The sequence below is a fragment of the Streptomyces sp. genome, assembly GCF_035645055.1.
Taxonomy (GTDB): Bacteria; Actinomycetota; Actinomycetes; order Streptomycetales; family Streptomycetaceae; genus Streptomyces.
This window is the reverse complement of sequence record NZ_DASQNH010000031.1, coordinates 56124-111796: the sequence shown is the minus strand read 5'-3', so window position 1 is coordinate 111796 and position 55673 is coordinate 56124. Positions and strand designations below refer to the sequence as shown.

Below are 55673 nucleotides of genomic sequence, written 5' to 3'. Positions count from 1 at the left end.
GCTCCGGCGAAGGCCGGGCAGGCGTGGGCGCTGGATGTGCTGGTGGAGGAGGTCCACTGATCTCCCCGGAGCGCCTGTTGCAACATGCGCAATAAGCTTTGCGGAGGGTGCTCGGGCACCGGCAGGATGAGGGCATGGTCATGCCCTCCCTTCCGCCTGTCCTCGATCTTGCACCCGTCGTCCCCGTGGTCGTCCTCGCCGACCCGGCCGACGCCGTACCGCTCGCCCGTGCCCTGGTCGCCGGCGGGCTGCCCGCGATCGAGGTGACACTGCGGACGCCGGGCGCCCTGGAGGGCATCCGGGCGATCGCCGGCGAGGTGCCGGAGGCGGTGGTGGGGGCGGGGACCGTCATCACGCCGGGGCAGGTGGCGGAGTCCGTGGCGGCGGGGGCCCGGTTCCTGGTCAGCCCCGGGTGGACCGACGCCCTGCTGGAGGCGATGCTCGGCTCCGGGGTGCGGTTCCTGCCGGGGGTGTCGACCACCTCGGAGGTGGTGGCACTGCTGGAGCGCGGGGTGCGGGAGATGAAGTTCTTCCCGGCCGAGGCGGCCGGCGGTACGGCCTATCTGCGCTCGCTGTCCGGACCGTTGCCGCAGGCCCGGTTCTGCCCCACGGGCGGGATCGGGCCCGACTCCGCGCCCCGCTACCTCGCGCTGCCCAACGTCGGATGCGTCGGCGGGAGCTGGATGCTTCCCGCGGACGCGGTCGCGGCGCGGGACTGGGCGCGGATCGAGCGGCTGGCCCGGGAGGCGGCAGGGCTCGGCGCGGACACGCCGGGCGGGGGTGCGTCCGGCGGAGGTGCGTCCGGTGTGGGTACGCCCGACGCCGGTACACCCGACGCGGGTACGCCCGGTGGGGGTACGCCCGGTGGGGGCGCGTTCAGCGCAGGTGCGCGGTGTCGTTGAGCAGGCGGACGCTGGCGTTGCCGTCGGCGTAGTACGCCACCACCGACAGGGACGCCGCCGACAGCTCCATGCGGAACAGGGACTCCGCGGGCGCGTTCAGCGCGAGCCGGACCAGCGTCTTGATAGGCGTGACATGGGTGACCAGCAGCACCGTGCGGCCCGCGTACGCCGCGACCAGCTTGTCACGGGTGGCGGCGATCCGGGTGGCGGTCGCGGCGAAGCTCTCGCCGCCGCCGGTCGGCTCCGCGTCCGGGGAGGCGAGCCATGCGGCCAGGTCCTCCGGGTGGCGCTCGTGCACCTCGGCGAAGGTGAGGCCCTCCCAGGCGCCGAAGTCCGTCTCGCGCAGCCCGTCGTCGATGCCGACCTCCAGGCCGAGGCGGGCGGCGACGATCCCGGCGGTCTCGCGGGTGCGGGCCAGCGGGGACGACACGATCGCCTGGATCGTGCCCCGTCGCGCCAGCGCCGCCGCGACCCGCTCGGCCTGCTCACGGCCGATGGCGGAGAGGGACGGGTCGCTGCCGCCGCTCCCGGAGAAGCGCTTCTGGGGGGTCAGCGGTGTCTCGCCGTGCCGCAGCAGCACGAAGGTGGCCGGCGCGCCGAGGTCGGGCGCGGAGCCCCAGCCCACGGGAGGGGTGGAGGTCGCGGCGGCGGTGGGGGTGGCGACGGTGCGGGCGGCGCGGAGGTCGGCCTCGGCCTTGGCCGGACCCTCGGCGGGAGGCGCGGCAGGAGTCGCGGCGGCGGGCGGTTCGACGGCGGGTGCGGCGGCCGGTCGGGGCGCTTCGGCGGCCGACCCAGCGGCCGGTTCGGCGGCTTCGGCGGGCAGTCCGACGGCTTCGGCGGCGGACGCGGCGGCCGGTTCAGCGGCGGACGCGGCGGGTACGGCGCCCGGTTCAACCGCGAACTCGGCAGCCGAAGGAGCGGCGGACGCGGTAACCGGTTCGGTGGCGACCCGGGCGGCGGGCGCAGTGCCGGCGACTCCCCGGTCCATCGCCTCGTTCGCCAAGCGGTCGGCGTGCTTGTTCCGCTCGCGCGGGATCCACTCGTACGTGACCTGGTGGGGCGGGAGGACCCGGGATGCCTCCATGGCGAGCGGCTTCATGTCCGGGTGCTTGATCTTCCAGCGGCCGGACATCTGCTCGACGACCAGCTTGGAGTCCATGCGGACGTGCACGCGCGCGGTGGGGTCGAGGTCGCGAGCGGCGCGGAGTCCGGCGAGCAGGCCCCGGTACTCGGCGACGTTGTTCGTCACCGTGCCCAGGAACTCCGCCGCCTCCGCCAGGGTCTCCCCCGTCGCCGCGTCGATGACGACGGCCCCGTAGCCCGCGGGCCCCGGGTTGCCTCGCGACCCGCCGTCGGCCTCGACGATGAACTCCCGCACCGCGAAGCCTCCTAGAGGCCCGACTCGGCCGTACGCACCAGGATGCGACGGCAGTTCTCGCAGCGCACCACGGTGTCCGGGGCGGCCTTGCGGATCTCGTTCAGCTCGGTGATGGCCAGCTCCTGGCGGCAGCCCTGGCAGGTGCGCGCGTACAGCTTGGCCGCGCCGACGCCGCCCTGCTGCTCGCGCAGCTTCTCGTACAGCTTGAGCAGGTCGGCGGGGACGGCCCCGGCGACGACCTCGCGCTCCTTGGTGACCGTGGCGGCCTCGCCGTCGATCTCCTCGAACGCGGCGTCGCGGCGCCCGGTGGCGTCGTCGATCTTCGCCTGCACGGAGGTGACCCGCTCGGTCAGCTCGGCGACCCGCGCCTGCGCGGACTCGCGGCGCTCCATGACCTCCAGCACGATGTCCTCCAGGTCGCCCTGGCGCTTGGCGAGCGAGACGATCTCGCGCTGGAGGTTCTCCAGGTCCTTCGGCGAGCTGATCGCGCCGGAGTCGAGACGCTGCTGGTCGCGGGCGGCGCGCTGGCGCACCTGGTCGACGTCCTGTTCGGCCTTGGTCTGCTCGCGGGCGCAGTCGCTCTCCTCGGTCTGCGCGGCCACCAGCAGGTCGCGCAGCTGCGTGAGGTCCTTGGTCAGCGACTCGATCTCGGCGTGCTCGGGCAGCGACCGGCGCTTGTGCGCGAGCTGCTGGAGGCGCACGTCGAGCGCCTGGACGTCGAGGAGTCGGATCTGGTCGGCGGGCGCGGCGTTCAGTTGGGGGCTCCCATTGCGTTAGAGGTCGGGGTGGAGGACGCCGCGTGGGCGGTCCAGGGGTCAGTGACCGTCTTCGAGACGTGGACCCGAAGGCCCCAGCCGTTGCGGTCGGAGATCTCGTCGAGCTGGCTCGCGGCCAGCTCGCACCAGGGCCACTCGGTGGCCCAGTGCGCCGCGTCGAGCAGCGCGAGAGGACTGTGGGCGACGGCTTCCGACGCCGGGTGGTGGCGCAGGTCCGCGGTGAGGAAGGCGTCCACGCCCGCCGCGCGGACGTGGTCGAAGAGGCTGTCGCCGGAGCCGCCGCTGACGGCGACCGTGCGGACGCGCGCCTCGGGGTCGCCGGCCACGCGGATGCCCTGCGCGGTGGCGGGCAGGCGCTCGGCGGCGAGCGCGGCGAGTTCGCGGACGGTCAGCGGGTGGTCGAGTTCGCAGATCCGGCCGAGGCCGCGGCGGCCCTCCGGGTCGGTCGGGTCGGGCACCAGGGGCCTTACGACGCGCAGGTCGAGCGCGCCCGCGAGGGCGTCGGAGACACCGGGGTCGGCGGTGTCGGCGTTGGTGTGGGCGACGTGCAGCGCGATGTCGTTCTTGATCAGGGTGTGCACGACCCGGCCCTTGAAGGTGGAGGCCGCGACCGTCGTGGTGCCGCGCAGGTAGAGCGGGTGGTGGGTGACCAGCAGGTCGGCGCCGAGCTTCACGGCCTCGTCGACGATCTCCTGGACGGGGTCGACGGCGAACAGGACCCGGGTGACCTCCTGGCCGGGGTCGCCCACGACCGTTCCGACCGCGTCCCAGGACTCGGCCCGTTCGGCGGGCCACAGGTTCTCCAGCGCGGTGATGACTTCAGACAGACGGGGCACGGGACACAGGCTACCTGCCTGTTCCGCGGGCCTGAACCGGTACGTCGCGGCACCGCCGCCCCGCCGCCCCGCCTCGGCCGGCCGGGACCGCCACACGACCGGCACACGACCGGCACACGACCGGCACACGCGGGCCCGTCGCCCCGTGGAGCACATACGCCTCCGTTCCCTCAGGTGAACCGCCGGGCGGCCACCCTTATGTGTGAAGCGACGGTCGGCCGGTCCTCCGTCTGTGCGTACGAAAACTAGCTTCGTCGCTGGAGGTGACCGAACGATGACGGCCTGTGCGATCGAGCCCGCCGCGGGAGACCGGGACGGTGACCAATACGGCTTCTCCCCGCGGCCGGGCTGCGTGATCACGGTGGACGGCGGCTACGCCGCGCGTCTCACCCGGAGCGGCGACTCCTGGTTCCCGGAGCGCTGGACGCTGGACGGCCCCGAGCCCTACGCCGTGCCGCTGCCGGGCAACCAGCCCGAGGAGCCCGGTACCGAGGTGCAGCCGATGGGCGACGGGCGGGTGCTCATCCGCCGCTACGCCGCCGGACGGCACACCTTCTCGCTGCTCTACCCGACGGGCCCGGGCACCGGCGAGCTGCCCCTGGGCGCGGTCGAGTGCGGGGACGCCGCGCTGCGGCTGCTGCCGCCCGCGCCGGGCGGCGACCGCGCGTACGCCCTTGCCGTCGGCCCGCGCTCCAGCGCGGTGTGGCTGGTCGCCGGAGGCGCGTTCGGACCGGAGCACGCGGCGGAGATCCCGGGGCGCTGCTCGGGCGGGGTGTGGCTGGACCGGTCCGGGCGGATACTGGCGCTCGACCGGGAGCTGGGCGGCCGTACGAAGTCCGTCGTGGTCGACCTGGAGCGCGGGGGCGAGATGTCGCCGCTGCTGCAGATCGCCGCCGACAGCGACGACCGGCTGCTGCTCGCCGATCCGGACAGCGGGCTGCTGCTGATCCGCTCCGACGCGCCCTCGCCCGGTCACGCCCGGCTGGGCTGGGGGGTGCTCGGCAGCACGCTGCCGGTGCGGTTCCCGGAGTGCCTGCGCAGGTCGGCGGATTGCGCGGTGACGCCGTTCGCGATCCAGCCGGGGCAGGTGCTGACGCCGGAGAGCTGCGGGGTGGCGCTGCGGATCGACGGTCCGGCGGGGAGCTGGATCGGGGTGTGGCGGCCGGCGGAACGGCAGGTACACCATCTCCCGGCGCCCCAGGGCTGGCTGGCGGGAGCGGGGCTGTGGACGGCGGACGGCGTGCTGCGGCTGCCGTACGCCACGGCGGGGACCCCGTGCGGCGTCGCGGAGCTGACGGCGCCCGAGCCGGTGGTGGGGGCGGACGACGTCGGGGGCGCGGGGAACACGCGGGGCGCCGGAGAGGCGGAGGCCGCCGCCGAGACCCGGCGAGGCATGGCGTTCGCGGAGGCGACGGGGAGCGTGACGGGGGCCACGGGGGCCCTGCCGGGGGCCACGGGGGACGCGTGTGCGGAGGGTCCGGGCCGGGACGGCACGGCTTCGCCCTCGGGGCTGGCGTCGGGGCCGCCGTCGGAAGCCGACCCTCCGGAGCCGGTCGCGCCGCGACCGGTGCCCTTGCAGCAAGCACCCCTGGCCAAAGGCACGTTGGGGCGTCTTGTAACGAAGTAGCGGCGGTCGGCGTGGCCGTCTGGATTCGGCCCGAGGTGTGCCGGTTAAACTCCCCCGGCTGTACGAAAGATCATGTTGACGGGGTGAACTTCCGATGAGCGACGCCAGCACGTCCCAGCCGCTGCCCACCGACCACGCCGCGGCGCCCGGCCACACGGCGCCCGGCCGCGGCAAGCACCGCGGTCCGGTCTCGGTGCACGACACCGAGTCGGCCCCCCGCGGCCGGCACCGCAAGCCGGTGGAGCGGCAGACCGAGACGGCGGCCTGACGGTACGTCGATCGGCACGGCGCGACGGCCCCGTTCACCTCGCGGTGAGCGGGGCATTGTCGTTCCCCGGCGGGGAGCGGGGACCGGCGAGCGGCCTACGCCCGGCTCACGAGTACTGGACGCTGGTGTCGGCGAGGACCGGCGCGTCGCCCCTCCCCCGCACGGCGTCGACGCTCACCCGGACCTCTCCGTCCCCCCGCCACATCCGCACCCGCAGGGTCTCCCCCGGGTAGACCACCCCGGCGAACCGCGCGGTGCAGCCGCGCACCCGGGTCACGTCCCCGCCGAGCAGCGTGTCGACGACGGCCTTCAGGGTGATGCCGTAGGTGCACAGGCCGTGCAGGATGGGCCGGTCGAAGCCCGCCCGCCGGGCGAACTCGGGGTCGGCGTGCAGGGGGTTCCAGTCGCCGCAGAGGCGGTAGAGCAGCGCCTGGTCCTCGCGGACGGGCCGCTCGACGGTCCGGTCGGGCGCCCCTGCGGGCGGTGCGCACCGCACGGCCGGGCCCCGGTCGCCGCCCCAGCCGCCTTCGCCGCGTACGTAGATCTGGGCGTCGCTGGTCCACAGCGGGCCCTCGGCGTCGGCGACGTCGGTGCGCATGACCAGGACGGCCGCCTTCCCCTTGTCGTACACGGCGGCGATCCTGCCGGTGGCGGTCGCGGTGCCCTCGGCCGGGAGGGGGCGGTGCAGGGTGAGCGACTGACCGCCGTGCAGCACGCGGGCGAGGTCGACGTCGACGCCGGGCATGGACAGGCCGCTGATCACTCCGGGTGAGCCGGCGCCCGCGACGGTGGCGAAGCTCGGCAGGACGTGCAGCCGGGACTCCAGGGTGTAGCGCAGCTCGCCGGGGTCGGTGGCGGGGCGGCCCGCGCCGATGCCGAGGTGGTAGAGCAGGACGTCCTTCGGGGTCCAGGAGATCTCGCCGGTCCGGGGTTCGGCGGCGAGGGCCTTGGCTGCGTCGATGGGCATGGGGCTCCTGAGCGCGGCGGAGTCGGTGAGGGGTGACCCCGGCGCGACCGTCCGCACCGTCGGCCGCACCGGGGACGCCCTGACGCCGCGGAACCCGCCCTCCTAGAACGCGTTCCAGCGCGGCGACCCTCTGTATAACCCACCTCTCCGTGGTTGTGAATACGCGCGGTCGCGCGGTGTTGACGACTCGTCAGCTCACCCCCGGCAGCGCCGGAACCGGGGGGCGGGTGATCCGGCGAAGATCATCACGCGCAGAATGACCCATATGCCGACGACGCACACACCGAAGACAACGACGTCCGACGACGTGCCCGCCATCAGTGGCTTCCTGGCCCGCGCCTTCGACGACGACCCGATGATGCGCTGGTTCTTCCCCGAGGCCGCCACGCGCGAGACCGGGCTGTCCCGCTACTTCGCCACCCTCCTCACCCGGCAGTACCTGCGCCACGGAGTCTGTGAGCACACCGGCTCCGCGGCCGCCTTCTGGGTCCCGCCGGAGGGGCAGGAGAAGGCCGTTCCCGACGCGACGACCGTCCAGCGGCTCCAGGAGATCCTCGGCGACCGCGCCCCGCTGTTCCGGGACGCCGTCGAGGCCGCCGCCCAGCACGGCCCGCGGGAGCCGCACTGGTACCTCGCCGTGATCGGCGCCGACCCCGCCGCCCGGGGCCAGGGGCACGGGGCCGCCCTGCTGCGCTCGGGACTGGCCCGGGCCGACGCGGCCGGACTGCCCGTCTACCTGGAGTCCTCCAAGCCGTCCAACCTCCCTCTCTACGAGCACTTCGGCTTCACCGTGCTCACGGAACTGCGGCTGCCGGGCGGCGGGCCGGCGCTGTGGGCGATGCGACGGGACCCGCGCCCGGGGTCAGCGCAGGACCAGTAGCACCGCCAGGGCGACCAGGAGCGAGTCGATCCGGTCCAGCAGTCCGCCCGAACCGGGGAGCCAGCGGCCGGTGTCCTTGGCCCGCGCACCTCTCTTGATCATCGACTCGAGGAGGTCGCCGGCCGGGCCGCCGACCGCCACGGCCACGGCCATCGGCCAGCTCAGCGCCGACAGCGGGGCGAGCACGGCGAGCCCGGCGGCGGCGCCGGTGAGCGTGCCGCTCCAGCGCTTGGCCGGTGACAGGGGCGACAGCCCCGGCCCGCCGAGCCGCGGCCCGGCGAAGTACGCCACGATGTCGGCGACGGAGACCGCCACGAACAGGGCGAGCGCGCTCGCCCCGAGAGGCACCAACGCGGCCAGCGGACTCAGCCAGGCCAGCCCCAGCAGTCCGGCGGCGAGCCGGCGCTCGCCCTGGTGGGCGTCGCCGGACAGCAGCGGTACCGCGGCCACCGCCAGGGCCCCGAGCGCGGCGGCCCGCAGCACCTGCCCGGGGGCCAGCCAGGCGGTCAGCACCACACCGGTTCGGGACGGCGATGGGGCGGCGTCAGGGGCGAGCGACGCAGCCCGTCTGAGTACGCGTACTCAGGCGCGGCGAGGGAAAGACGGGCCCACCGGACGGCCTCCGGCTAGTCGGCGAGCTTCGTCACCTCCGCCGACCGGTATTCGGTGCCCCGCGGGGCGAGGCAGACGAACCAGTCGACCGGGGAGCCGTCGGCGAGCCGGATGAACCTCTGGTTCGGCGGTGTGTCGACATCCGCCGGGGCCCGCTCGATCACGCTGCTGGTGCCGTCCTTCCAGGTGCAGGTGATCTGGCCGGCGGCCCTGGTGACCTGGCCGACGACCAGCCGCTCGGGGCCGTCGTCGCCGGACTCCAGGGAGACGGCGGCCGTGGTGAGGTCCCGGGACGCGTCCTCGCCCTCCGGGAAGGCGGACCACATGACCAGCGACTCGGTGCCGTCGACGAAGCTGCGGACGACGTAGTGGCTGCTGCCGACCAAAACGTAGGCGTGCCGGACCTCCTCCGGGAACTCCCCGTACTCGGCCATCCGCGCCAGTTGGGCCTGTGCCTCCGTCTCGTCACGGGGCGCCGCCCATACGTCGAGCACGACCGACCACTCCCTGCCCCCGTCCGTCCCCATGGCGAGCAGGGTCCGCTGCGGCGTGAACACGTCGGGGGTCGAGGACCATGACAGGCCGGCCGGCGGAGCGACGCGGTCCCCGCCACCGCCCGGCAGGCCCGCGACCGCCAGGGTCGCCGACGAGCCGCTGATCAGCAGCGCCGTGGCCGCCGCCACCGCCCAGCGGCGGGCTCTGCGGCGGCGTCCGCCCCGGATCACCGACTGGTAGGGGGCTATACCGATCTCCACCTCGTCCGCGGCCTCGGCCAGCAGGAAGGCGATGTCCGTGTGCGACATGTCGTGCTCGGTCTCCCGGTTCGCGCCCATCACTTCCGCCCTCCCTGTGTCACCGTCTCGGCCAGTCCCGGTATGGCGCGGAGTTTCGCGATCCCCTTGGCCGCGTTGCTCTTCACCGCGCCGACGGAGCAGCCCATGGCCTCGGCCGTCTGGGTCTCCGTCAGGTCCTCCCAGTACCGCAGCACCACGGCCTCCCGCTGGCGCGGGGGGAGTTCGGCGAGCGCCGTCAGCAGCGCGTTGCGGTCGTCCGCCTGCGCGATGCGGTCACCGGTGTCCGGCTGCTCGTGCGCGAGGCCGGAGTCGTCCTTCGGCGCCAGGAACTCCCGTAGTCGTCTGCGGTGTTTGCGCGCGTGCGCGTTGATCATCACGCGCCGCACATACGCCTCCGGTTCATCGGCCGAGCCGACCTTGCGCCAGGCCACGAAGACCTGTTCGAGTGTCGACTGGACCAGGTCCTCCGCGGCGTGCTGCTCCCCCGTGAGGAGAAATGCCGTGCGCATCAGCCGCGGCCAGCGGCCGATGACGAAGGCCTGGAACTCCTCGTCCCGGGCCTGCTTCCGATCCCCCATGGGCACCTCCTAGACGAACAAAGGAGTCCATGGGCACCCCGAACCGTTGCCTCCCCGGTCCGGCTTTCTCACCGGCCCCGCCGAGCGGCCCCGTTCACGCCCCGCGCCGCCCCAGTGCCGGCAGTCTCAGCGAGCAGCCCCCGCAGCCCCCGCTCCCGCTCCCGCTCCCGCTCCCGCTCCCGCTCCCGCAGCCCCCTTCCCCGGCAGCCACACCGCCATCACCACGGCCCCCGCCACGAGCACCACCGCCGACACCCGGAACGCCAGCGCGTATCCCTCGGTGAGCTGCTGCGCCCCCGTGCTCTCCCCGGTCCGCGCCGCCGCGATGGTCGACATCACCGCGAGGCCGAGGGAGCCGCCCATCACCCGGGAGGTGTTGATCATGCCGGAGACCAGTCCGGCGTCACGCGGGTCCGCGCCCGAGGTGGCGAGGGCTGCCAGCGGGGTCGCGGCGAGGCCCGCGCCGAGCATCATCAGGATGCCGGGCAGCATGATGCCGGTCAGATAGCCGCCGTCGGCGCGCATCGTCGACTGCCAGCCGAACCCGGCGGCACCGATCAGCGAGCCGAGCACGGCGACCCGCCGCGCGCCCAGTACGCGCATCCAGCGCGGGGCCAGCTTGGAGCCGACGATCACGGCGAGGGAGCTGGGCACCAGGGCGAGGCCGGCCTCCAGCGGCGAGTAGCCGAGCACGTTCTGCGCGTACAGCGTCATGAAGAACCACATGCAGAACATCGCGGAGCCGCTGAGGAACATCGCCGCGTTCGCCGACGACACCGGCCGCAGCCCGAGCAGCCTGAGCGGCATCAGCGGTGCCGCCGTCCACGCCTCGACCAGCAGGAACAGGCCGATGAGCAGCAGTCCGGCGAGAAGCGGGACGAGCGTGTCCGACGCGGTCCAGCCCGTCACCTCGGTCTGCGAGATGCCGTACGCGAGCGCGCCGAGCCCCGCCGTGACCAGCACCGCGCCCGGCAGGTCCAGGCGCCGCCGCTCCCCGGCGCGGCTCTCGGGCAGCCACCGCAGGGCGGCGGCGAGGACGACGGCGCCGATCGGGACGTTGATCAGCAGCACCCACCGCCACGACAGCCCGTCGACGAGCATGCCGCCGATCAGTCCGCCCGCGGCGCCGCCGCCGGCGCCGACCGCCGTCCAGGTGGCGATGGCCCGTGCCCGCGCGGCGCCCTCCGGGACGGCGGAGGTGAGGATGGTGAGCGTGGAGGGGGCGAGGACGGCCGCGCCGAGGCCCTGCGCGGCCCGCGCTGCCAGCAGCTCCCAGCCTTCCTGTGCGAGCCCGCCGCCCAGCGAGGCCACCGTGAACAGCGAGAGCCCGACCAGGAACATCCGCTTGCGGCCGAACAGGTCTCCGGCGCGCCCGCCGAGCAGCATGAACCCGGCGAAGGCGATCGCGTACGCGTTCACCACCCATTGCAGGCCAGGGCCGCTCAGCCCCAGGTCGGCCCGTATCGACGGCAGCGCCACATTGACGACGGACACGTCGAGCACGACCAGGAACTGTCCGGCGCAGGCGAGCGCCACCACCAGCCAGGTGGGGGGTGCGGTGCGGAGGGATGTGCGGGTGGTGGTGTCGGTCGCTGGGAGCATGGGTGCCATGGTCTCAACCGGTTCCCGGTCGGGCATCGGGATTTGGTCCCAATGGCCTCGGTCGTACGACCCTCGGGAGGTCGTACGACCCCGGGAGGCCGTACGACCGGGAATGCGACTGGGGAGGGGAGGCGCCCCGGTCAGGACGCCGTGCAGCCGCCGACCACGGGCGCCGCCGAGCTGCCGTTCTTCATGACGGTGAACCCGAAGCTGGTCGAGGCGCCGGCGGCGAGGACGGCGTTGCCGTTGGGCCGCATGGTCATGACGTTGCCGCTGCTGTCCCAGGTGGGTGAGCCGTTCCAGGTGGCGGCGATCTTCTGCGGGGAGGTGACGGTGACGGTCGTGGTCCAGCCGGTGATCGCCGTGCTGCCCGCGGTGATGGTCACCTTGCCGTTGAAGCGGTCGCTCCACTCCTCCTGCTTGCTGTAGGTGGCGGTACAGGTGGCGCCGCCGGGGTTGCCGGGGTTGCCGCCGCCCGGGGAGCCGCCGAGCGCGGTCAGCACGGCGGTGTACGCGGGCTTCTTGTTGTAGTTGGAGTCGAACAGGAGAGGGGTGCCGTCGGCCCGCCACGAGTACTTGTCGGTGATGCCCCAGACGGTGATGCCGGTGCAGCGGGTGACGGCGAGGCAGGCCTTGACGGCGTTGGCGTAGCTGGTGGCCTGGCTGGTGCCGGAGCCCTCGATGTCCAGCTCGGTGATCTGGACCTCGACGCCGAGGTCGGCGAAGCGCTGGAGGTTGGCCTGGTAGTCGGCGGGGACCGGGGAGGCACTGTTGAAGTGGGACTGGAAGCCCACGCAGTCGATGGGCACGCCGCGCGCCTTGAAGTCGCGGACCATGGCGTAGACGGCATTGCTCTTCGCGTTGACGCCGTCGGTGTTGTAGTCGTTGTAGCAGAGCTTGGCGGCGGGGTCGGCGGCGCGGGCGGTGCGGAAGGCCTCCTCGATGAAGCCGTTGCCGAGCTTGTCCTGGAAGGGCGAGCTGCGGCGGGCGCCGCTGGAGCCGTCCTGGAAGGCCTCATTCACGACGTCCCAGGAGTGGATCTTCCCCTTGTAGTGGCCCATGACCTGGTTGATGTGGTTGTTCATGGCGCTTCTGAGGTCGGCGGCGCCGAGGCCGGCGACCCAGCCCGGGAGCTGGGAGTGCCAGACCAGGGTGTGGCCGCGGACCTTCATGCCCCGGCTCTGGGCGTGGCTGACGATCCGGTCGGCGTTCGCGAAGCTGAACGAGCCGCGGCTGGGCTCCACGGCGTCCCACTTCATCTCGTTCTCGGGCGTGACCGAGTCGAACTCGGTGTTGAGCGTCGAGACGTACGGCGCTTCGCCCAGGTGGCTGGCCGCGACGGCGGTGCCGAAGTAGCGGCCCTTCTCGGCGGCGGCGGCGCCCAGCGTGCTCGCCGCTTCGGCGGTGCCCGAGGCGACGGTGAGGCCGGCGACGGCGAGCAGGCTCGCTAGGACCGGGACGAGTGCCCTTCGGACGGGGGAGGACGTGCTCGTATGCATGACTGTCTCCCGAAAGTTTCGTGCGGGTTTCCGATTGGATGCGCAGACGGTACGGACTCACGGGAAGGGCGTCAACGGGGTACGCACGACTGGCGGTTGAGACGCCAGTAGAAACACGATGGACACCCCGAGGGAGCGAAACTTTCGCCAGCCTCCCCGATGCAATTCGTCAAGAAATAGTTAGGTCGTCAAAGCATCGGAATAGTTGCCTGGGCGCACCGAGTTCAAGCTGCACATGACACGCACGACGACCGGCACGACGACCGGCCAGCCCGCCAGGCCCGACCAGCCCGACCGGACCGACCGGACCGCCCACGGGGCCGTCGTCCCGGTGCTCGCGTTCGCGGGCATCGTGGTCGCGGTGATGCAGACCCTGCTCGTCCCGGTGATCAAGGACCTGCCGCGGCTGCTGGACACGGACCCCGGCAACGCCACCTGGGTCCTCACCTCCACGCTCCTCTCCGGAGCCGTGGCCACCCCGATCATGGGCCGGCTCGGCGACCTCTTCGGCAAGCGGCGGATGCTGGTCGCCAGCCTCGCGGTGATGGTCGTCGGCGCGCTGATCAGCGCGTTCACCAGCGCCCTGCTGCCGATGATCGCCGGCCGTACCCTCCAGGGCTTCGCGATGGGCGCCATCCCGCTCGGCATCGGCCTGATGCGCGACATGCTGCCGCGCGAACGGCTCGGCTCCGCGATGGCCCTGATGAGCAGCTCGATCGGCGTCGGCGGCGGTCTCGCGCTGCCCGCGGCGGCCCTGGTCGCCCAGCACACCGACTGGCACGCCCTGTTCTACGGTGCCGCCGGCCTCGGCGTCCTCGCCATCGCCCTGGTCCTGCTGGTGGTGCCCGAGTCGCCCATGCGTGCCCCCGGCTCCTTCGACCTGCCCGGCGCGCTCGGTCTGTCCGCCGGACTGGTCCTGCTGCTCCTGCCGATCACGAAGGGCGGCGACTGGGGCTGGTCGTCCGGCACGACGCTGGGCCTGTTCGCCGCGGCGGCCGTGGTGCTGCTGCTGTGGGGCCTGATGGAGCTGCGTCTCGCCGCGCCGCTGGTCGACCTGCGCACCACCGCCCGCCGCGAGGTGCTGCTCACCAACCTCGCGTCGATCATGGTCGGCGTCTCCTTCTACGTCGTCTCCCTCGTCCTGCCCCAGCTCCTCCAGCTGCCCTCCGCGACCGGCTACGGCCTCGGGCAGTCGATGGTCGTCGCGGGGCTGTGCGTGGCCCCGCTGGGCCTGACGATGATGTTCACCGCGCCGGTCTACGCCCGCCTGTCGGCGACGTACGGCCCCAAGGTGACGCTGATCACCGGCCTGCTCGTCATCGCCCTCGGCTACGGCGGCGGGCTCGGCCTGATGGACGCCGCCTGGCAGACCGTCGTCACCTCGGTCGTCCTGGGCGCGGGCATCGGCCTCGCGTACTCCTCGCTCCCGGCACTGATCGTCGGCGCGGTCCCGGCCTCGGAGACGGGCGCGGCGAACGGCCTGAACACGCTGATGCGGTCCATCGGCACGTCCGTGTCGAGCGCCGTCATCGGCACGGTGCTGGCGAACACGGCGGACACCGTCGACGGCATCGCCGTCCCGACGATGCACGGCTTCCGCGTCTCCTTCCTCATCGCCGCCGCCGCGGTCGCCGTCGGTCTGCTGCTGGCGCTGTTCCTGCCGGGGCAGCGGCCCTCGGGCAAGCTTCAGCTACGGGCCGGCAGCGAGGAGGACGCCTCGCTGGAGCGGGCCGAGGAGGGGCTGCGGGGCTTCCAGGGGCGGGTGCTGTCCGCCGACGGTACGCCGGTGCCGCGGGCCCGGGTCACCCTGATCGACCGGCAGGGCCGCCGTGCGGGCGCGACGTACTCCGCGCAGGACGGGGGCTACGCGCTCGCCGTACCGGCCTCGGGTCCCTACGTCCTGGCCGTCCAGGCCGCCGGGCACGGTCCGCACGCCTCGGCGGCGACCCACGCGGGTGACGGCCGTGCGGTCGAGGTGGATCTCTCGCTGCCGGGCGAGACGGTCAGCGCGTAGCGCTCCACGGGGGCGCGGGGTTCTGGCGGTGCCGCGTTCTGCCCGTTCGCGGCCGCGGCGCCGTCGTGGCTGGGCGCGCGGTTCCCCGCGCCTCCTCGGGGCGCTTGCCGTACCCCGTGTCGGGCGGGGGCTTCGTGTTGCGGCAGCATGGCGGGTGGAACAGTCGTATGACCGAGGGGGACCCATGACCACGGCACCCAAGCCGGAGATCCTGGCCGCGTTCGAGGCCGCGAAGGGGTTCATGCCGGTCGACGAGGGGCTGGCGCTGTACGGGGCGGCCCTGGAGGCGGGGCGGCTCGGGCTGCCGCTGCTGGAGGTCGGCACGTACTGCGGCCGGTCGACGATCCTGCTCGCCGACGCGGCCCGCGCGGCCGGTGTCACCGCGATCACCGTGGACCACCACCGGGGCAGCGAGGAGCAGCAGCCCGGCTGGGAGTACCACGACCCGGAGACGGTCGATCCCGAGCTGGGTCTGATGGACACCCTGCCGACGTTCCGCCGCACCCTGCACAAGGCGGGCCTGGAGGACCACGTGGTCGCCCTGGTCGGCCGCTCCCCGCAGATCGCGGCGCTGTGGAACACCCCCGTGGGCCTCGTCTTCATCGACGGCGGCCACACCGACGAGCACGCCACCGCCGACTACGAGGGCTGGGCGCCCCGGGTGGCGGAGGGCGGGCTCCTCGTCGTGCACGACGTGTTCCCCGATCCGGTCGACGAGTTCACCGGCCAGGCGCCCTACCGCGTCTACCTGCGGGCCCTGGAGTCGGGGGCGTTCACGGAGGTGGGCGTCGCGGGGTCGATGCGGGTGCTGCGGCGGACGGGCGCGGGGCACCCCGTGATCTCGCCGGCCGGCCGCTAGGGTGGCCCCGTGTCGTACGCAGGTCCGGAATTCGATCCTCCTCCCGCTCGCCGCCCACACCGCAGGCTGTTCGCCGTGGTGGGGGGCGCGCTGGCCGTCGGCGCGCTGGCCGGGTGGCTGGTGGTCGAGGGCGTAGGGGGCACGGGCGGCGGCGGTACGGCCGCCCCCTCGGCGGGCACCCCCGCCTCCGCCAGCCCCTCCGCCGCGCACCCCTCCGGCTCCCCGCCGGCCTCCGACGACCACGATCCGGGCCGTGACACGACGGCAGGCGCCGGCGCCGCCTCCGGTCCGCTCAAGGGCAAGGTCGTCGTCATCGACCCCGGGCACAACCCCGGCAATGTCCGGCACACCGCCGCGATCAACCGGCAGGTGGACATCGGGACGGGCCGCAAGGAGTGCGACACCACCGGGACGACCACCGATGACGGCTACGCCGAGGCGCAGTTCACCCTCGACGTCGCCCACCGGCTGCGCACCCTGCTCCGGGCGCAGGGCGCCACGGTGAAGCTGACCCAGGACGCCGACCGGCCGTTCGGGCCGTGCATCGACGAGCGGGCCCGGATCGGGAACGAGGCGGACGCGGACGCCGTGGTGTCGATCCACGCCGACGGGTCGGGCGCCGGGAACCGCGGGTTCCATGTGATCCTGCCGGGCGAGGTGCGGGCGGGGGCCGCCGACACCCGGGCCATCGTGGGCCCTTCGCGCGACCTGGGCGAGCGGATCGCCGGCAACTTCGTGCGGGTGACCGGCAGCGCGCCCTCCAACTATGTCGGCGACGGCACCGGACTCGTCACGCGCGAGGACCTCGGCGGTCTCAATCTGTCAACGGTTCCCAAGGTGTTCATCGAGTGCGGCAACATGCGCGATAGCAAGGACGCGGCGCTGCTGACCAGCGGCGCCTGGCGGCAGAAGGCGGCGCGAGGGATCTCTGCGGGAATCGTGAGTTTCCTGCGCGGGTAGTGCTCGGCGCGCTGATCCCGGCGGACAGCCCCGACAGGCGGACGATAGGGTCGTCCGTACGATGAGGGGCCACCCCCGCGCTTCACACCGGGGCCTGACGGCGACATGGTGACAGCGACGCCTCCACCGACGACGAGACGACTGACGAAGGACCTGAAGTGAATATCCGCTCCCTCACTAGAGGCGACGGCGTGGTGATCGGAGCAGCGGTATTGCTGTTCATCGCGTCGTTCCTCGACCTCTACTCGATCGACGGGATCCCGGACAGCTACGACCTCCCGAACCTCTGGGCGAGCGGGCCGGTCCTGCTCGGTGTCGTGCTCGCCGGTCTGATCGGTGCCGCGCTCGTCGTCGTGTCCCGGGGGCTGCCCACGCCGCGCAAGGTCGCGGGCCTGGACCTGGGCCAGCTCGGCGTGGCCTTCACGGTGTTCGCCGCGTGGAGCGCGCTGGGCAACATCTTCGACCCGGCGGGCGGCGCGAACAACGTCGGTGACACGAGCGACGGCCCGGACGCCGGCATCGGTCTCATCCTGGCGCTGATCGCCACGCTGATCATGGCCGCGGTCGCCGTGGCGACCCCGCTGGTCCCCGCCCTCAAGGCCGCTCTGGTCGGCGCCCCGCGCCCGGCCGCCCCGCAGCCGTACGGCGCCCAGCCGCAGGGCGGTTACGGCTACCCCGGCGGCCCGGGCGGCCCCGGTGCCCCGCAGCCGTCGTTCGGCGGCCAGCCGCAGCCGGGCCCGCAGCAGCAGCCGTACGGCGCCCAGCCGCAGCAGCCCCAGCAGGCGCAGGCCCCGCAGCAGCCGGCGGGCGACTTCTCCCCGTTCTGGTTCGCCGTTCCGGTGCCGCGCCCGCTGTTCGCGGAGGACGGTTCGCCGACGCCGATCGCCGAACTGGCGCCGGGCACCTGGTACCTGGCCGTCGAGCAGCGCGGCGCGACCCTGGTCGCCCAGACGCAGGACGGCCGCCGGGGTGTCCTCCAGGACACCAGCGGCATCCAGCGCGGCTGACGCCCCGCCGACTCCGTCACGGCCCCTCGCCCTTCGGGCGGGGGGCCGTCGCCGTACAGCCGTCCCCTCGGCCTGTCGGGGCCGGGGGTGGTGGAGGGCCGGCACCGGCTGCCGCGGGTCCTGCGCCGCGGGACCCCCGTGCGGATCGCCCTTGATGGCGCGCTCGGGCGGCGCCGTACGGGCCGTCCCGGACGCGGCGGTCCCTCGCCGAGCCGAGCCGAACTCCCGCCCCCTACAGGAAAATCGCCACGGGGTTCAAGGACAGCTCGCCCGTCTCGCTGTTCCAGGTCTGCACCTTGCCGAGGCAGCGGGCCTGGAACTCGCCGGTGAAGTACTCCGCGTTCTGGAAGCCCTCCCGGACGCCCGCCGCCTCGCAGGTGACGCGGACGTGGGCGGGGCGCGGGCCGTCGCCGTAGGGGGCGCGCAGCACGATGTCGCCGCTGTCGGAGCGGCGGGCGGTGAAGCGGCCGGTGACGGAGACGAACGCGGAGACGACGGCCACGGAGGTGAGCGGGACGCGGTCGCCGCGCTCGCGGAGGGTGCCGGCGAGGGCCCGGTTCGGCACGATCAGGCCGGTGGTGAGGTCCGCCTGGACGACCACGTCCTCCTTGCGCATGGTGTCCATGAGCAGGCGTATCACCGTGATCGGGGTGCTCTGCCGGATGTAGGCGGTGACGCGTTCCTTGGTGACGTCCCGGTTCGCCTTGCCGCCGCCCAGGCCGAACTTGGCGCGCAGGCCGAGGCCGCTGGTGACGTTGATCCGGTCGGCGACCTCCTGCTCCAGCGCGGCCGAGAAGCCGCCCTGCTGGTAGAGGTCCATCACCCGCTGCTCGTGCAGGAAGAAGCACATGCCGTGGACCGTGCGGCCGCCCTGGCGGCGTCTGCGGGGCCCGCCGAGGCGGATCAGGGCGTGGCGCAGCAGGACGGCCCAGCAGGCCGCCGTCGCCGCCCAGACGACCAGCCACGGCCACCACAGGGCCCACCACTCACTGTCGATGACACCCACGGATCTCCTTGAACGCGTCGGAAAGGGAGGAGAGCCCGGCGTCGACCATGCGGCCGCCGGTCGCCTCGGCGGCCCGCCGCAGGGCGTTCGGGTCGGCTTCTCCCAGGTGGACGGGGAAGGTGGGAACCGCCTCGGACTCGGGCGCGAGCGCCCGGTGGCGGCGCAGGAACTCCCGGTAGGTGAGGCCCGCGTTGTTCTCGCCGTCGGTCATCAGCACGATCGCGACGGGCCGGGCGGGCTCCTCGCGTACGGCGGCGGTGGCGATGCGGTAGCCCCGGTCGAGGGCGGACCAGAGGGCGGTCGCGTCGTCGTAACCGCCGTCGGCCACCGTCTCGTTGAGGTCGCGCAGGTCGGCGTCGCCGCGCACCGTCACCGTGCGCTCCTCCAGGACCCGGCCGCCGAACCGGACCACGGTCAGCCGTTCGCCGCGGTAGAAGCGGGCGAACTTGCCCGTGGCGGTCTCGTCGGCGCCGCTGAGCCCGGCGAAGGCGGCGCGCAGTCCGGCCATGCGGTCGCCGCGCATGGAGGTGGAGAAGTCGAGGACGAAGACGACCTGGTCGGCGGTGGAGTGGCCGGGGTCGCCGTAGTCGGTGATCAGCCGCTCGACGATGGAGAGGCGGTCGGGGAAGGAGAGCGCGTTGCCGACGGGGGTGCGCAGCCGCGCGGACGGTTCGACGTCCTGGTTGACCGGGCGGCGGTGGGTGCGCTCCATCAGGACGCGCTGGGTGTCCGCGGCGAGCAGCCAGTCGGTCACCTTCCGGTACGCCCGCCGCTGTCCGGGGTCGAGGAGCAGCAGCGGGAAGTCGGACAGGACCATGCCGTCGTCGGGGTGGACGATCTCCAGGGGGGCGCGCAGGGTGCCGGAGGCGTTGAGGGCGAGGAGTTCGGCCTCGTGGGCGATGAGCGCGTTGGTGTCGTCCTGCCGGGCGGGGTAGCGGCCGACGAGGTCGCGGGAGCTGGCGGCGGTGAGGCTCTGGCCGGAGCGGAAGCCGCGCAGCCGGTCGCAGGCGACGTCCTGTTCGCGCAGCGCGCTGCCGGTGCCGGCGGCGGCGGTGGCGACGCCGACGAGCGCGGCGCGGCCGGTGTCGCTGCGCCGCGGGTCCGCCATGCCGAACCGTACGGTGCCGTCGGCGGCGGCGTCGGCGATGTCGGCCCAGGAGATCCGGCCGCCGGGGGCGTCGGCGCGCAGCGCGCGGGCGGGGGCGGGGGCGAGGCCGACGACGACCGGGGAGCGCATGACCGGGGTGGACTCGGGGCGGGTGAGGTGGCCGTCGGAGTCCCGGACGCGCAGCAGGAAGGAGCGGTCGGAGGTGAGCCAGGCGAGGTCGTAGGCGGGGGTGCCGTCCCGGGCCGGGTGCTGGCCGTCGAGGTCGGCGCTGGCCCGGTAGTCGATGTCCAGCCGGACGCCGGTGTCGTCCTCCAGGTCGTCCAGCAGGGGTGCCACGTCGGCGAGTTCGGGGCTGGCGAGGACGCGCAGGGTGACCGGGTCGTCGTCGGACGTGCAGGCGGTGAGCGCGGTGCCGAGCAGGACGAGGCCGAGCACGGCCCGTACGGCGGCCCTCATGGTGTGTCCCGGACGGGCGGCGGGCAGTCGCCCACGTGGTCGATGATGTCCTCCAAAATCTCCAGGTCGGGTTCGTAGGCCTTGGTCCGGTCGCTGTTCTCCTTCGGCACCTGGATGGCGTGTTCGGCGAGGTAGGCGTTGAGCTGGTCGCTGGTGCCGTCGGCGCCGGAGAAGCGGACGCGGAAGCCGAGTTCGATGGCCCGGCGGCGCAGGTCCTCGTCCTCCTGGAGGATCTCGACGAGCCGGTCGCCCTGGTCGGTGAGGGAGATCAGCTGGGGTTCGGTGAGGGCGTAGGGGGTGGGGTAGAGCAGGACGCGGCGGGTGTCCTGTGCGCCGTTGCGCTCGTGGTGGTCGAGCTGGTGGGCCAGGTACTGGTGCTCGTAGAGGAGGGAGACCGGCGCGATGGACTCGCCCAGGTCGGAGAAGTAGCTCTCGGCCTGTTCGTCCGCCCACATGCCCTGGAGGTCGATGAGGGGTTTGATCTCGGCGGCGAGATGCTGGACGGCGTCGGCGGCGGGCCGGGTGTCGCCGCCGGCGCGGGTGCCGGGGGTGCGGTTTCCGTTGGCGACGAAGGCGAGGAGGCTGAGGTAGGTGCCGGCGGCGTTGGACTCGCAGACGTTGGAGGTGCGCACCAGGACCCGGCCGCTGTTGCTGCGGCCGTCGCGGCTGATGTCGTCGTAGCCGATGCCGTTCCAGGTGTCGGCGGTGCGGCCGGTGCCGTCCTTGGGGTTCTCGGGGTCGTCGACGCCGTCGAGGAGACGCATGAAGCGGACCATGTCGAGGTCGTAGTAGAGGGTGCCGCCCGGGGCGGGCTGCGGGGTGGCGGCCCCCGCCTCGACCAGGGTCTCGGCGTAGTCGCGGAAGGTGCCGAGGACCAGCGGGCTGACGAAGGGGCGGACCGAGCGCACCGAGCGGTCCTGGCGGTCCAGGACGAGTTTGGCGGCGGGCTGGCCGGAGGGGAAGACGACGTCCATGCCGCGCAGGGACTGGGTGGCGATGCCGCGGGAGCCGAGCCGGTGGATGTCGACACGTATGCCGTGCCGGAGTAACAGACGCTGTACTTCGGGGTCCTTGAAGTAGTCGGACTTGGAGGCCATGCGGGCCTCGATCGTGGTGATGTGCTCCAGGGGCCGCAGGGTGTTGCCCGACAGCAGCAAGGAGATCAGCCCCGCGACGGCGAACGGCAGCACGGCCAGGACGTGCCGGGGGACGCGGCGGCGGTCGGTGCGCCGGGTGGTGAGCCGCGGTTCCTCGATGGTGGGTGTTCTGTCGTCGGGTGTTCTGTCGTCGGACAACGGCCCTCCTGCCGCTCAGCACGGGGGCAGGATTATCGAGGACGGCGGCGTACGGCGGCCAGCGGAAGCACCAACTCCCGGCAAACTCGCACCAGATGGCCGCACACGGTTTCGAACCGGGCGGAGCGGCAACCCGGCGGGTATGTCCCCTCGATATCGCTCCACCCAGGCAGGCCGGGCCATCGCGATCGTGGCCGACATCATGGCCCTCATCCTGGGACTGTGGATCCTGATGTACCTGTTCGACGCCAACCGCGGCAACGACTTCGTGCAGTTCGTCCATGACGCGGCGCGCTGGCTGGCGGGCTGGTCACACGACCTGTTCACCTTCGACGCGGCATGGGCGCGGGTGGTCTGCGGCTACGGTCTCGCCGCCGTCGTCTACCTGTTCGTGGGCCATGGCATAGCGAACCGCATCTACCGCCACTGATCCCCGGCTGCGGGACCTCACGCCGTCAGGCCTCGCAGCACTCCGGGTCCTCCAGGCCCCTCGGCAGCAGGTCGCCGCCGAAGACCGCGCAGGTCGCCTCGTGCCCGCCGAGGGCGGCGACGGCGAGGACCAGGGAGCCGGCCGTCCAGGTGGTCAGCTCGCGGGGCCAGACGGCGTCGTCGTCGAAGACGTAGCCCGTCCAGTACAGGCCGGTCTCGGCGTCGCGCAGATGCTGGATCGACTTGAGGATCTCCAGCGCCCGGTCGGACTCGCCGGTCGCCCACAGGGCGAGGGCCAGTTCGGCGGATTCGCCGCCCGTCACCCACGGGTTCGGCACCACGCACCGCACGCCGAGGCCGGGCACGACGAACCGTTCCCAGCCCTCCTCCACCCGGGCCTTGGCCTCCGCGCCGGTCAGCGCGCCGCCCAGCACCGGGTAGTACCAGTCCATGGAGTAACGGTCCTTGTCCAGGAACCGCTCCGGGTGCCGGCGTATCGCGTGCCGCAGCATGCCCACGGCCAGCTCCCAGTCCGGCTGGGGCTCCTCGCGCTGCTCGGCGACGGCGAGCGCGCAGCGCAGCGCGTGGTGGATGGAGGAGCTGCCGGTGAGCAGCGCGTCGGTGAGGGGCGTGCCGTCGTCCTCGCGCTTCCAGCCGATCTGACCGCCGGGCTGCTGGAGCCGCAGCACGAACTCGACGGCCGCGTACACCACGGGCCACATGCGGTCCAGGAAGGTGTCGTCGCCGGTCGACAGGTAGTGGTGCCAGACCCCTACGGCGACGTAGGCGACGAAGTTGGTCTCGCGGCCGCGGTCGGTGACGGCGTCCGGGTCGCCGTCGGCGTACGCCGCGTACCAGGAGCCGTCCGCGTTCTGGTGCCGGGCCAGCCACAGGTACGCCCGTTCGGCGGCCTCGTGCTCGCCCGCCGCGTCCAGCGCCATCGCGGCCTCGACGTGGTCCCACGGGTCGAGGTGGTGCCCGCGGAACCACGGGATCGCCCCGTCCTCCCGCTGCACCGCGAGGATGCCGCGGACGGTCGCGGCGGCCTGCTCGGCGGTGAGCACCCCGGGCAGGACGAGGTGTTCGGTGCGGGGTGTGGTCACTTGGCGTCCACCCGGGGCAGGTGGGGCTTGGTCGCGTACACCACGAAGCTCTTGCCGATCAGCGGGTTCAGCGCCCGCTCGGCGACCCGGGTGGCCAGCGGCTTCTTCATGATGTCCCAGACCAGCAGCTTGTGGTACGCCCGCACCGGCAGCGCCTTGTCGTTGTCGACGCCGAACGCGCACTTCAGCCACCAGTACGGCGAGTGCAGCGCGTGGGCGTGGTGGCTGCCGTACGGCCTGAGCCCGGCCTCCTTGATCTTGCCGATCAGCTCGTCCGCGGTGTAGATGCGGATGTGGCCGCCCTCGACCTCGTGGTAGGCGTCGGACAGGGCCCAGCAGATCTTCTCCGGGCCGTAGCGCGGCACGGTGACCGCGATCCGCCCGCCCGGCCTGAGCACCCGCACCATCTCCGCGAGGACGCCCTTGTCGTCCGGGATGTGCTCCATCACCTCGGAGATGATCACGACGTCGAAGGACTCGTCGGGGAACGGCAGCGCGAGCGCGTCACCCTCCATCGCGGTCGCGGTCGCGCCCTCGGGGGCCTCCCCGGCCTCCTTCATCGCCGCGAACCACTTCGCGACCTCGCGGATCTCCTCGCCGTTCTGATCCAGCGCGACCACCTGCGCGCCGCGCCGGTAGCACTCGAACGCGTGCCGGCCGGCGCCGCAGCCGAGGTCCAGGACGCGGTCGCCCGGGGCGAGCGGGAACCGGGAGAAGTCGACGGTCAGCACGTGGCCCTGCTTTCGGGGTTGGATCCAGCTGTGACAACTTCGGAGGACGCGGACGTCCCGCCGGGGGCCGCGCAGGGGGCCGTGTCCGGCAGCCGGGACGCGGAGCCGTCCGTGTCCGCGAGCCGGGGCGTGGAGCGGGCCGTGGCCGTCGCGGAGCGGCGGGGGGCCTGGCCCGCGGCAGGGGCGACAGCCTCGCGGTAGTGGGCGACGGTGCCCTCGGCGGCGCGTGCCCAGGTGAATCTGGCCAGCACCCGCTCGCGCCCGGCGGAGCCCAGCCGCGCCCGCAGCTCGGGGTCCCCCAGCAGCCGTACCAGCGCGGCGGCCAGCGCGCCCGCGTCGCCCGGGGGCACCGCGAGGCACGTCTCGCCGTCCGCGCCCGCGACCTCGGGGATCGCCCCGCCCGTCGTCGCGACCAGCGGCGTCGCCGTCGCCATGGCCTCGGCGGCCGGCAGGGAGAAGCCCTCGTAGAGGGACGGCACGCACGCGACCTCCGCCGAGCGGACGAGGTCGACCAGTTCGGCGTCGGAGATGCCCTTGACGAACTCGACGGCGCCCTCCAGGCCGTACCGCGTGATCGCCTGCGCCACCGGTCCCTCGGTGGGCCGCTTGCCGACCACGACGAGATGGGCGCCCGGGTGCTCCGTACGGACCTTGGCGAGCGCCTCGACCAGGAACACCAGGCCCTTCAGCGGCACGTCCGCGCTGGAGGTGGTGACGATCCGCCCCGGCACGCGCGCCACCGACGGGTCGGGCGAGAAGAGATCGGTGTCGGCGCCGATGTGCACGACATGAACACGGTCCTGGCGTACGCCGAGATGGTCGACGATCTCCTGCCGCGAGGTGCCGGAGACGGTCAGCACGGACGGCAGCCGGCGCGCGACCCGCTTCTGCATCCGGGTGAACGCGTACCAGCGCCGCACCGAGTACCGGCGCTGCCAGCCCTCCGCCGCGTCCAGCTCCAGCTGCCGGTCGACGGTGATCGGGTGGTGGATGGTGGTGACCAGCGGGGCACCCACGTCGCCCAGCAGGCCGTAGCCGAGCGTCTGGTTGTCGTGCACCACGTCGAACTCGCCGCGCCGGGCGCGCAGATGGCGACGGGCACGCAGCGAGAAGGTCAGCGGCTCGGGAAAGCCGCCGGTCCACATCGTCGCCACTTCCAGGGCGTCGATCCAGTCCCGGTACTCGTCGCGCCGGGGGGTGCGGAAGGGGTCGGGCTGCCGGTAGAGATCGAGGCTGGGCAACTCGGTGAGGCGCAGGTTGTCGTATCCCTCGTCGAGGATCGGGTACGGCTGGGCGCCGATGACCTCGACGTGGTGACCGAGGCGGGCCAGTTCGCGGGAGAGGTGGCGGACGTAGACGCCCTGACCGCCGCAGAACGGGTTCCCCTTGTAGGTGAGGAGTGCGATGCGGAGCGGTCGCAAGCCGTCGGCGGCGAGGTCCCCGGGGGACCCGGCCTCCCTGGCCTCAGCGGTCACTCTGGGCCCCCTTCTCCCTGCACTGTCCCGCGAGATTATGCCGGGACGCTAACCTAGAACAAGTTTCAGACTTGATCGTTCAAGAGGCTCCGAATCTACCGGCAGGTAGCGGCGCTGTGAGAAGTGGATCAGGTGATTCACGCCACGGCCCCCACCGGTCGCGAACCCTGCCATGCTGTGTGATCGCACACCCTCACGGACTGTCACGGAACGGGACCCATGGAGAAGGTGGAAGCCGCCACCGCACACCCCGCCTCGCCCCTCACCGAGCGGCAGGAGGCCCGCCGGCGCCGCATCCTGCGCGCGAGCGCGCAGCTGGCCGGCCGGGGCGGGTTCGACGCGGTCCAGATGCGGGAGGTCGCCGAGTCCTCGCAGGTGGCACTCGGCACGCTGTACCGCTACTTCCCCTCCAAGATCCACCTCCTGGTCGCCACCATGCAGGACCAGCTGGAACACATGCACGGCACCCTCCGCAAGAAGCCCCCGGCGGGCGACACGGCCGCCGAACGCGTCGCGGAGACCCTGATGCGCGCCTTCCGCGCCCTCCAGCGCGAACCGCACCTCGCCGACGCCATGGTCCGCGCCCTCACCTTCGCCGACCGCAGCGTCAGCCCCGAGGTGGACCAGGTCTCCCGCCAGACCACCGCGATCATCCTCGACGCGATGGGCCGGGAACACCCCACCCCCGCCCAGCTCTCCGCCGTCCGCGTCATCGAACACACCTGGCACTCCGCCCTCATCACCTGGCTCTCCGGCCGGGCCTCCATCGCCCAGGTGAAGGTCGACATCGAGACGGTGTGCAGGCTGATCGACCTGACGGACCCGGACACCCCCCGATGACACGCCCTGCCTGGCGCGACCTCCTGGAGCACTGCGGCCTCCACGTCCTGGAGGACACGGCGGCGCACCACGGCCCTCCCGTCCTCTCCGCCATCCGCGCCGTCGCCGGTGTCGAGACCGAACCGACCGCCACGATCCCCCTGACGTCCCCCGACGCCACCGCCGAACCGGACCGCGCCTGGCACCTCCACGCCACGGACGCCACCCTCTACGACGCGGGCGGCGTCGGCGAGTTCCTCACCCTTCCGGCCGGCTCCGGAACCACCGGGACCGGCTGGGTCCACGTCCGCGACGCAACCCCGGCAGGACCGGCGGGTCCGATGGGATCGACGTAACGCACCACTCCGGGTGGCGCCCCGGACCGCCCGGTAAAGTGGCCGCGTCGTATCACACCCGTACGGGGGAAAGCCGGTGCAAATCCGGCGCTGACCCGCAACCGTGAGCCGTGGCCCGAGCAGGGAGCGGCGAGCCGGATCGCCCCGTGCGGACGTGGAACGGCTCAGCACCGTCGAGGTTTACGGAGCCGGGCCGCCCGGTCGTCTCCGGTGCTGCCCTGCTCCCCGCAGAGAGGGCATCCGCCGATCATGAACATCCGCCGCAGCGCCGCGGCCCTGGCCGCCGCCGCAGTGATCGGTGTCGCCGCGACCCCGGTCGCCCGGGCCGCCGACCCGTCCCCGTCCGCCACGCCGTCCGTGGCGGTCCCGTCCGGGCTGTACGGCTCGGGCGACCCGACCTACGACGGCGTGTGGCGGCAGTCGCTGGCGCTGCTCGCGCAGGACGCCGTGGGGGTGCGGCCCGCCGGGCAGGCCGTGGACTGGCTGACCGGGCAGCAGTGCGCGAACGGCGCGTTCGCCTCCTTCCGCGCGGACACCGCCACGGCGTGTGACGCCAAGACCATGCTCGACACCAACGCCACCTCCGCCGCGGTCCAGGCGCTCGCCGCGCTCGGCGGCCACGACGCGGTGACCGGCAAGGCGGTCGGCTGGCTGAAGTCCGTGCAGAACAAGGACGGCGGCTGGGGCTTCGGCGCCGGGTCGCCCAGCGACGCCAACTCCACGTCCATCGTGATCGGGGCTCTCGCCGCGGCCGGGGAGAAGCCCGCCGGGGTGAAGAAGGGCGGCAAGTCGCCGTACGACGCGCTGCTCGCCCTCGCCCTCCCCTGCGACGAGAAGGACGGCGGCGCCTTCGCCTACCAGCCGGACAAGAAGGGCGAGCTCGCCGCCAACGCGGACGCCACGGCCGCCGGTGTGCTGGGTGCGCTCGGCAAGGGCCTCGACGCCAGGGCGGGCGAGAAGGGCTCCCCGCCGAAGTGCGCCGACGCCAACTCTCCCGGGCAGGCCGCCGCCAACGGCGCCGCCTACCTCGCGGAGGCCCTCGCCGAGGACGGCCACCTCGTCTCCGCCCTCCCGGGCGCCGAGGACCAGCCCGACTTCGGCAACACCGCCGACGCGGTCGTCGCGCTCGCCGCGCAGGGCGGTGCCGAGCGGGCCGCGAAGCCGCTGAAGTGGCTGGAGGAGAACTCCGCCGGCTGGGCGAGGCAGAACGGCCCCGCCGCCTACGCCCAGCTGATCTTCGCCGCCCTCGCCACCGGCACCGAGCCGCGCGACTTCGGCGGCACCGACCTCGTCAGGCAGCTCAACGCCACCGGGCCGGCTCCCCAGGCCGCCGACAAGAACGAGAGCAAGCAGGACGACGCGGCCGACAAGGGCGGCGACGGCAGCGGCATGTGGTGGGTCATCGGCGCCCTGTTCGTCGGCGGTATCGGCATCGGCTTCCTGCTGAGCGGCCGCAAGAAGGGGCGGCAGGCGTGAGCGTCCGCCGTGCCGCGGCGGCCCTGCTGACGGCCGCGCTGTTCCTGTCGCTGGGCACGGGCCCGGCGCAGGCCGCCGGTTACCGCTACTGGTCGTTCTGGGACCGCGACGGCGACCGCTGGGCGTACGCCACCCAGGGCCCGGCCACCGCCCGGCCGTCCGACGGTGACGTCCAGGGCTTCCGGTTCGCGGTCAGCGCGAACTCGCAGGACGCCGCCGAGCCGCGCGGCGCGGCGGACTTCGACGTGATCTGCGCCCGTACGCCCGGGCGGGACGGCAGGAAGCGGGTGGCGCTGGTCCTCGACTTCGGTACGGCGGCGGACGCCCCGTCCGGGGAGACGCCGCCCGCCCGCCGGACGGCCTGCGCGAGCGTGGCCACGGACGCGACGACCGCGGAGGCGCTGGCCGCCGTCGCCAAGCCGCTGCGCTACGACACCAACGCGCTGCTGTGCGCCATCTCCGGCTATCCGGAGAAGGGGTGCGGGGAGCAGGTGAGCGGTGACAGCGAGGGGCAGGCCGAGGGAGACACTCCGAAGGAAGCGGCCGAGGACGGGGACGACCGTGGCCCCTCCCTCGGCCTCGTCGCGGGCGGCGCGGTGGTGGCGGTCCTCGGTGCGGCGGCGGTCTGGCAGACGCGACGACGCAGGCATGACTGACCCGTCGCTGCACCCGGGTGCCTGGTGGCTGTGGTCCCTCTCGCTGGGGATCGCGGCCACCCGCACCACCAACCCCCTCCTCCTCGCCCTCTTCATCGCGGTCTCGGCGTATGTCGTCGCGGCCCGCCGCCCGGACGCCCCGTGGGCCCGTTCCTACGGCGCGTTCCTCAAGCTGGGCCTCGCGGTGCTGCTGATCCGTCTGGTGTTCGCGGTGGTGTTCGGCTCGCCGATCCCCGGTACGCACACGCTCGTCACCCTCCCCGAGGTCCCGCTCCCGGCGTGGGCTCAGGGCATCCGCCTGGGGGGTGAGGTGACGGCGGAGGTGCTGGTGAGGGCGTTCTACGACGGTCTGAAGCTGGCCGCGCTGCTGATCTGCGTGGGTGCGGCGAACGCGCTGGCGAGTCCGTCCCGGCTGCTGAAGTCGCTGCCGGGGGCGCTGTACGAGCTGGGTGTCGCGGTGGTCGTGGCGCTCACCTTCGCGCCGAGCCTGATCGCGGACGTGCAGCGGCTGCGCGCGGCCCGTCGGCTGCGCGGGCGCCCGGACAAGGGGCTCAAGGGCCTGCTCCAGGTGGGTCTGCCGGTGCTGGAGGGCGCGCTGGAGCGTTCGGTGGCGCTCGCCGCCGCGATGGACTCACGGGGCTACGGCCGTACGGCCGAGGTCCCGCCCGCCGTCCGCCGTACGACCGCCGCGCTCACCCTGACCGGGCTGCTCGGGGTGTGTGCGGGGACGTACGGGCTGCTCACCGCGGACGGCGGCGCGTACGGCGTGCCCGTGCTGCTGGCCGGGGTCGGTGCCGCGCTGGCCGGGCTGTGGCTGGGCGGCCGCCGTTCGCCGCGCACCCGGTACCGCCCGGACCCGTGGGGTCCGCGCGCCTGGCTGGTCTCCGGGTCCGGTGCGGCGGTCGCCGCGGCCCTCTTCCTGGCCGCCTCGGCCGACCCGGCGGCCCTGCATCCGGGCGTCGTCCCGCTGACCGCCCCGAGTCTTCCCGTGTGGCCCGCCGCGGCCGTACTGCTCGGCCTGCTCCCGGCGTTCGTCACGGCGCCGCCGGACCATGAGAAGGAGCCGTCGTGATCCGTTTCGAAGACGTCTCCGTGACGTACGACGGGGCCTCGGAACCCACCGTCCGCGCCGTGGACTTCGAGGTCCCGGAGGGCGAACTGGTCCTGCTCGTCGGCCCGTCCGGTGTCGGCAAGTCGACGATCCTGAACGCCGTGAGCGGGCTGGTCCCGCACTTCACCGGCGGCACCCTGCGCGGCCGGGTCACGGTCGCGGGCCGCGACACCCGCACCCACAAGCCGCGCGAACTCGCGGACGTGGTCGGCACGGTGGGCCAGGATCCGCTGTCCCACTTCGTCACGGACACCGTCGAGGACGAACTCGTCTACGGCATGGAGTCGCTGGGCCTGCCGCCGGAGGTGATGCGCCGCCGGGTGGAGGAGACGCTGGACCTGCTGGGCCTGGCCGCCCTGCGGGACCGGCCGATCGCCACGCTCTCCGGCGGCCAGCAGCAGCGGGTGGCGATCGGCTCGGTGCTCACCCCGCACCCGAGCGTGCTGGTCCTCGACGAGCCGACCTCGGCCCTGGACCCGGCCGCCGCCGAGGAGGTCCTGGCCGTCCTCCAGCGGCTCGTCCACGACCTGGGGACGACCGTGCTGATGGCCGAGCACCGGCTGGAACGGGTCGTCCAGTACGCCGACCAGGTACTGCTCCTGCCCTCCCCCGGCGCCCCGCCCGTGCTCGGCGAACCCGCCGGGACGATGGCCGTGTCGCCGGTGTTCCCGCCGGTGGTGGACCTGGGCCGGCTGGCGGGCTGGTCCCCGCTCCCGCTGACGGTCCGCGACGCCCGCCGCCGGGCGACGGACCTGCGCGCACGCCTCCAGGGGAAGGACACGACCAGGGCTCCCGAAGCCACCGCCGCGACGACGGAGGCCGTCCGGGTCGTCCCGCCCGCCCCCCGCCGCTGGTTCCGCAAGCAGAAACCGGCCCCCGCCGTCCCCTCCTCCCCGTACGCCGCGGAGGTCCGCTCCCTCGCCGTCCGCCGCGGCCGGGTCCAGGCTCTGCGCCACGTCGACCTGACCGTCTCCCCGGGCGAGACCGTCGCCCTCATGGGCCGCAACGGCGCCGGGAAGTCCACCCTCCTCTCCTCCCTGGTCGGGCTGGTGGAACCGGCCTGCGGATCGGTCCGCGTCGGCGGCGCCGTCCCGCACCGCACCCCGCCCCGCGAGCTGGTCCGCCGGGTCGGCCTGGTCCCGCAGGAGCCCCGGGACCTGCTGTACGCCGACACGGTCGCAGCCGAGTGCGCGGCGGCCGACGAGGACGCGGGCGCCGCGCCGGGCACCTGCCGTGCCCTGGTGTCCGAGCTTCTGCCGGGCATCACGGACGACACGCACCCCCGTGATCTCTCCGAGGGCCAGCGGCTGACGCTCGCCCTGGCAGTGGTGCTGGCCGCCCGCCCGCCGCTGCTCCTGCTGGACGAGCCGACCCGGGGGCTGGACTACGCGGCGAAGTCGCGCCTGGTCACCCACCTGCGGGAGCTGGCGGCGGAGGGGCACGCGATCGTGCTGGCCACGCACGACGTGGAGCTGGCGGCCGAGATCGCGCACCGGGTGGTGCTGCTCGCCGAGGGCGAGGTGATCGCGGACGGCCCGACGGCCGACGTGGTGGTCTCCTCCCCGTCGTTCGCGCCCCAGGTGACGAAGATCCTCGCACCGCAGGAGTGGCTCACCGTCGCGCAGGTCAGGGAGGCGCTGGCATGACCCGGCAGGCCCGCCCCATCCGTCTCGGCCTCCGCTCGGTCATCGCCCTCGCCCTGACCAGCGCGATCGGCGCGGCCTCGCTGCTGTGGCCGTTCTTCGCCCCGCCCGCGGCGGCGGTGGCCGGACACAGCCAGGACGCCCCGTGGCTCTTCGCGGGCCTGCTGGTGCTGCTGGTCGCCGTGGTGGGCGCGGCGATCGCGGAGTCGGGGCTGGGCGCGAAGGCGGTGGCGATGCTCGGGGTGCTGGCGGCGGCGGGGGCCGCGCTGCGGCCGATCGGCGCGGGCACGGCGGGTATCGAGCCGATGTTCTTCCTGATGGTGCTGAGCGGCCGGGTCCTCGGGCCCGGCTTCGGCTTCGCCCTGGGTTCGCTGAGCATGTTCGCGTCCGCGCTGCTCACGGGGGGTGTGGGGCCGTGGATGCCGTTCCAGATGCTGTCGATGGGCTGGTTCACGATGGGGGCCGGGCTGCTGCCGGGCCCGCACCGGCTGCGCGGTCGCGCGGAACTGGCGCTGCTCGCCGGCTACGGCTTCCTGGCCGCGTTCGCGTACGGCCTGGTGATGAACGCGCAGGGCTGGCCCTTCCTCCCGCAGGACCTCGAGAACCCCACGGGCACGTCGAGCATCGCCCCGGACCCCACCGCGGGCACCGCGGCGAACTTCGCCCGCTTCCTCGCCTACTGCCTCGCCACCTCCCTCGGCTGGGACCTCGGCCGCGCCCTCCTGACGGTGGTCCTCACGTTCGCCCTCGGTCCTGCCGTCCTGAAGGCGCTGCGGCGGGCCACGCGACGTGCCGCCTTCGAGACCGGGGTCACATTCGAGGCCCTGGAAGGGGCTCCGGAGCGTGAAGCGGCCCACAGGGCGCAGGTCACATACGACGGGAAATAGTAGACAAATCGGACGCCATGTCCACGCCAATTGCGCGGCTGACCTGGGCATTGAGAGCCACGTCACACGAACGACCTTCATCGCGAATGCGACTACCACTAGTAAAGGGGGTCATTGCGGACCCCCTCCCGGCCTGCTTCTCTGGATGACGTCGCACGGCGCCGACGAGCCCACGGGCCTCGGCGCCGACGCATTGCCCCCGCCCCGCATCGCGTGGTTCCGGCATGCCGCGACACCCCAGTCCCCGAAGGAAAAGGTTCCACGTGTCTGTCGCCCGCATCGCCCGCCGCATCGCGTCCCCGAAGAAGGCCCTCACCACCGCCGCCGTGGCCGCCGCCGCCACCGGCATGGCGCTGACCGCCGCTCCGGCGCACGCCGCGACGACCGCTTCGCCGTCCGAGGCGAAGGCGATCGCGAAGCAGCTGATCCCGAGCGCCGCTCAGTACAACGCCTTCAGCAAGATCGTCGAGCACGAGAGCGGCTGGGACGTCGACGCCACGAACCCGTCCTCCGGCGCCTACGGCCTGGTCCAGGCCCTGCCCGGCAACAAGATGGCCGCCGCCGGCGCCGACTGGAAGACCAACGCCAAGACCCAGATCAAGTGGGGTCTGGACTACATGAACTCCCGCTACGGCAGCCCGGTCGGCGCCTGGAACTTCTGGCAGGCCAACGGCTGGTACTGAGCCGGACCTGCACCCCTCAAGCACGCCCGAGGGCGGCGGCCAATGATCCCCTGGCCGCCGCCCTCGGGCGTTTCCACGTCAGCCGCTCACCGCTGCGCGGCCCAGCCGACGAACTCCGAGAAAGCAACCGGGGCCAGTGTGAGCACGGACCCTTCCGGGTTTTTGGAGTCACGGACGGCTACGGCGGTGGGGAGGTCAGCGACCTCGACGCACTCGCCGCCCTGGTCACTGCTGTAGCTGGACTTACGCCACGCCAGGTCGCCGATCGGCGCGCACTCGATGCACTGGCCGCCCTGATCGCCGCTCTAACTGGCCTTACGCGACTGGATCCCCGCCGGAATCGAGTTGCTCGCCATAGCGTTCCTCCATCACCCGCCGCATCAACTCCGCCGAGTCCCTGAGTCTGGCCGACCAGCGACCCGGTGTAGGTGACGATCTCCCCGAGCTGCCGCCGTGTCAGCCCCGCCGCCTCTCTAGGCGACGCAACTCGGAGCCGTAGTAATCAAGCGGCGACGCACCCGGACCGAGAACATTGATGTGCACGCACGGCCCCTCTGTGACACTCGGTCAACTCCGCCCACACGGAAACCCGTTGCGTCCGATCGATGGCGCAGCGTAGCGACGCCACGTCAGCCTCGTACCGTGAACGTGGCATGTCCCGGACCGCCGCTGCACGGTCGTCCTGCTACGGCTGACCGCGGCGGTCCGGGTGGAGGTGACCGACGGCTCGGATCAGCTGCCGTCCTTTTCCAGTGACGCGTCGCCCGACTCCGAGACCGGCCGCGGGCTGGTGCTGCTGGACGCGGTGGCCGACAAATGGGGCGTGGACGCGGTGACCGGCGGCGGCAAGACCGTCTGGTTCGAGTGCGCGACGGCGGCCGACGCCCTCGGGCCCTGAAGGACGTACACGAGGCCGAAGCCGGCGAGGACGACGACCGCGCCGCCCACCGCGTCCAGCACCCAGTGGTTGCCGGTGGCGACGATGGCCATGACGGTGAACAGGGGGTGGAGGAGACCCAGGGCCTTCATCCAGAGCCTGGGGGCGACGAGGGCGATCACCAGTCCGCACCACAGGGACCAGCCGAAGTGCAGTGAGGGCATGGCGGCGTACTGGTTGGTGAGGGAGGTGAGCGTGCCGTAGTCGGGCTGGGAGAAGTCCTGGACGCCGTGGACGGTGTCGATGATGCCGAGGTCCGGCATCAGACGGGGCGGCGCGAGCGGGTAGAGCCAGAAGCCGATCAGGGCGAGGAGGGTGGTCAGGCCGAGGGTGGAGCGGGCCCAGCGGTAGTCGACGGGGCGGCGCCAGTAGAGGAGGCCGAGGACCGTCAGCGGGACGGCGAAGTGGAAGGACGTGTAGTAGAAGTCGAAGAAGCCGCGCAGCCAGCCGATCCCGACGACGGCGTGGTTGACGGCGTGCTCGATGTCGAGGTGCAGGACGCGCTCGATCGCCATGATCTGCTCGCCGTGGTGCTCGGCCCGCTCCCGGCCGCCGGAGATGGTGCCGCCGGTCGCCGCGAGCCGGACCTGTGAGTACGCGGCGTAGGTGACGCGGATGAGCAGCATCTCCAGCAGCAGGTTCGGGCGGGCCAGGACCCGGCGCAGGAACGGCAGCAGCGGGATGTGCCGGAAACGGGCCGGGACCGGGGCGGCGTACCGGGTGGGGATCGGCGAGCGGAAGTACGGCGAGGTGCGGGAGACGAAGGGGATCGCCGCGGCGGCGAGGACCGCCGCGAGGACCACCATGTTGTCCCGTAACGGGTGCAGGAACCCCATGTCCGGCAGCATCCATCTGGCCGGGACGGTCATCACGAGGATGACCGCGACCGGCCAGACCGGGCGGTCGGCGGCCCGCTTGCCGACCCGCCCGACGACCGCGAGCAGCACCCACAGGAGCTGGTGCTGCCAGGTGGTCGGGGAGATCGCGATCGCCGCGCAGCCGGTGACGGCGACGGCGAGCAGCAGCTGGCCGTCGCGCGCGTAGCGCACCGCGCGGCGCACACCGAGCACGGCGACGGCCGCGCCGAGGGTCAGGAACAGGCCGATCTCCAGCGGGCCGGTGAGGCCGAGGCGGAGCAGGGCGCCGTGCAGGGACTGGTTGGTGAGGTCGTCGGCCGGTCCGCCGAGGCCGGTGCCGGCCAGGTGGTGCACCCAGTAGGTGTACGAGTCGCGCGGCATGGTCGCCCAGGCCAGCGCCGTACCGGCGGCGAAGGCCGCGGCCAGGGAGGCGGCGGCGCGGCGGCGGCCGGTGAGCCAGAGGAGGGGTGCGAACAGCAGCACGGTGGGCTGGAGGGCGGCGGCGACGCCGATCAGGGCGCCGCCGGCCCGCTGGCCGCGCACGACGAAACAGCCGAGCAGGACGAGCAGGACCGGGATGATGCTGGTCTGGCCCAGCCAGAAGGCGTTGCGGACCGGCAGCGACAGCATGAGCAGGCTGATCGCGGCGGGCGCGGCGAACAGGGCCGTACGGCGGCTGACCGGCTGCGGGAGGGCGCGGGCGGCGACCAGGCCGAGGGCGACCACCAGCAGGAGGGTGCCGAAGGTCCAGCCCCAGCCGAGGGCCTGTTCCGCCGAACGGGTGAGAGGCTTGAGGACCAGGCCGCCGAAGGGGGTGCCGGTGAAGCGCGTCGAGTCGTAGAGCGAGCCCTCCACGTGCAGCACGCCGTCCGGGCCGACCCAGGTCTCCAGATCGGTCAGCCGATCGCCTCTGGGCGTGCCCAGGACCACCGCCAGCTGCCGTACCGCCAGGACCGCGGCGACCAGCCACAGGGCCGCCCGGGCAGCCCGCAGCCGGGCTCCGGTCACGCCGGCCGCCGTCGCTCCCGGGGCATCCGCAGATCGTCCACCGTGCTCCGCATTCGCCACGCCTCGTCGGCCTCCCGCCCCGTTCGCCCCACGTGCCCGATACGTGAGTCTGCCGGGCGAACCCTATGAGGCTCGCCCGGCCCCTCGGAAGAAGACGCAGGCCACCCCCGTTTCACCTGACGTCCGATCTGCTTTTGTCCGAAAGACGATATAAGGACGAGGGATCGGCTGCCCTTCGGGGACGGGCGCGGTCCCGGTTCCGGCGGGCCGTGGAGGCCTTCCGGCGGACGTGGAGGCGTCCCGGCGGGCCGTGGAGGTGTCCCGGCGGGCCGGATGGGAGAGGCTGAGCGCATGAGCGAGTCGCAGACCTGGGACACCGTCGACGAGTACTTCTCCGCCCGCCTCACCCCCGACGACGAGCCGCTGCGCGCGACCCTGCGCGACAGCCAGGCCGCCGGACTGCCGCAGATCAGCGTCACCGCGCCCCAGGGCGCGTTCCTCCGGCTGCTCGCCGAGATCCAGGGGGCGCGCAACATCCTGGAGATCGGCACCCTCGGCGGCTACAGCACCATCTGGCTCGCCCGCGCGCTGCCCGAGGACGGACGGCTGATCTCGCTGGAGTACGACCCCAGGCACGCCGAGGTCGCCACCCGCAACATCGCCCGCGCGGGCCTGGAGAAGGTCGTCGAGGTACGGGTCGGGGCCGCGCTGGAATCGCTGCCCCAGCTGGCCGACGAGAACCCGCCACCCTTCGACCTCGTCTTCATCGACGCGGACAAGGCCAACAACGCCCGCTACGTGGAATGGGCGCTGCGGCTCACCCGCGCGGGCAGCCTGATCATCGTCGACAACGTGGTGCGGGGCGGGCGGATCGCCGACGCGGACAGCGACGCGCCGGACGTCCAGGGCACCCGCGCGGCCCTCGATCTGATCGCCACCCACCCGAGGCTGAGCGGGACGGCGATCCAGACGGTGGGGACGAAGGGCTACGACGGCTTCGCGCTGGCGCGGGTGCTGGGCTAGGGACCGGGGCCCTTTGGTCACACCTCGTGGTAGAACCCGACATTCACGCTGCGCGGGGCGGTGCGATCCTGGATGACGACCTCACCGTTGCCACCGCGCGGCAGCGGGGCGGTGCCGCCGTACGCGAGCGGCTGCGCGTGGTCGCCGGCCGTCAGCCGCACCTCGGAGGACGGCTCGGGCTGGGAGCCGCGCAGCCAGGTCACCTGCCAGACGCCGTCCGGGCCGCACAGGAACTCCAGGTGCACCCTGGAGACGAACAGCCAGTCCTCCGGCGTCACCAGCCGGCACACGGACTGGTCGCGGCCCACCCGCAGCACGGCTCCCGGCTCGCTGGGCGTGTCAGCCATGAGCATGCCGGCCGTGGCGCCCGCATCCGCTCCGGAGACGGAGGCCATGGTCAGTTCGAGCACGTGCTGCTCCTTAACGTCCTGTAACACCCTTGTGCGGCCGACCGGTTGACCTGCCGCCGCCGCATGATAAATCGCCCGGCGCGGCGGCGTCCGGCACAATGGCGGCATGACCGAGCGAAAGCCACCCGGCGTGAGCTTCGAGTCCTGGACCGACAAACAGATCCGCGACGCCAAGGCGCGCGGGGAGTTCGAGGACCTGCCCGGCGCGGGGAAACCACTCCCCAGCGACATCGAGGCCGACTACGACGAACAGTGGTGGATCAAACGGAAACTGGCCCGCGAGGGCGTCTCCGTACTCCCGCCCGGCCTGGCCCTCCGCAAGGAAGCGGAGGACGCCCTGGTCGCAGCGGTCTCGGCCCCCTCGGAACGAATCGCCCGCAAGATCATCACCGATATCAACGTCAAGATCCGGGACATGATGTACAAGCCCCCGCCCGGCCCCCCACTCGGCCTGAAGCCGTACGACGTCGAGGACGTTCTGCGCCGGTGGCGGGATGGCCACGGGGAGGCGTGAGGCGGGGGCTGAACGCGGGCCGGGACCGGGCCGCAGGCGCGGCCGGGGCCGTGGCCGTGGCAGTGACCCGGTCAGCCGGGTCAGTGGTGGAGGAGGCGGTCGGCCAGTTCCCGGTAGTCGCGGAGTGCCAGCCGCAGTTGCTCGGTGTCGGTCGTCGGCGAGGTGGACTCGTCGGTCGCCTCCCAGGACCGGCGCAGGGTGCGGCGCCGCTGGGCCATCGCCTCGGTGAACCGGGCGGCGATCTCCTCCATCACGTGATCGGCCTCTTCCACGGCCGCCCGCGGCCCGTCGACGAACCCGGCCACCGCGTGCCGCATCCGCTCCGACAGCTTGTCCGCCTCACTGTGCGGCAGCAGCGGCGCCAGATGCGACGCCTTGTCGGCGCGGGCCCGGCCCGACTCGACCCCGGTGAAGTCCGGGGCCTGCGCGGTTCCGCCCTCGCCACCGGGCGCGCTGTCGGCCCAGGGGGCGCCATTGCCGGGGGGCTGGGTGCCGAGGGGCTGGACGACGGGGGTCCGGGTGACGCCGGGGTCCTGGCCGCCCGGGGGCTGGAGGCCGGGGGGATGGGCGCCGGGGGACTGGGCTTCAGCGGGCGGGGTCCCGTCGCCGGGAACCTGGCCGTCCGACGCCGTACCGCCCGAGGGCCGACCGTCCGAAGACCGGCCACCCGCCGCCTGCGGGGCACGGCCGCCGGGGGCGGGACCGCCTGACGGCTGGGCGTCCGGGGGCTGCGGTGCGGCACCGGCCGCGCCCGGGACGGGACCGGATGTTCCGGGGACCCCGCCTGCCGCGCCCGGGACGGGGCCGGGGGTTCCGGCCAGCCCGCCTCCGGGGCCGGAGGTCCCGGGAATTCCCCCCGCCGCGCCCGGGGCGGGGTGGGAGGCCCCGGTGGTTGCGCCTGCGGAGCCCCGGGACGGGACCGCCGGTCCGGGGGTCCCGCCGGTCGTGCCCGGCACCGGGCCCGACGCCCCGGGGGCGCCACCTGCCGCGCCGGGGATGCGGCCGCCCGGGGCGGGGCGCATGGCCTCGTCACCCGGGGCCGGGCGCACGGTCTCCTCGCCCGGGGTGGGGTGCTGGGCGCCGGACGGGGGCGGAGCCTCGCCGCCTCCGCGCCGCCTCGGCTCGTCCTCGCTGTGCCGTGGCATCTCGGTCATGTCACTCAACTCCCCTTGGCGTGATGCCTGGTGAAGCCCCACGGCAGGTGGGCGCGGTCACGGCGGGCGTGGGACGGCGGGCGCCGGTCGCCGGTGTCGTGGCGGGCGGGCGCGACCAGGTCCTCGAACAGGGCGCGGGCCTCGACCATCGCCTCGCGCATCTCCTCCGTGGCGGCCTGCCGCGGCTGCCCGTCGGCTCCGCCGTCCGCGCGGGCTATGCGGTGGACGCGCCGGTAGCCGTGCACATGGTCCGCGTGGTGCACGGACAGCGCGGCGAGCTGCTCCTCGTAGTGCCCGCCGTCGGGGAAGCCCCGCACTCCGGCGAGTTCGGCGAGCAGCCGGTCCGCCTCGGTCACCGCGTCGCGCGGCGAGTCGACGAACCGCTCCTGCGCCAGCTGCCAGCGCTGCTCGTACTCCCGGCGAAGCTCCGGCTCCAGCGGCCGTTCGCGCAGGTCGCCGTGGCGTTCGAGACGCTCGGTCAGTTCCCGCTCGGCGGCCTTGGTGTCTCCGTCGTACCGGGCGACGGCCCGCTCGTACTCGGGCCCGAAGCGCCGCTTCAGGTCGCGTCCGCCGGTCGCTCCCCGGCGCCGACGCATCAGCAAGGCGGCGCCGATGACGACGACCACCCCGATCACGATCAACGCAACGATCAAGCCTGTCGACATGTGGTTGCCCTCCGGGTTCTCGGAACGCTGACCGGGTTGCCGCAGTGCCCCGCCCCAAACGACAGCGGCCCGCGCGGGGACCCGCTCCGCCTCAAAATCCGGTTGCGCAAGTCCCCGGTGCCGTCCCGAGAATGACCACCATGACCTCTTCGACGACGGCCTGGACCGTCGCCCCCGAGCCCGTCGGTTCCCCCGACGCCCTCGCCCTCTGGCGGGCGTACTACACGGAGGTCAGCGACCGCTGGTATCTGCTGCACGAGGGCCGCCGCACCGACCCGGACGAGCTGGAGCGGGAGATCGCGGCCGGGTCCGAGGGCGGGCTGACCCCGCCGGACGGGCGGCTGCTGGTCGCGCGGTACGGCGGCACGCCCGCCGGCACCGCGGGCGTACGGCGCACCACGGACCCGGCGGTCGCCGAGCTGACGCGGGTGTTCCTGCTGCCGGACTGGCGCGGCAAGGGCGGCGCCGCCCTGCTGGTGGCCGCCGCCGAGGACGCCGCCCGCGCGCTGGGCGCCGGCCGGCTGGTCCTGGACACGCGCGGCGACCTGGTGGAGGCGCGCACGCTGTACGCGCGGCTCGGCTACGAGGAGACCGCCCCGCACAACGACGAGCCGTACGCCGAGCACTGGTTCGCCAAGCACCTCGTCTGACGGGGCGGCCTCAGCCGAACCTGGAGGCCGCCGGGCGCCCGTCGTGCGGCTGTTCCCGCTCCGAGCCGCACAGCTCGTCGTTCAGGTCCCGCACGAGGGCCGTGAGGTCGGTCGGGCGGCCCGGCTCCCACCAGTCGCCCAGCAGTTCCGCCAGCGACTCCTCACGCGCGCGTGCCAGCCGTTCGGCGACCTCTCGGCCCTGCTCGGTGAGGAGCAGGTCGAGCCCGTCGCGGACGGCGAGCCGCCGTTCCTCGACCTGCCGGGCGGCCTCCATGATGACGGCCAGCGGCACGGTGCTGCGCTCGGTGAGCACCGCCGGCTCCACCCAGCCGTACCGTTTCATCCGCAGCAGCAGCCAGCTCGCGGCGGGCAGCAGGTCGTAGCCCGCCCGCGCGGTGATCCTCCGGTACACCTCGCGCCGTCCCTCGCGGGTGCCCAGCACCGACAGCGCGCGGCACACCTCGTCGTACGACGACCGCTCCACCGGGTTGCTGGCCAGCGTCTCCGTCACATCGGGCGCGGTGACGGAGCCGCGCAGCCGGTCCTCCCTCAGGAACCAGGCCAGGACGAAGCCGACGAGGGCGACCGGCACGGCGTACAGGAAGACGTCCGTGATGGCCGTCGCGTACGCGTGCAGCGCGGCCGGGCGCAGCTCCGGCGGCAGCTGGGCCAGTCCGCGCGGGTCGCCCTCCAGGGCGTCCACCGAGACACCGGGCGGCAGCTCCGCGCCCCGGAAGGCGGCCGTGAGCTTGTCGCCGAGGCGTCCGGCGAAGATCGTGCCGAACACGGCCACTCCGAACGCGGCCCCGATGGACCGGAAGAAGGTCGCGCCGGAGGTGGCGACGCCCAGGTCCTCGTACGACACCGCGTTCTGCACGATCAGCACCAGCACCTGCATGACCAGGCCGAGGCCGAGACCGAAGACGAAGAAGAAGGCGCTGATCTGCGCGTTCGAGCTGTGCTCGTCCAGTTCCTGGAGCAGCAGCAGGCCGAACGCGGTGATGCCGGTGCCCGCGATCGGGAACACCTTCCAGCGGCCGGTGCGGCTGACGATCTGCCCGGACCCGGTCGACGCCAGCAGCAGGCCCAGCACCATCGGCAGCATGTGCACGCCCGACATGGTCGGCGAGACGCCCTGCACGACCTGGAGGAACGTCGGCAGGTACGTCATCGCGCCGAACATCGCGAAGCCGACGACCAGGCTGATCACGGCGGACAGGGTGAAGGTGCGGATCCGGAACAGTTTCAGCGGGAGCACCGGCTCCGCCGCCCGGCGCTCCACCGCGACGAACGCCACCGCGAGCACCACGCCGAGCACGACCAGGCCGATGATCCGCGGCGATCCCCAGCTCCAGGTGGTGCCGCCGAGGGAGGCGACCAGTACGAGGCAGGTGGCGACCGAGGCGATGAGGAAGGTGCCGAGGTAGTCGATGGCGTGGCGGGCGGTCTTGCGCGGGATGTGCAGCACGGCGGCGATCACGGCGAGCGCGACCACGCCGACCGGCAGATTGACGTAGAAGACCCAGCGCCAGCTCAGATGCTCGGTGAACACGCCGCCCAGCAGCGGGCCCAGCACGCTCGTCGCACCGAAGACGGCGCCGAACAGCCCCTGGTACCGCCCCCGGTCCCGCGGCGGCACCAGGTCCCCCACGATCGCCATCGACAGCACCATCAGCCCGCCGCCGCCCAGTCCCTGGAGCGCGCGGAAGGCGATCAACTCGGGCATGTTCTGTGCCATGCCGCACAGCGCCGAGCCGATCAGGAAGATCACGATGGCGGTCTGGTAGAGCCGTTTGCGTCCGTACTGGTCGCCCAGTTTCCCCCACAGCGGCGTCGCCGCCGTCGCCGCCAGCAGATAGGCGGTGACCACCCACGACAGATGGTCCATGCCGCCCAGCTCGCTGACGATCGTCGGCAGCGCGGTGGACACGATCGTCTGGTCCAGCGCGGCCAGCAGCATGCCGAGGAGCAGGGCGCCGATCGAGACCATGACGTCATTGGGGACATGTTCCCGGGCACTCACCCCGCGCTGCGGGCCGCGCGGCTGAGCCGCTGTGCTGCGCGCGTCCTCGGCCATGAAGACCTCCCGAGGTTCGGTCGACACCATCCATCGTCATCGGTGTGACCCGTTATGGCCTGTTGAGTCCTGTGCGGCGGCGGGGATCCACCGGGGCCGCGGTCACGGCCTCCACGGAATCTGCATAATCACTGGAGTTCGCGAGCGGGAGGGGCGGAACGTGGCGGAGCCGAAGGGGCACGCGTGCCCGGAGTGCGGGGCGGCCCGGGGGGCCGACAACACCCCGTCGTGCGCCTGCGGCGAGCGTGCGGCCGACGCGCTGCGCGACGCCCGCACGGCGGAGCAGGCGGCGGCGGAGGACTTCGACCCGCTGCGCATACGCCCGTACGTCGACCTGGACGGCACCGCCGAGCCGCCCGCCCCGCCCTCGGACGCCGAGCCGACCATGCCGCTGCGCCCGGTGCCCCCCGAGCCGGCGGTCACCACCACGCTGCCCACCCCCCTGGCGCCCCCCACGGCCACCCCCGGCGCGACCGATCCGAACCTGTTCGACGAACACGCCCCGGACGGCGAGACGCCCACCGATCCCGTCGGCCCGGCCCGCCCGCGCCGCCGCCGCACGGTCGCACTCGTCGTGTCCGGTGCGGCCGTCGCCGTCGTCGCGGCGGCGGGCCTGGCCGCCGGGCTCTTCTCCTACGACACACCGTCGCGGGACACCGCCCTGCCGGAGGACGTCCGCGAGGCCGTCCCCGAGGCCCGCACCAGCGAGGCGTCCTCCGCTCCCGCCCCGAGCACGGCCTCCGCGTCCCCGGCGTCCGCCTCCCCGTCCCCTTCGGCCAGCGCCTCCGCCTCCCCCACCCCGAGCCCGTCGAAGTCGAGCGCCTCCCCCACCCCGACCCCGACCGCCACGCCCACTCCGACCGCGTCCACGACCACCGCCCAGCCCACCGTGTCGGCGGTCGCCCCGGCGGAGAACGCCCCCGTCCTCCAGCGCGGCGACAGCGGCCCGGAGGTCACCGAACTCCAGCTCCGCCTGCGCCAGCTCTACCTCTACAACGGCGACGCCCACGGCTACTTCGACCACCCCGTCGAACATGCCCTGCGCACCTACCAGTGGTCCCGCGGCCTCCACGACGAACTCAGCGTCTACGGCCCGAAGACGCGGGAGGCCCTGGAGAGGGAGACGCGGGAGCCCTGAGCGGTGGCGCCGAGTGGCTGCCCTGAGGGGCTGATCGGGCGCCAGCCCGCGCCCCGACCCGCACCAGCGCCCTCGCCGACGCGGGACAGCCCGACCCCGACGGCGGTGCGGCCGTCACCCCAGCCGTACCGTCGACCCGCCCGCAGGCCCGGCCCGGCCCGCACCATCGGCCCCGGCCACCGAGCGGCTCCACCCGCGCCTCACCGCGGCGCCGGAGGGAATGCCGGGGAAACCGCGCCCTGGGGGGTGTCGATGTGCAGCCGTATCGTGCCGTCCGCCGTCGGCTCGACGCGGAGCTGGGTCAGGTCCCGGACCAGCGCGTCCGGGCGGTGGGCGGCGGCCCGGGGGCCGACGCCGACGACGCGCATGCCGGCCGCGCGGCCCGCGGTGATGCCCGCGCCGGAGTCCTCGAAGACGACACAGTCGGCGGGGGCGATGCCCAGTTCGGCGGCGCCCTTGAGGAACCCCTCGGGGTCCGGCTTGCTCGCGCCGACGGACTCCGCGGTGACGCGGATGTCGGGCAGGGGAAGGCCCGCGGCGGCCATGCGGGCCGTGGAGAGGGCGACGTCGGCCGAGGTCACGAGGGCGTGCGGGAGGCCGCGCAGGGCGGCGAGGAAGGCGGGCGCGCCGGGGACCGGCACGACGCCGTCCAGGTCGGCGGTCTCCTCGGCGAGCATGCGCGCGTTGTCCGCGTGGTTCTGCTCCATCGGCCGGTGCGGCAGCAGGACGGCCATCGATGCGTATCCCTGGCGGCCGTGGACGACCTTCATCACTTCGTCGCCGTCGAGCCCGTGCCGGTCGGCCCAGCGGCGCCAGATCCGCTCGACCACGGCGTCGGAGTTGACGAGGGTGCCGTCCATGTCGAGCAGGAGGGCGCGGGCGGTGAGCACGGTGGTGGCCGTCATCGGCAGCAGCTCCAGGATCGGGGGAACAGAGCGGCCCCGCCCGCCGGTCAGGGAAAACGGACGGGAGCCACTTTGTTTCTCCACGGTACAAAACAATTCCGGCATCCCGCCAGCGCCCCGGCGAAAACTTCATCCGCCGTTCAGTCCGGGAGCGCGGGACGGCGGCTCACCCGGCCACCGCCTCCCACAGGCTCCACCCGCCCAGCACCAGCATGACCACCGCCGCGACCTTGGTGATCAGCTTCAGCGGCACCCGCTTCATCAGGGCCTTTCCGCCGACGATGCCCAGCCCGGCCACCGCCCACAGCGCGAGCACCGCACCCAGGCCGACGGAGAGCGGATCGTCGTAGCGGGCCGCGAGGTTCGCCGTCATGATCTGCGTGAGATCACCGAACTCGGCGACGAGGATCAGCGTGAAACCGGACCCGGCGACCTTCCAGAAGGACTGGTTCTCGGGCTTGCGGATCTCCTCCTCGTCCTCGTCCTTCTTCATCAGCAGCACCGCCGCGCCGCCCAGGAAGAGCACACCGGTCAGCGCGTGCAGGATCTGCTGCGGCAGCAGGGTGAGCACACTGCCCGCCGCGACGGCGAGCGCGACATGCAGCGCGAACGCGGCGGCGACTCCGGCGAAGACGTAGGAGGCGCGGTAGCGGGTGCCCAGGACGAGGCCGGCCAGCGCGGTCTTGTCGGGCAGTTCGGCAAGGAAGACGACGCCGAAGACGAGCGCCGTGACGGTCAGGCTGATCAAGGTTCCTCAATCGGTCGGGACTGCCCCCGCCGAGAGTGCTGAGCCCTTCAAGGCGACACCTCGGCAAGGACAGCACACGGCACCCGTGCCGTGCGGCACGGGTGTGCACTGCTTGCCGAAGGTCTCGCTGGCCGGTTCACGAGGAATTCGGGGAATTCCGTGAGACGCGGCTCCGGGCGCCGGCCCAGCTGGGCTGAGCAGTATGTCGACGGTCCGGCGAAGAGCTACTCCCCTTCTGCGCCGTCCATCGTACGCGACCCGGCGCACGGCCTCACGGCCGAAAGTTCGATGACGCACCTTGTCGCGTCATGTACGCGTCATTAGCTTCTTACCGTACGCACACCCGTACGCAACGCCCCGCCGCGAGCATTCCCACGCTCACACCCGGCACCCCACACCCCAAGGGAGTTTCGCATGCCCAGGTTCTACGCGCGTCGACAGTTTGGCATGGTCACGGCATTCAGCGCGCTGCTCGCCTCCGTGGCGCTGTTCAGCGCCCCGTCCGCCTCCGCCGCCCTCCCCACCCCCGTCAGCGCCACCACCGCCCGCACCTACCTCGCCTCCCTCCCCGTCGCCACCGAGGACCGCACCGGCTACAGCCGCGACCTCTTCCCGCACTGGATCACCCAGTCCGGCGCCTGCAACACCCGCGAGGTCGTCCTCCAGCGCGACGGCACGAACGTCGTCCAGGACTCCGCCTGCGCCGCCGTCAGCGGCAACTGGTACTCCCCCTACGACGGCGCCACCTGGACCGCCGCCTCCGACGTCGACATCGACCACCTCGTGCCGCTCGCCGAGGCCTGGGACTCCGGCGCCGACAGCTGGACCACCTCCCGCCGCCAGGCCTTCGCCAACGACCTGACCCGCCCGCAGCTCCTCGCCGTCACCGACAACGTCAACCAGGCCAAGGGCGACCAGGACCCGGCCACCTGGATGCCGTCCCGCACCGCCTACCGCTGCACCTACGTCCGCGCCTGGGTGCAGGTGAAGTACTACTACGGCCTCTCCGTGGACTCCGCCGAGAAGAGCGCCCTCCAGAGCCACCTCGCCGGCTGCTGAAGCCGTCCGCCATAGCGCCTGCCGCATCCGTTCGGCTCGCTGAATCGGTTCGGCGGAATCTCCCCGCCCCCCTCCGTCGTTCCGTACCGTACGGGGCGACGGAGGAGGATCCACCATGGCCGGACTGCGCCTCGGACCGCTGCTCAGATACACCGACGGCTCGACCGCGACCGTCTGGGTCGAGACCAGCCGCCCCTGTACCGCCGAGGTGCGCTGCGCCGACGGCTCCACAGGCACCACCCACACCTTCCAGGTGGCGGGCCACCACTACGCCCTGATCGCCGTGACCGGGCTCACCCCCGGCACCACCACGGCGTACGAGGTCCACCTCGACGGCACGCGCGTGTGGCCGCCGTCCGACAGCCCCTTTCCGCCCTCCGTCATCCGCACCGGCCTCGCCGACGACCCGGTGCGCGTCGCCTTCGGCTCCTGCCGCTGGGCAGCGCCACCCGCCAGCGACCGGCCCGGCCCCACCGGGGAGGCCCGCGAGAAGGACCCCGTCGGCCCCGACGCCCTCGACACCTACGCCACGCGCCTCGCCGCCGACCCGGACACCGAGCGGCCCGACGTGCTCCTGCTGCTCGGCGACCAGGTGTACGCCGACGAGACCTCCCCGGCCACCCGCCGCTGGCTCGCCGGCCGCCGCGACCTGCGCGAACCACCCGGCAGCGGGGTCGCGGACTACGAGGAGTACACCCGGCTCTACTACGAGTCCTGGCTCGACCCCCAGGTGCGCTGGCTGCTCTCCACCGTCCCCACCTGCATGATCTTCGACGATCACGACGTCATCGACGACTGGAACACCTCCGCCGCCTGGCTCGCCGACATGCGGGCCACCCCGTGGTGGCGGGAACGGCTGCTGAGCGGGCTGATGTCCTACTGGGTCCACCAGCACATCGGGAACCTGTCCCCGGCCGAACTGGCCGAGGACCCGCTCTACCGGGCCGTACACGAAACCTCCGACGCCACCGACCTCCTGCGCGCCTTCGCCGCCCGCGCCGACACCGACCCCACCACCGTGCGCTGGAGCTACCGGCGCGACTTCGGCCGGGTCCGGCTGCTGATGGTCGACTCCCGCGCGGCCCGCGTCCTGGAGGAGGGCTCCCGGTCCATGCTCGACCCCGGCGAGGCCGCCTGGCTGCGCGAACAGACCCTCGCCGGCCGGGGCACCTACGACCACCTGCTCATCGGCACCTCCCTGCCCTGGCTGCTGCCGCACCTCATGCACGACGCCGAGGCCTGGGACGCGGCGCTGTGCCGGGGCGACAAGGGACCGCGCTGGGCCCGGCTCGGGGAGAAGCTGCGCCGGGCCGCCGACCTGGAGCACTGGGCGGCGTTCCCGGAGTCCTTCGCCGGCCTGGCCGACCTGATCGCCGAGGCGGGCTCCGGGAGCGACGCGCCCGCGACGGTGTGCGTGCTCTCCGGGGACGTGCACCACGCGTACCTGGCCGAGCCGGCCTGGCCCGCCGGACGCGGCCCCGACGCCCGCGTCCTGCAACTGACCTGCTCCCCCGTCCACAACCGCATCCCGCTCCCGCTGCACCTGGCCTTCCTGCTCGCCTGGACCGGCGCGGCACGGTTCGCCGGGCGGCGGCTGGCGGGACACGGCGGCATCCCGCGGCCGCCGGTGGACTGGCGGAAGACCGGCGGTCCCTGGTTCGGCAACCAGCTCATGACCCTCACCCTGCGCGGGCGTTCGGCGGTACTGCGCCTGGAGCAGGCCCGCGCGCGGCGGCGCGGCGAGGGGCGGCTGACGACGGTGGAGGAGTCGGTACTGACCGGCCCATGAGGCCTGATTGCCGGACATCCGGGATCTGTGGGACGCGCGTTGCCATCTGGGGAACGCGCGTTGGCTTGCGCGCCCCCCGACGGCATGATGAGCCGGACCGTCCGCTTCCGTGGGCGGGACACGTCCACCGAGACGAGGGTCGTGCGCTCCCCGTGGACGTCCCGTCCCTCCAACGCGCCCCCACGCCCGGGAGTCATCCTTTTGTCTACAGCGAACGCGGAGAACACCGGCAGCCCCGCGCAGCTCTCCGTCGCCCTGGTCGGTGCCGGTCCGCGTGGCACCGGTGTCCTGGAACGCCTCTGCGCCTCCGCCCCGTCCCTGCTCCCGTCCGGCACCCGGCTGACGGTGCACGTCGTCGACCCGGCACCGCCCGGCCCCGGCGGGGTCTGGCGCACCGACCAGTCGCCCGAGCTGCTGATGAACACGGTCGCCTCGCAGGTGACCCTGTTCACCGACGACAGCGTGGACTGCTCCGGCCCGATCCGGCCGGGGCCGAGCCTGTACGAGTGGGCGGGCGGCGATCTGGGCCCCGACGACTACCCGACCCGCGCCCACTACGGCCGCTATCTGGAGTGGGTGTTCGCCGAGGTGGTGCGGCAGGCGCCGCCCGGGGTGCGGGTGGAGACCCACCCGGCCCGCGCGGTACGGCTGGCGGACGGCCCCGACGGCCGTCAGACACTGACGCTGGACGACGGCCGCGAGCTGACCGGCCTCACCGCCGTCGTCCTCGCCCAGGGCCATCTCCCGGCCACCGCGGACCCGGAGCAGCGCCGCCTCACGTCGTACGCCACCGCGCACGGCCTGCGTCACATCCCGCCCGCCAACCCGGCGGACGTGGACCTGACCGCCCTGGCCCCCGGCGAGCCGGTGCTGCTGCGCGGTCTCGGCCTCAACTTCTTCGACCACCTCGCCCTGCTGACGACCGGCCGGGGCGGCCGTTTCCTGCGCGAGGGACGGGAAGGGCGGCGGGAGGCGCGGACATTGCGCTACGTCCCTTCCGGGCGCGAACCGCGGCTGTACGCCGGGTCCCGGCGCGGCGTCCCGTACCAGGCGCGCGGCGACAACGCCAAGGGCCCGTACGGCCGGCACATCCCGCAGGTGCTCACCCCGGAGGTCGTCTCCGGGTTCCGCAAGCGCGCCGACTCGGGCGACGCGCCGGACTTCCTGACGGAGATCTGGCCGCTGGTCGCGAAGGAGGTGGAGACCGTCTACTACACGGCACTGCTGCGGCGGCCCGACGTCACCGAGCGGTTCCTGGCCGTCCCGTACGGGGACCCCGAGGAAGCCCGGCTGCTCGACGAGTTCGGGGTGCCGAGGAGCGCCCGCTGGTCCTGGGAGCGAATATCCCGGCCGTACGGGGAGCGGGAGTTCGCCGATGCCGGTGAGTGGCGGACGTGGCTGCTGGGCCACCTGCGCGAGGACGCCGCGCAGGCCGCCCTGGGCAATGTGCGCGGGCCGCTGAAGGCGGCGCTCGACGTGCTGCGCGACCTGCGCAACGAGATCCGGCTGATCGTCGACCACGCGGGGCTGACCGGCGCCTCCCGCCGCGACCACCTCGACCGCTGGTACACCCCGCTCAACGCCTTCCTCTCCATCGGCCCGCCCCGCCGGCGCATCGAGGAACTGGCCGCGCTGATCGAGGCGGGAGTGGTGGAGGTGCTGGGGCCGGGCCTGGAGGTGCGGTGCGCGGACGGGGCCTGGACGGCGCGCTCCCCCCGGGTGCCGGGCTCGGAGGTGCGGGTGACGACGCTCGTCGAGGCCCGGCTGCCGGAGCCCGACGTGCGGCGCACCGCCGACGCACTGCTCGCCGGGCTGCTGGCCGACGGACAGGCACGCCCCCACACGGTCGACGGGTACGAGACCGGAGGGCTGGACGTGACGCCGCGCCCCTACTTCCTGATCGACCGGCGGGGCAGGCCGCACGAGCGGCGGTTCGCGTTCGGCGTGCCCACGGAAGGGGTGCACTGGGTGACCGCGGCGGGGGCGCGGCCCGGGGTGGACTCGGTGACGCTGGCGGACGCGGACGCGGTGGCGCGGGCCGTGCTGCGGAAGGCGGCGGCGGAGGCGGACGAGCCCGGCTCGGACCCTGACCTCTGGCTAAATGTTGAACTTGCAAGCATTGATTAGGCGCACCTAACGTGGTGCTCCACTCGGTTCTGTCCCCCACGGGTCCGCCGGACCCGCCCGACCGAAGGAGCCCCCCACATGACCGAACGCCTCAACAGTGCACAGCCGTATGTGATCGGCCTGTTCCGCATCGTAGTCGGCCTGCTCTTCGCCTGCCACGGTGCCGCCTCCCTGTTCGGCGTCCTCGGCGGGGCGGCGGGCAGCGACGGCGGCACCGTCGCCGCCGGAACCTGGCCCGGGTGGTACGCGGCCGTGATCCAGCTGGTCGGCGGCGTCCTGGTGCTGCTCGGCCTCGGCACCCGAGCGGCGGCCTTCATAGCCTCCGGCTCGATGGCGTACGCCTACTTCGACGTCCACCAGCCCATGGGCCTGTGGCCGCTGGAGAACGGCGGCGAGGCGTCGGCGATGTTCTGCTGGGCCTTCTTCGTGCTGATCTTCACCGGCTCCGGCGCGTTCGGCCTGGACCGGTTGTTCGCCAGGCGCACCGCCGGGGCGGAGCCGGCGCAGCCGAAGGCCCCGGTTGCGGCATGACGGCGTGAGCGTGAGCGGCGTAGTCGGGCGTCATGCGGGCGGGCGGTCCGGGGGATCCCTGGAGCGCCCGTTCCCGGCCACGCGGTGAACACCCCGTGCCGAACACACGAGCCCCCCAAGAACCCTCTGTCACACCCCCGGCGTACCCTCGTAGGGCTTACGGGGGACAACGGGGAGTAACAGTGCTGGAGAGTGTGGGGGCGCTGACGGGCAGTCCATGGATCTACGCCATGGTCGCCACGTCGGTCCTTTTCGATGTGTTCCTGCCGGTTCTGCCGAGCGGGGTGCTGGTCATCATGGCGGCGACCGCGGCCGCCGCGGGCACCGGCGCGGCGACCGGCAAGGTCCCCCACGACGTCCCCGACATCCTCGTCCTGACCCTGTGCGCCACGACCGCGTCGATACTGGGCGACCTCGTCGCCTACCGCCTCGCCTGGCGCGGCGGCGACCGGCTGGACCGCGCGCTCGCCCGCTCACCCCGCCTCAGCCTGGCGCAGGAACGTCTCGGCGCGGCGCTGGCCCGGGGCGGCGGCGCCCTCGTCGTGCTGGCCCGGTTCGCCCCCGCCGGCCGCTCGGTCGTCTCGCTCGGTGCCGGCGCCGCCCGCCGCCGCGCCCGCGACTTCCTCCCCTGGTCCGCGCTGGCCGGCCTGTCCTGGGCCACCTACAGCGTCGCCCTCGGTTACTTCGGCGCCCACTGGCTGGGCACGACCTGGCTGGCGACGGGGGTGTCCGCGCTCGCGCTGTTCGGGGCGGGGGCGCTGGCGACGTTCGTGATGCGGCGGGCGTAGGGAGAGGGTCTGCGGGCTCGGCTGCCGCGGCTATCCGGCCCTGCGGGCGGGCTGCCCCCGCACCTCCAGACCGGCGAGCAGTTCGGCCGTGGCCCCGGCGATCGCGTCGACGGCCCGGTCGAAGACCTCGCGGTTGTGCGCGGCCGGTGCCCGGAACCCGGACACCTTCCGTACGTACTGCAGCGCGGCGGCCCGGATGTCCTCCTCCGTCGCCTCCTCGGGCAACACGGGCGGACGTAGCGTCTTGATGCTCCGGCACATGGCCCCAGTCTCCTCCTTCCGCGCCTCGCGCGTCTCGTCCTTCGAACCCGCACTGTGCGGATCCGCGCCCCGGATGCCATGATCCACACCGAGGCGGCCACCGACCCCGGGGCCGACCGACGAGAGGAGCCACCTCGTGGCACACACCATTGCCGTACTCGGCCCCGGCGGCGTGGGCGGACTGCTCGCCGCGCTGCTGTCCCGCGCCGGCCACCGAGTGATCTGCCTGTCCGGCGAGGACACCGCGCGCACCCTGCGCACCACGGGCGTGCGCGTCCGCAGTTCCCGCTTCGGCGACTTCACCGCGCCCGTCGAGGCAGCCACCGCACTGCGCGAACCGGTCGACGCCTGCCTGATCACGGTGAAGCACACCGCCCTCGACGCCGCCCTCACCCGCCTCCCGGCGGACCCGGACGCGCTCGGTGACACCCTGCTGGTCCCGTTCCTCAACGGCGTCGAGCACCCCGCCCTGCTGCGTGAGCGCTACCGTCCCGAGCAGGTCGCCCCGGCCGCGATCCGCGTCGAGTCGACCCGGGTCGCCCCCGGCGAGATCGAGCACACCAGCCCGTTCGCCGAGATCGACCTGACCGGCGGCCCGGTCCCGCGCGCCCGCCTCGACGCCCTCGCGGCGGTCTTCGCCGCGGCCGGTCCGGCGACCCGGGTGCTGGCCGACGAAACGGCGGCACTGTGGGCGAAGATGTCGTTCCTGGCGCCGTTCGCCCTGCTCACCACCCGGTACGCCGTGCCGCTCGGCGAGGTCCGCACCCGCCACCGCGAGGAGCTGACCGCGCTGGTCGCGGAGACCGCCGCGGTGAGCCGCGCCTGCGGCGGCCCGGCGGACCCGGCCCAGGCACTGGCCCGCTACGACGCCTTCCCGGCCGCCACCAAGTCCTCCATGCAGCGCGACGCGGAAGCGGGCCGTCCGCTGGAACTGGACCCGATCGGCGGGGCGTTGCTGCGCGCGGCGCAGCGGCACGGCGTCTCCGTGCCCGTCGCCGAGAGGGTGGTGCGCGCCCTGCGCGACGCCGGCCACTGACCTCGCGCGGTCAGCCGTCCTCGCCGCTCAGGTCGAACCGCCAGTCGTGGCAGGTGATGCGGTGCCCCATCGGGTACTCGAACTCGACCGGCCCGAGCAGCGTGAACCCGGCCCGCTCGCACACCCCGTTGGACGCGGTGTGCGTCACCTTCGGATAGGCGTGCAGCCAGCGGTGCCGCCCGGCGGCCCGTGCCTCCTCGACGACGGCGCGGGCCGCCCGCGCGGCCAGCCCGCGCCCCTGGAACTCGGGCAGCACCGCCCAGCCGGTCTCCCACACCGTGCCGCCCCGCCACTCGCGCTCCCAGAACCCCACCGAGCCGACGGTCTCGCCACCGCCCGCGAGCACCACCCGGTACATCCGCCCCGCCGCCGGTTCCCGATATCTCCGGTGCCGGTCGGTCAGCTTCTCCTCGCTCTCCGGCCCGCCCAAGTGCGCGGTCATCTCCGGGCTGTTGGTCCTGCGCAGCAGCCAGAAGTCGTCTTCTCCCCACGGCACGAGCCGCACCTCGTCGCTCATGCCGGCCACGTTAGGCGCCGGCACTGACAACGGGCCCCGCCCGCACGCGGCCGGGCCCGCCCGTCAGTAATCACCGCACCGCCGCAGCCGCTCCCCCGAACGAGGGAAGCCACTCGCGACCCAAAATCGAACAGGCGTAGCATTGGCTCGTGGCTACGACCTATGACTTCCCCAGCGACCTCCGTGCCGGTCAGGAGGAGCTGCATCAGGTCCGGGCCGAGCTGTCGGCCCTGCTGAAGCGGCTCCCCTGGTCGGTCGAGCCCCTGGACGGCTTCAGTGACGACGGCGGCTGGCGCAAGGTGGAGCGCCCCGCCTCCCCCGGCTGGTCCGCCGACGAACAGGCCGAGGTCGAGAAACTCCGTCGCCGCGAACACGAACTCGCGGTCTTCGTCAGCACCCACCGCTACTGGTCCGAACTGACGGGCCCGGACCGCGTGGACGCCCGCTCCCGGCTCAAGCACGCCCACGAGGCTCCGGAGGAGCCGCGGCAGAGCTGAGACACACCCCCCGACGACGAAGACCCCGGCGGACGCGGCCGGGGTCTTCCGGTGGCGGGCACGGAATCGGGGAGCACATCGGGCGGAACGACCGCGGCGGTCGTGTGGCGGTCGCGCGCCTTCGATGTCAGGTCGCCGATCGCGAGTGATCCCCGCTGCGGGCGGCCTCGGCGCGCTGTCGGGCGATGGCCTGGCAGACGCCGCGGTCCGACGGGGGCCGCGGCACATCACCGGTAGTGGCGGCGCTGCGGGTCGAGGAAGGGATGATCTCCGGAAGATCTTTGCGATGATCTGCGAGAGGCCCCTCACGGATCATGTGAGGGGCCTCTGGCCTGCGTGGGCGCGGACGGTTTCGAACCGCCGACATCCTGCTTGTAAGGCAGGCGCTCTACCCCTGAGCTACGCACCCGAGAACGAGTCGACAGCCTACCTTGCCCGGGGCACTGCCCCGCAAACCCGTCGCCTCGGGGTTCTCCGGGGGTTATCCCCACCCCGGATCCGGGAGCGTCCCGGATCCTCCGGCGGGCCGCGCGACCGTACGGTCGAGGCACATCACAGCCGCGGCGTCCCGCGCCCCGCGGCCTGAACCAGGGGGAGATCCGCCATGGCCCGTTCCACACCCGCTCGCGTCGCCGTCGCCGCCGGTGCCGTCGCGCTCCTGGTCGCGGGGCTCGGCGCCTGTTCCTCGGCCGGTGACGACGAGCACCCGGAGAAGCGGTCCTTCACGCTGGAGGGCGCCACCCTGACCGTGGACTCGGACGACTCCGCCCTGGAGATCGTCGCCGCCGACGAGCACGCCGGGGGGCGGATCCAGGTCACCCGCTGGTTCGACGGCTCGGTCGTGGCGGGCGGTGACCCGGAGACGACCTGGGCCATGGAGGACGACGACCGGCTGGTGCTCCGGGAGAACTGCTCGGGCTTCATCGCCGACTGCTCCACCAGGCACCGCATCGAGGTCCCGCGCGGGGTCACCGTGAAGGTGGCGGACGGCGACGGCAGCGTCCGCGCCAGCGGCTTCCGGGACGCGCTGACGGTTCGTACGGGCGACGGATCGGTCCATGTCACCGACACCACCGGCCCGCTCGACCTGCGCACCGGCGACGGGTCGGTCCGCGTCGAGAACGCCACCGGCCCGCTGCGGATGCACACCGACGACGGCTCCATCCGCGCGGACGTCGACTCCCGCGAGGTCCGCGCCCGCACCGGCGACGGCTCGGTGCGGCTGGAACTGGGCACCGTTCCGGACCTGGTGGAGTCCCGCAGCGGCGACGGCTCGGTCACCATAGCCCTGCCCCGCGCCACCTACCGGGTGGCCACCGAGACCGGTGACGGCGCGGTGGAGGTGTCGGTCCCGCGCGACGACTCCAGCGGCCATGTGGTGTCCGCCCGCACCGGCGACGGCAAAGTCACGGTCCGTACGGCGAACTAACGGGCCCGTGTGTTCGTCCTTAACCGGTGGGAGAATGACACCGGGCAGGGCGGATGACAGCACGGGAGAGGGATGTGACGGCGACACCGCAGCAGCCGTACTCGCCGTCGACGCCGCGCGGGCGCCGCCGCCCCCGCGCCACCGCCCGAAGAGGCCCGCGCTCCACCGCGGTCCGCGACACCCTCACCCTGGTCGCCCTTCCGCTGGTCGCCGCGCTCGCGCTGCCCGCCGCCTTCGCCGGCGGGGGCACCCGGCGCTGGTTCGGCGGGCGGGCGGAGAGCCAGCGGGCCGAGGCCCAGTCCGCGAAGGACGCCGCCGCCGCCGCGTTCTACGAACTGGACACCGCCCAGCGGGACCTGCGGATCTCCATCGAGACCATCGTCGCCGTCGACGACTCCCCCGGCGCCCGCCGGGCCGCCGCCGACTTCGAGGCGCTCGGCCTGCGCATCGACGAGGCCAGCCACCGCTACATCCAGGCGGTCGACGCCCACGACCTGGACCGCGACGACCTGGAGGCCTCGGCCGCCGCCCGGGCCCGCACCGAGCTGACCGCCGCCAAGGACGAGCTGGACCGGGTGAGGAAGGACCTCGACCGGTTCACCGAGGGCCTCGGCCCGCTGCTCGGCAAGGCCGAGACGCAGCTGGCCCGGCTCGCCCCCGCCGTCGAGCGCGCCCGGCAGTCCCTGCTCGCCGCGACCACGGCGCTCGACACCGTCCGTGGCGCGGGACTGCGGGCCGACGACCTCGCCGCCCGGCTCGC

At 73.6% G+C, this 55673-nt stretch carries 54 protein-coding genes, 1 tRNA gene, 3 pseudogenes and 1 riboswitch (2 of these 59 cut by a window edge); of the genes and pseudogenes, 31 read left to right on the top strand and 27 right to left on the bottom strand.

Going from position 1 to position 55673, the window contains the following annotated elements:
* Together yaaA and eda are read left to right on the top strand one after the other, a co-directional pair.
* A protein-coding gene (gene yaaA, locus VE614_RS10210) for a peroxide stress protein YaaA (protein WP_324934917.1) crosses the window boundary here: on the top strand, window positions 1–60 show its 3' end. It extends 723 nt beyond the left edge of the window; only the last 60 of its 783 coding nucleotides appear in the window; its start codon lies beyond the left edge, outside the window; its stop codon occupies window positions 58–60.
* A gap of 80 nt (window positions 61–140) precedes the next feature.
* Window positions 141–764: pseudogene (gene eda, locus VE614_RS10205) on the top strand (bifunctional 4-hydroxy-2-oxoglutarate aldolase/2-dehydro-3-deoxy-phosphogluconate aldolase); the annotation flags it as partial.
* A 112-nt stretch (window positions 765–876) separates the two neighbouring features.
* Here the strand turns inward: eda and VE614_RS10200 are convergent.
* Genes VE614_RS10200 through VE614_RS10190 form a run of 3 tightly spaced genes read right to left on the bottom strand, consistent with a single transcriptional unit; the run spans window position 877 to window position 3892 of the window.
* A complete protein-coding gene (locus VE614_RS10200) occupies window positions 877–2280 on the bottom strand; it encodes a bifunctional RNase H/acid phosphatase (RefSeq protein ID WP_324934915.1) in 1404 nt (467 codons plus the stop codon).
* 11 nt (window positions 2281–2291) lie between these two features.
* The gene (locus tag VE614_RS10195) at window positions 2292–3035 is read right to left on the bottom strand and encodes a zinc ribbon domain-containing protein (RefSeq protein ID WP_324935098.1); all 744 of its coding nucleotides are present in this window, start codon (window positions 3033–3035) and stop codon (window positions 2292–2294) included.
* A complete protein-coding gene (locus VE614_RS10190) occupies window positions 3032–3892 on the bottom strand; it encodes a Nif3-like dinuclear metal center hexameric protein (protein ID WP_324934913.1) in 861 nt (286 codons plus the stop codon). Before VE614_RS10190 ends, VE614_RS10195 begins: the two co-directional genes overlap by 4 nt.
* 274 nt (window positions 3893–4166) lie before the next feature.
* Here VE614_RS10190 and VE614_RS10185 point away from each other — a divergent pair, with 274 nt between their 5' ends.
* Window positions 4167–5519 carry a hypothetical protein gene (locus VE614_RS10185; protein ID WP_324934911.1) on the top strand — a complete coding sequence of 451 codons (1353 nt, stop codon included), beginning with the start codon at window positions 4167–4169 and terminating at the stop codon, window positions 5517–5519.
* Between the two features lie 94 nt (window positions 5520–5613).
* Entirely contained in the window at window positions 5614–5787 is a 174-nt protein-coding gene (locus VE614_RS10180; protein WP_324934909.1) for a hypothetical protein, read from the top strand.
* A 106-nt stretch (window positions 5788–5893) separates the two neighbouring features.
* Here VE614_RS10180 and VE614_RS10175 read toward each other — a convergent pair whose 3' ends face one another.
* Window positions 5894–6754: a MaoC/PaaZ C-terminal domain-containing protein gene (locus VE614_RS10175; protein WP_324934907.1), complete on the bottom strand. Its 861-nt coding sequence runs from the start codon at window positions 6752–6754 to the stop codon at window positions 5894–5896.
* Window positions 6755–7010: 256 nt separating this feature from the next.
* On the opposite strand from VE614_RS10175, the gene VE614_RS10170 reads away from it, so the two are divergent.
* On the top strand, window positions 7011–7634 hold the full coding sequence (locus VE614_RS10170) for a GNAT family N-acetyltransferase (protein ID WP_324934905.1): 624 nt from the start codon (window positions 7011–7013) through the stop codon (window positions 7632–7634).
* Here VE614_RS10170 and VE614_RS10165 read toward each other — a convergent pair.
* The 5 genes and pseudogenes from VE614_RS10165 to VE614_RS10145 form a co-directional block, all read right to left on the bottom strand.
* Window positions 7617–8153 (bottom strand): annotated as a pseudogene (locus tag VE614_RS10165) (phosphatidate cytidylyltransferase); the annotation flags it as partial. The gene VE614_RS10170 and the pseudogene VE614_RS10165 overlap by 18 nt on opposite strands.
* 107 nt (window positions 8154–8260) lie before the next feature.
* Entirely contained in the window at window positions 8261–9079 is an 819-nt protein-coding gene (locus VE614_RS10160; protein WP_324934903.1) for a hypothetical protein, read from the bottom strand.
* The gene (locus tag VE614_RS10155) at window positions 9079–9618 is read right to left on the bottom strand and encodes a SigE family RNA polymerase sigma factor (protein WP_324934901.1); all 540 of its coding nucleotides are present in this window, start codon (window positions 9616–9618) and stop codon (window positions 9079–9081) included. The genes VE614_RS10160 and VE614_RS10155 overlap by 1 nt, the downstream gene beginning before the upstream one ends.
* Window positions 9619–9744: 126 nt before the next feature.
* Window positions 9745–11220, bottom strand: coding sequence for an MFS transporter (locus VE614_RS10150; protein WP_324934899.1), 1476 nt, complete (start codon window positions 11218–11220; stop codon window positions 9745–9747).
* Window positions 11221–11360: 140 nt separating this feature from the next.
* Window positions 11361–12719 (bottom strand): endo-1,4-beta-xylanase, encoded by a 1359-nt coding sequence (locus tag VE614_RS10145; protein ID WP_324934897.1) that lies wholly within the window; start codon window positions 12717–12719, stop codon window positions 11361–11363.
* 235 nt (window positions 12720–12954) lie between these two features.
* Here VE614_RS10145 and VE614_RS10140 point away from each other — a divergent pair, with 235 nt between their 5' ends.
* The 4 genes from VE614_RS10140 (at window position 12955) to VE614_RS10125 (ending at window position 17559) form a co-directional block, all read left to right on the top strand.
* Window positions 12955–14733, top strand: coding sequence for an MFS transporter (locus tag VE614_RS10140; RefSeq protein WP_324934895.1), 1779 nt, complete (start codon window positions 12955–12957; stop codon window positions 14731–14733).
* Between the two features lie 184 nt (window positions 14734–14917).
* The gene (locus VE614_RS10135; RefSeq protein WP_324934893.1) at window positions 14918–15592 is read left to right on the top strand and encodes a class I SAM-dependent methyltransferase; all 675 of its coding nucleotides are present in this window, start codon (window positions 14918–14920) and stop codon (window positions 15590–15592) included.
* Between the two features lie 9 nt (window positions 15593–15601).
* Window positions 15602–16552 carry an N-acetylmuramoyl-L-alanine amidase gene (locus tag VE614_RS10130; protein WP_324934890.1) on the top strand — a complete coding sequence of 317 codons (951 nt, stop codon included), beginning with the start codon at window positions 15602–15604 and terminating at the stop codon, window positions 16550–16552.
* Window positions 16553–16710: 158 nt separating this feature from the next.
* Window positions 16711–17559: a hypothetical protein gene (locus VE614_RS10125; protein WP_324934888.1), complete on the top strand. Its 849-nt coding sequence runs from the start codon at window positions 16711–16713 to the stop codon at window positions 17557–17559.
* Between the two features lie 232 nt (window positions 17560–17791).
* On the opposite strand, the gene VE614_RS10120 is transcribed toward VE614_RS10125, so the two are convergent.
* The 3 genes from VE614_RS10120 to VE614_RS10110 are packed head-to-tail and all read right to left on the bottom strand — an operon-like array spanning window position 17792 to window position 21424.
* Window positions 17792–18565, bottom strand: a complete 774-nt coding sequence (locus VE614_RS10120) for a hypothetical protein (RefSeq protein ID WP_324934886.1) — start codon at window positions 18563–18565, stop codon at window positions 17792–17794.
* Window positions 18546–20129, bottom strand: coding sequence for a VWA domain-containing protein (locus VE614_RS10115; protein WP_324934884.1), 1584 nt, complete (start codon window positions 20127–20129; stop codon window positions 18546–18548). Before VE614_RS10115 ends, VE614_RS10120 begins: the two co-directional genes overlap by 20 nt.
* Window positions 20126–21424, bottom strand: coding sequence for a hypothetical protein (locus VE614_RS10110; RefSeq protein WP_324934882.1), 1299 nt, complete (start codon window positions 21422–21424; stop codon window positions 20126–20128). The genes VE614_RS10115 and VE614_RS10110 overlap by 4 nt, the downstream gene beginning before the upstream one ends.
* A 142-nt stretch (window positions 21425–21566) precedes the next feature.
* Here VE614_RS10110 and VE614_RS10105 point away from each other — a divergent pair, with 142 nt between their 5' ends.
* Window positions 21567–21854 (top strand): hypothetical protein, encoded by a 288-nt coding sequence (locus tag VE614_RS10105; RefSeq protein ID WP_324934880.1) that lies wholly within the window; start codon window positions 21567–21569, stop codon window positions 21852–21854.
* A gap of 25 nt (window positions 21855–21879) precedes the next feature.
* On the opposite strand, the gene VE614_RS10100 is transcribed toward VE614_RS10105, so the two are convergent.
* The 3 genes from VE614_RS10100 to VE614_RS10090 are packed head-to-tail and all read right to left on the bottom strand — an operon-like array spanning window position 21880 to window position 25162.
* Entirely contained in the window at window positions 21880–22956 is a 1077-nt protein-coding gene (locus VE614_RS10100; protein WP_324934878.1) for a prenyltransferase/squalene oxidase repeat-containing protein, read from the bottom strand.
* Window positions 22953–23687, bottom strand: a complete 735-nt coding sequence (locus VE614_RS10095) for a class I SAM-dependent methyltransferase (RefSeq protein WP_324934876.1) — start codon at window positions 23685–23687, stop codon at window positions 22953–22955. Before VE614_RS10095 ends, VE614_RS10100 begins: the two co-directional genes overlap by 4 nt.
* Window positions 23681–25162 (bottom strand): glycosyltransferase family 4 protein, encoded by a 1482-nt coding sequence (locus tag VE614_RS10090; protein ID WP_324934875.1) that lies wholly within the window; start codon window positions 25160–25162, stop codon window positions 23681–23683. Before VE614_RS10090 ends, VE614_RS10095 begins: the two co-directional genes overlap by 7 nt.
* 219 nt (window positions 25163–25381) lie before the next feature.
* Between VE614_RS10090 and VE614_RS10085 the strand changes: the two genes are divergently transcribed.
* The 8 genes from VE614_RS10085 (at window position 25382) to VE614_RS10050 (ending at window position 32793) form a co-directional block, all read left to right on the top strand.
* Complete coding sequence (locus tag VE614_RS10085) at window positions 25382–26002, top strand: TetR family transcriptional regulator (protein ID WP_324934873.1); 621 nt, start codon at window positions 25382–25384, stop codon at window positions 26000–26002.
* Complete coding sequence (locus tag VE614_RS10080; RefSeq protein WP_324934871.1) at window positions 25999–26337, top strand: hypothetical protein; 339 nt, start codon at window positions 25999–26001, stop codon at window positions 26335–26337. Before VE614_RS10085 ends, VE614_RS10080 begins: the two co-directional genes overlap by 4 nt.
* A 72-nt stretch (window positions 26338–26409) precedes the next feature.
* A riboswitch (cobalamin riboswitch) is annotated at window positions 26410–26464 on the top strand.
* A 122-nt stretch (window positions 26465–26586) separates the two neighbouring features.
* Window positions 26587–27813 carry a prenyltransferase/squalene oxidase repeat-containing protein gene (locus tag VE614_RS10075; RefSeq protein ID WP_324934869.1) on the top strand — a complete coding sequence of 409 codons (1227 nt, stop codon included), beginning with the start codon at window positions 26587–26589 and terminating at the stop codon, window positions 27811–27813.
* Entirely contained in the window at window positions 27810–28469 is a 660-nt protein-coding gene (locus VE614_RS10070; protein WP_324934867.1) for an SCO2322 family protein, read from the top strand. Before VE614_RS10075 ends, VE614_RS10070 begins: the two co-directional genes overlap by 4 nt.
* Window positions 28462–29541: an energy-coupling factor transporter transmembrane component T gene (locus VE614_RS10065; protein WP_324934865.1), complete on the top strand. Its 1080-nt coding sequence runs from the start codon at window positions 28462–28464 to the stop codon at window positions 29539–29541. The genes VE614_RS10070 and VE614_RS10065 overlap by 8 nt, the downstream gene beginning before the upstream one ends.
* Window positions 29538–31226: an ABC transporter ATP-binding protein gene (locus VE614_RS10060; RefSeq protein ID WP_324934863.1), complete on the top strand. Its 1689-nt coding sequence runs from the start codon at window positions 29538–29540 to the stop codon at window positions 31224–31226. Before VE614_RS10065 ends, VE614_RS10060 begins: the two co-directional genes overlap by 4 nt.
* Window positions 31223–32110, top strand: coding sequence for an ECF transporter S component (locus VE614_RS10055; protein ID WP_324934861.1), 888 nt, complete (start codon window positions 31223–31225; stop codon window positions 32108–32110). Before VE614_RS10060 ends, VE614_RS10055 begins: the two co-directional genes overlap by 4 nt.
* Before the next feature lie 263 nt (window positions 32111–32373).
* On the top strand, window positions 32374–32793 hold the full coding sequence (locus VE614_RS10050; RefSeq protein ID WP_324934859.1) for a transglycosylase SLT domain-containing protein: 420 nt from the start codon (window positions 32374–32376) through the stop codon (window positions 32791–32793).
* A gap of 86 nt (window positions 32794–32879) precedes the next feature.
* Here VE614_RS10050 and VE614_RS10045 read toward each other — a convergent pair whose 3' ends face one another.
* The 3 genes and pseudogenes from VE614_RS10045 to VE614_RS10035 form a co-directional block, all read right to left on the bottom strand.
* On the bottom strand, window positions 32880–33050 hold the full coding sequence (locus VE614_RS10045; RefSeq protein ID WP_324935096.1) for a DUF397 domain-containing protein: 171 nt from the start codon (window positions 33048–33050) through the stop codon (window positions 32880–32882).
* Window positions 33051–33190: 140 nt separating this feature from the next.
* Window positions 33191–33336: pseudogene (locus tag VE614_RS10040) on the bottom strand (XRE family transcriptional regulator); the annotation flags it as partial.
* Window positions 33337–33525: 189 nt separating this feature from the next.
* The gene (locus tag VE614_RS10035) at window positions 33526–35655 is read right to left on the bottom strand and encodes a bifunctional glycosyltransferase 87/phosphatase PAP2 family protein (RefSeq protein WP_324934857.1); all 2130 of its coding nucleotides are present in this window, start codon (window positions 35653–35655) and stop codon (window positions 33526–33528) included.
* 291 nt (window positions 35656–35946) lie between these two features.
* On the opposite strand from VE614_RS10035, the gene VE614_RS10030 reads away from it, so the two are divergent.
* Entirely contained in the window at window positions 35947–36618 is a 672-nt protein-coding gene (locus VE614_RS10030) for an O-methyltransferase (protein ID WP_324934855.1), read from the top strand.
* A 17-nt stretch (window positions 36619–36635) separates the two neighbouring features.
* Here VE614_RS10030 and VE614_RS10025 read toward each other — a convergent pair whose 3' ends face one another.
* A complete protein-coding gene (locus tag VE614_RS10025) occupies window positions 36636–37028 on the bottom strand; it encodes a hypothetical protein (RefSeq protein ID WP_324934853.1) in 393 nt (130 codons plus the stop codon).
* Window positions 37029–37134: 106 nt separating this feature from the next.
* Here VE614_RS10025 and VE614_RS10020 point away from each other — a divergent pair, with 106 nt between their 5' ends.
* Window positions 37135–37542 (top strand): DUF1992 domain-containing protein, encoded by a 408-nt coding sequence (locus VE614_RS10020; RefSeq protein ID WP_324934851.1) that lies wholly within the window; start codon window positions 37135–37137, stop codon window positions 37540–37542.
* Between the two features lie 80 nt (window positions 37543–37622).
* On the opposite strand, the gene VE614_RS33715 is transcribed toward VE614_RS10020, so the two are convergent.
* Complete coding sequence (locus tag VE614_RS33715; RefSeq protein WP_414719552.1) at window positions 37623–38696, bottom strand: hypothetical protein; 1074 nt, start codon at window positions 38694–38696, stop codon at window positions 37623–37625.
* 5 nt (window positions 38697–38701) lie between these two features.
* A complete protein-coding gene (locus VE614_RS10010) occupies window positions 38702–39361 on the bottom strand; it encodes a hypothetical protein (protein WP_324934849.1) in 660 nt (219 codons plus the stop codon).
* Window positions 39362–39501: 140 nt separating this feature from the next.
* On the opposite strand from VE614_RS10010, the gene VE614_RS10005 reads away from it, so the two are divergent.
* Window positions 39502–40011 (top strand): GNAT family N-acetyltransferase, encoded by a 510-nt coding sequence (locus VE614_RS10005; RefSeq protein WP_324934847.1) that lies wholly within the window; start codon window positions 39502–39504, stop codon window positions 40009–40011.
* 10 nt (window positions 40012–40021) lie between these two features.
* Here the strand turns inward: VE614_RS10005 and VE614_RS10000 are convergent, their stop codons facing one another.
* A complete protein-coding gene (locus VE614_RS10000) occupies window positions 40022–42088 on the bottom strand; it encodes an MDR family MFS transporter (protein WP_324934846.1) in 2067 nt (688 codons plus the stop codon).
* A 160-nt stretch (window positions 42089–42248) separates the two neighbouring features.
* Between VE614_RS10000 and VE614_RS09995 the strand changes: the two genes are divergently transcribed.
* The gene (locus VE614_RS09995; protein ID WP_324934844.1) at window positions 42249–43226 is read left to right on the top strand and encodes a peptidoglycan-binding domain-containing protein; all 978 of its coding nucleotides are present in this window, start codon (window positions 42249–42251) and stop codon (window positions 43224–43226) included.
* Window positions 43227–43426: 200 nt separating this feature from the next.
* Here VE614_RS09995 and VE614_RS09990 read toward each other — a convergent pair whose 3' ends face one another.
* Window positions 43427–44131 (bottom strand): HAD family hydrolase, encoded by a 705-nt coding sequence (locus VE614_RS09990; protein ID WP_324934842.1) that lies wholly within the window; start codon window positions 44129–44131, stop codon window positions 43427–43429.
* A gap of 166 nt (window positions 44132–44297) precedes the next feature.
* A complete protein-coding gene (locus VE614_RS09985; protein WP_324934840.1) occupies window positions 44298–44879 on the bottom strand; it encodes a TMEM165/GDT1 family protein in 582 nt (193 codons plus the stop codon).
* A gap of 414 nt (window positions 44880–45293) precedes the next feature.
* On the opposite strand from VE614_RS09985, the gene VE614_RS09980 reads away from it, so the two are divergent.
* The 5 genes from VE614_RS09980 (at window position 45294) to VE614_RS09960 (ending at window position 51173) form a co-directional block, all read left to right on the top strand.
* Window positions 45294–45938: an HNH endonuclease family protein gene (locus VE614_RS09980; protein ID WP_324934838.1), complete on the top strand. Its 645-nt coding sequence runs from the start codon at window positions 45294–45296 to the stop codon at window positions 45936–45938.
* Between the two features lie 115 nt (window positions 45939–46053).
* Window positions 46054–47727 carry an alkaline phosphatase D family protein gene (locus VE614_RS09975; protein WP_324934836.1) on the top strand — a complete coding sequence of 558 codons (1674 nt, stop codon included), beginning with the start codon at window positions 46054–46056 and terminating at the stop codon, window positions 47725–47727.
* A gap of 87 nt (window positions 47728–47814) precedes the next feature.
* Window positions 47815–49854 carry an FAD/NAD(P)-binding protein gene (locus tag VE614_RS09970; protein ID WP_414719554.1) on the top strand — a complete coding sequence of 680 codons (2040 nt, stop codon included), beginning with the start codon at window positions 47815–47817 and terminating at the stop codon, window positions 49852–49854.
* 78 nt (window positions 49855–49932) lie between these two features.
* Window positions 49933–50385, top strand: coding sequence for a DoxX family protein (locus VE614_RS09965; protein ID WP_324934832.1), 453 nt, complete (start codon window positions 49933–49935; stop codon window positions 50383–50385).
* Between the two features lie 182 nt (window positions 50386–50567).
* Complete coding sequence (locus tag VE614_RS09960; RefSeq protein ID WP_324934830.1) at window positions 50568–51173, top strand: DedA family protein; 606 nt, start codon at window positions 50568–50570, stop codon at window positions 51171–51173.
* Between the two features lie 30 nt (window positions 51174–51203).
* Here VE614_RS09960 and VE614_RS09955 read toward each other — a convergent pair whose 3' ends face one another.
* Window positions 51204–51434: a DUF2277 domain-containing protein gene (locus VE614_RS09955; RefSeq protein WP_324934828.1), complete on the bottom strand. Its 231-nt coding sequence runs from the start codon at window positions 51432–51434 to the stop codon at window positions 51204–51206.
* Window positions 51435–51570: 136 nt separating this feature from the next.
* On the opposite strand from VE614_RS09955, the gene VE614_RS09950 reads away from it, so the two are divergent.
* The gene (locus VE614_RS09950) at window positions 51571–52470 is read left to right on the top strand and encodes a 2-dehydropantoate 2-reductase (RefSeq protein ID WP_324934826.1); all 900 of its coding nucleotides are present in this window, start codon (window positions 51571–51573) and stop codon (window positions 52468–52470) included.
* A gap of 10 nt (window positions 52471–52480) precedes the next feature.
* Here VE614_RS09950 and VE614_RS09945 read toward each other — a convergent pair whose 3' ends face one another.
* Window positions 52481–52987 carry a GNAT family N-acetyltransferase gene (locus VE614_RS09945; protein WP_324934825.1) on the bottom strand — a complete coding sequence of 169 codons (507 nt, stop codon included), beginning with the start codon at window positions 52985–52987 and terminating at the stop codon, window positions 52481–52483.
* A 149-nt stretch (window positions 52988–53136) separates the two neighbouring features.
* Here VE614_RS09945 and VE614_RS09940 point away from each other — a divergent pair, with 149 nt between their 5' ends.
* Window positions 53137–53484 (top strand): hypothetical protein, encoded by a 348-nt coding sequence (locus VE614_RS09940; protein ID WP_324934823.1) that lies wholly within the window; start codon window positions 53137–53139, stop codon window positions 53482–53484.
* Between the two features lie 337 nt (window positions 53485–53821).
* Here VE614_RS09940 and VE614_RS09935 read toward each other — a convergent pair.
* Window positions 53822–53893, bottom strand: a tRNA-Val gene (locus tag VE614_RS09935).
* 195 nt (window positions 53894–54088) lie between these two features.
* Between VE614_RS09935 and VE614_RS09930 the strand changes: the two genes are divergently transcribed.
* On the top strand, window positions 54089–54913 hold the full coding sequence (locus VE614_RS09930) for a DUF4097 family beta strand repeat-containing protein (RefSeq protein WP_324934822.1): 825 nt from the start codon (window positions 54089–54091) through the stop codon (window positions 54911–54913).
* 74 nt (window positions 54914–54987) lie between these two features.
* On the top strand, window positions 54988–55673 hold the 5' end (the start) of the coding sequence (locus tag VE614_RS09925; RefSeq protein ID WP_324934820.1) for a hypothetical protein. Its footprint extends 730 nt past the window's final position; only the first 686 of its 1416 coding nucleotides appear in the window; it begins with the start codon at window positions 54988–54990; its stop codon lies beyond the right edge, outside the window.

Excerpts from the sequence above, each read along its gene's own strand:
- VE614_RS10150 (WP_324934899.1), bottom strand. The coding sequence starts at position 11,220 with ATGCTCCCAGCGACCGACACCACCACCCGCACATCCCTCCGCACCGCA.
- VE614_RS09955 (WP_324934828.1), bottom strand. The coding sequence starts at position 51,434 with ATGTGCCGGAGCATCAAGACGCTACGTCCGCCCGTGTTGCCCGAGGAG.
- VE614_RS10010 (WP_324934849.1), bottom strand. The coding sequence starts at position 39,361 with ATGTCGACAGGCTTGATCGTTGCGTTGATCGTGATCGGGGTGGTCGTC.
- VE614_RS09980 (WP_324934838.1), top strand. The coding sequence starts at position 45,294 with ATGCCCAGGTTCTACGCGCGTCGACAGTTTGGCATGGTCACGGCATTC.
- VE614_RS10085 (WP_324934873.1), top strand. The coding sequence starts at position 25,382 with ATGGAGAAGGTGGAAGCCGCCACCGCACACCCCGCCTCGCCCCTCACC.
- VE614_RS10000 (WP_324934846.1), bottom strand. The coding sequence starts at position 42,088 with ATGGCCGAGGACGCGCGCAGCACAGCGGCTCAGCCGCGCGGCCCGCAG.
- VE614_RS09970 (WP_414719554.1), top strand. The coding sequence starts at position 47,815 with ATGAGCCGGACCGTCCGCTTCCGTGGGCGGGACACGTCCACCGAGACG.
- VE614_RS10175 (WP_324934907.1), bottom strand. The coding sequence starts at position 6,754 with ATGCCCATCGACGCAGCCAAGGCCCTCGCCGCCGAACCCCGGACCGGC.
- VE614_RS10115 (WP_324934884.1), bottom strand. The coding sequence starts at position 20,129 with ATGAGGGCCGCCGTACGGGCCGTGCTCGGCCTCGTCCTGCTCGGCACC.
- VE614_RS10030 (WP_324934855.1), top strand. The coding sequence starts at position 35,947 with ATGAGCGAGTCGCAGACCTGGGACACCGTCGACGAGTACTTCTCCGCC.
- VE614_RS10155 (WP_324934901.1), bottom strand. The coding sequence starts at position 9,618 with ATGGGGGATCGGAAGCAGGCCCGGGACGAGGAGTTCCAGGCCTTCGTC.
- VE614_RS09990 (WP_324934842.1), bottom strand. The coding sequence starts at position 44,131 with ATGACGGCCACCACCGTGCTCACCGCCCGCGCCCTCCTGCTCGACATG.
- VE614_RS10145 (WP_324934897.1), bottom strand. The coding sequence starts at position 12,719 with ATGCATACGAGCACGTCCTCCCCCGTCCGAAGGGCACTCGTCCCGGTC.
- VE614_RS10065 (WP_324934865.1), top strand. The coding sequence starts at position 28,462 with ATGACTGACCCGTCGCTGCACCCGGGTGCCTGGTGGCTGTGGTCCCTC.
- VE614_RS10075 (WP_324934869.1), top strand. The coding sequence starts at position 26,587 with ATGAACATCCGCCGCAGCGCCGCGGCCCTGGCCGCCGCCGCAGTGATC.
- VE614_RS33715 (WP_414719552.1), bottom strand. The coding sequence starts at position 38,696 with ATGACCGAGATGCCACGGCACAGCGAGGACGAGCCGAGGCGGCGCGGA.
- VE614_RS10180 (WP_324934909.1), top strand. The coding sequence starts at position 5,614 with ATGAGCGACGCCAGCACGTCCCAGCCGCTGCCCACCGACCACGCCGCG.
- VE614_RS10185 (WP_324934911.1), top strand. The coding sequence starts at position 4,167 with ATGACGGCCTGTGCGATCGAGCCCGCCGCGGGAGACCGGGACGGTGAC.
- VE614_RS10140 (WP_324934895.1), top strand. The coding sequence starts at position 12,955 with ATGACACGCACGACGACCGGCACGACGACCGGCCAGCCCGCCAGGCCC.
- VE614_RS10005 (WP_324934847.1), top strand. The coding sequence starts at position 39,502 with ATGACCTCTTCGACGACGGCCTGGACCGTCGCCCCCGAGCCCGTCGGT.
- VE614_RS10170 (WP_324934905.1), top strand. The coding sequence starts at position 7,011 with ATGACCCATATGCCGACGACGCACACACCGAAGACAACGACGTCCGAC.
- VE614_RS10055 (WP_324934861.1), top strand. The coding sequence starts at position 31,223 with ATGACCCGGCAGGCCCGCCCCATCCGTCTCGGCCTCCGCTCGGTCATC.
- VE614_RS09965 (WP_324934832.1), top strand. The coding sequence starts at position 49,933 with ATGACCGAACGCCTCAACAGTGCACAGCCGTATGTGATCGGCCTGTTC.
- VE614_RS10105 (WP_324934880.1), top strand. The coding sequence starts at position 21,567 with ATGTCCCCTCGATATCGCTCCACCCAGGCAGGCCGGGCCATCGCGATC.
- VE614_RS09930 (WP_324934822.1), top strand. The coding sequence starts at position 54,089 with ATGGCCCGTTCCACACCCGCTCGCGTCGCCGTCGCCGCCGGTGCCGTC.
- VE614_RS10080 (WP_324934871.1), top strand. The coding sequence starts at position 25,999 with ATGACACGCCCTGCCTGGCGCGACCTCCTGGAGCACTGCGGCCTCCAC.
- VE614_RS10020 (WP_324934851.1), top strand. The coding sequence starts at position 37,135 with ATGACCGAGCGAAAGCCACCCGGCGTGAGCTTCGAGTCCTGGACCGAC.
- VE614_RS09975 (WP_324934836.1), top strand. The coding sequence starts at position 46,054 with ATGGCCGGACTGCGCCTCGGACCGCTGCTCAGATACACCGACGGCTCG.
- VE614_RS09945 (WP_324934825.1), bottom strand. The coding sequence starts at position 52,987 with ATGAGCGACGAGGTGCGGCTCGTGCCGTGGGGAGAAGACGACTTCTGG.
- VE614_RS10135 (WP_324934893.1), top strand. The coding sequence starts at position 14,918 with ATGACCACGGCACCCAAGCCGGAGATCCTGGCCGCGTTCGAGGCCGCG.
- VE614_RS10160 (WP_324934903.1), bottom strand. The coding sequence starts at position 9,079 with ATGGGCGCGAACCGGGAGACCGAGCACGACATGTCGCACACGGACATC.